Annotated in this window: 48 protein-coding genes, 3 pseudogenes and 1 CRISPR repeat array (2 of these 52 running past the window's edge); of the genes and pseudogenes, 27 read left to right on the top strand and 24 right to left on the bottom strand. The window is 73.0% G+C overall.

The window, feature by feature from the left end:
• Positions 1-133 carry the 3' end of a cystathionine gamma-synthase gene (locus VM636_RS11115; RefSeq protein ID WP_030422788.1) on the top strand. The gene continues 1,022 nt to the left of window position 1, outside the view, so only the last 133 of its 1,155 coding nucleotides appear in the window; the start codon falls outside the window, past its left edge; the stop codon is at positions 131-133.
• An 11-nt stretch (positions 134-144) separates the two neighbouring features.
• Here VM636_RS11115 and VM636_RS11110 read toward each other — a convergent pair whose 3' ends face one another.
• From VM636_RS11110 to VM636_RS11100, 3 genes are all read right to left on the bottom strand, one after another.
• Positions 145-402 (bottom strand): hypothetical protein, encoded by a 258-nt coding sequence (locus VM636_RS11110; RefSeq protein ID WP_030422787.1) that lies wholly within the window; start codon positions 400-402, stop codon positions 145-147.
• Positions 403-595: 193 nt separating this feature from the next.
• The gene (locus VM636_RS11105; protein WP_030422786.1) at positions 596-1,102 is read right to left on the bottom strand and encodes a sigma factor-like helix-turn-helix DNA-binding protein; all 507 of its coding nucleotides are present in this window, start codon (positions 1,100-1,102) and stop codon (positions 596-598) included.
• Between the two features lie 411 nt (positions 1,103-1,513).
• Complete coding sequence (locus VM636_RS11100) at positions 1,514-2,026, bottom strand: MarR family transcriptional regulator (RefSeq protein WP_107091414.1); 513 nt, start codon at positions 2,024-2,026, stop codon at positions 1,514-1,516.
• 162 nt (positions 2,027-2,188) lie between these two features.
• Here VM636_RS11100 and ilvA point away from each other — a divergent pair, with 162 nt between their 5' ends.
• From ilvA to VM636_RS11085, 3 genes are all read left to right on the top strand, one after another.
• A complete protein-coding gene (ilvA, locus tag VM636_RS11095) occupies positions 2,189-3,418 on the top strand; it encodes a threonine ammonia-lyase (RefSeq protein WP_030422784.1) in 1,230 nt (409 codons plus the stop codon).
• Between the two features lie 351 nt (positions 3,419-3,769).
• Complete coding sequence (locus VM636_RS11090) at positions 3,770-4,816, top strand: ATP-binding cassette domain-containing protein (RefSeq protein ID WP_053914451.1); 1,047 nt, start codon at positions 3,770-3,772, stop codon at positions 4,814-4,816.
• Positions 4,813-5,658, top strand: a complete 846-nt coding sequence (locus VM636_RS11085) for an ABC transporter permease (protein ID WP_030422782.1) — start codon at positions 4,813-4,815, stop codon at positions 5,656-5,658. The genes VM636_RS11090 and VM636_RS11085 overlap by 4 nt, the downstream gene beginning before the upstream one ends.
• A 70-nt stretch (positions 5,659-5,728) precedes the next feature.
• Here the strand turns inward: VM636_RS11085 and greA are convergent, their stop codons facing one another.
• Both greA and VM636_RS11075 read right to left on the bottom strand, forming a co-directional pair.
• Positions 5,729-6,226: a transcription elongation factor GreA gene (greA, locus tag VM636_RS11080; RefSeq protein WP_030422781.1), complete on the bottom strand. Its 498-nt coding sequence runs from the start codon at positions 6,224-6,226 to the stop codon at positions 5,729-5,731.
• A gap of 168 nt (positions 6,227-6,394) precedes the next feature.
• The gene (locus tag VM636_RS11075; RefSeq protein WP_030422780.1) at positions 6,395-6,793 is read right to left on the bottom strand and encodes a DUF4307 domain-containing protein; all 399 of its coding nucleotides are present in this window, start codon (positions 6,791-6,793) and stop codon (positions 6,395-6,397) included.
• A gap of 201 nt (positions 6,794-6,994) precedes the next feature.
• On the opposite strand from VM636_RS11075, the gene mca reads away from it, so the two are divergent.
• Together mca and VM636_RS11065 are read left to right on the top strand one after the other, a co-directional pair.
• Positions 6,995-7,876, top strand: a complete 882-nt coding sequence (gene mca, locus VM636_RS11070) for a mycothiol conjugate amidase Mca (protein ID WP_030422779.1) — start codon at positions 6,995-6,997, stop codon at positions 7,874-7,876.
• Entirely contained in the window at positions 7,869-8,105 is a 237-nt protein-coding gene (locus VM636_RS11065) for a hypothetical protein (RefSeq protein ID WP_199809453.1), read from the top strand. Before mca ends, VM636_RS11065 begins: the two co-directional genes overlap by 8 nt.
• A gap of 690 nt (positions 8,106-8,795) precedes the next feature.
• Here the strand turns inward: VM636_RS11065 and VM636_RS11060 are convergent.
• Both VM636_RS11060 and VM636_RS11055 read right to left on the bottom strand, forming a co-directional pair.
• Entirely contained in the window at positions 8,796-12,044 is a 3,249-nt protein-coding gene (locus tag VM636_RS11060) for a tetratricopeptide repeat protein (protein ID WP_053914452.1), read from the bottom strand.
• A 161-nt stretch (positions 12,045-12,205) separates the two neighbouring features.
• Entirely contained in the window at positions 12,206-12,601 is a 396-nt protein-coding gene (locus VM636_RS11055; protein WP_053914453.1) for a response regulator transcription factor, read from the bottom strand.
• Between the two features lie 280 nt (positions 12,602-12,881).
• Between VM636_RS11055 and VM636_RS11050 the strand changes: the two genes are divergently transcribed.
• The gene (locus tag VM636_RS11050) at positions 12,882-13,988 is read left to right on the top strand and encodes an ABC transporter transmembrane domain-containing protein (RefSeq protein ID WP_053914454.1); all 1,107 of its coding nucleotides are present in this window, start codon (positions 12,882-12,884) and stop codon (positions 13,986-13,988) included.
• A gap of 4 nt (positions 13,989-13,992) precedes the next feature.
• The gene (locus tag VM636_RS11045) at positions 13,993-14,295 is read left to right on the top strand and encodes an ATP-binding cassette domain-containing protein (RefSeq protein WP_053914455.1); all 303 of its coding nucleotides are present in this window, start codon (positions 13,993-13,995) and stop codon (positions 14,293-14,295) included.
• A gap of 205 nt (positions 14,296-14,500) precedes the next feature.
• Positions 14,501-16,664: a CRISPR direct-repeat array (repeat unit 29 nt; unit sequence CGGCACACCTCCGCTCGCGCGGAGAGCAC).
• 265 nt (positions 16,665-16,929) lie between these two features.
• Here the strand turns inward: VM636_RS11045 and cas2e are convergent.
• The 8 genes from cas2e to cas3 form a co-directional block, all read right to left on the bottom strand.
• Positions 16,930-17,241, bottom strand: coding sequence for a type I-E CRISPR-associated endoribonuclease Cas2e (gene cas2e, locus VM636_RS11040; protein ID WP_107091415.1), 312 nt, complete (start codon positions 17,239-17,241; stop codon positions 16,930-16,932).
• 45 nt (positions 17,242-17,286) lie between these two features.
• Positions 17,287-18,351, bottom strand: coding sequence for a type I-E CRISPR-associated endonuclease Cas1e (gene cas1e, locus VM636_RS11035; protein WP_053914457.1), 1,065 nt, complete (start codon positions 18,349-18,351; stop codon positions 17,287-17,289).
• A gap of 82 nt (positions 18,352-18,433) precedes the next feature.
• A complete protein-coding gene (locus VM636_RS11030; RefSeq protein ID WP_053914458.1) occupies positions 18,434-19,189 on the bottom strand; it encodes a type I-E CRISPR-associated protein Cas6/Cse3/CasE in 756 nt (251 codons plus the stop codon).
• Positions 19,186-20,016, bottom strand: coding sequence for a type I-E CRISPR-associated protein Cas5/CasD (cas5e, locus tag VM636_RS11025; protein WP_053914459.1), 831 nt, complete (start codon positions 20,014-20,016; stop codon positions 19,186-19,188). The genes VM636_RS11030 and cas5e overlap by 4 nt, the downstream gene beginning before the upstream one ends.
• Positions 20,013-21,170: a type I-E CRISPR-associated protein Cas7/Cse4/CasC gene (gene cas7e / locus VM636_RS11020; RefSeq protein ID WP_053914460.1), complete on the bottom strand. Its 1,158-nt coding sequence runs from the start codon at positions 21,168-21,170 to the stop codon at positions 20,013-20,015. Before cas7e ends, cas5e begins: the two co-directional genes overlap by 4 nt.
• An 86-nt stretch (positions 21,171-21,256) precedes the next feature.
• Entirely contained in the window at positions 21,257-21,976 is a 720-nt protein-coding gene (gene casB / locus VM636_RS11015; RefSeq protein ID WP_078962786.1) for a type I-E CRISPR-associated protein Cse2/CasB, read from the bottom strand.
• Positions 21,977-22,015: 39 nt separating this feature from the next.
• On the bottom strand, positions 22,016-23,653 hold the full coding sequence (gene casA, locus VM636_RS11010; RefSeq protein ID WP_234340480.1) for a type I-E CRISPR-associated protein Cse1/CasA: 1,638 nt from the start codon (positions 23,651-23,653) through the stop codon (positions 22,016-22,018).
• A gap of 287 nt (positions 23,654-23,940) precedes the next feature.
• Positions 23,941-26,859, bottom strand: a complete 2,919-nt coding sequence (cas3, locus tag VM636_RS11005) for a CRISPR-associated helicase Cas3' (protein ID WP_234340481.1) — start codon at positions 26,857-26,859, stop codon at positions 23,941-23,943.
• A gap of 827 nt (positions 26,860-27,686) precedes the next feature.
• Here cas3 and VM636_RS11000 point away from each other — a divergent pair.
• Positions 27,687-29,723: a thioredoxin domain-containing protein gene (locus tag VM636_RS11000; RefSeq protein ID WP_053914464.1), complete on the top strand. Its 2,037-nt coding sequence runs from the start codon at positions 27,687-27,689 to the stop codon at positions 29,721-29,723.
• 211 nt (positions 29,724-29,934) lie between these two features.
• Here the strand turns inward: VM636_RS11000 and VM636_RS10995 are convergent, their stop codons facing one another.
• From VM636_RS10995 to VM636_RS10985, 3 genes are all read right to left on the bottom strand, one after another.
• On the bottom strand, positions 29,935-30,663 hold the full coding sequence (locus VM636_RS10995) for a Mut7-C RNAse domain-containing protein (protein ID WP_030422775.1): 729 nt from the start codon (positions 30,661-30,663) through the stop codon (positions 29,935-29,937).
• A 34-nt stretch (positions 30,664-30,697) separates the two neighbouring features.
• Positions 30,698-31,342: a TetR family transcriptional regulator gene (locus VM636_RS10990; protein ID WP_078856231.1), complete on the bottom strand. Its 645-nt coding sequence runs from the start codon at positions 31,340-31,342 to the stop codon at positions 30,698-30,700.
• 188 nt (positions 31,343-31,530) lie between these two features.
• A complete protein-coding gene (locus VM636_RS10985; RefSeq protein WP_030422773.1) occupies positions 31,531-32,244 on the bottom strand; it encodes a hemolysin III family protein in 714 nt (237 codons plus the stop codon).
• Between the two features lie 492 nt (positions 32,245-32,736).
• On the opposite strand from VM636_RS10985, the gene VM636_RS10980 reads away from it, so the two are divergent.
• Both VM636_RS10980 and VM636_RS10975 read left to right on the top strand, forming a co-directional pair.
• Entirely contained in the window at positions 32,737-34,569 is a 1,833-nt protein-coding gene (locus VM636_RS10980) for a phosphoenolpyruvate carboxykinase (GTP) (protein ID WP_030422772.1), read from the top strand.
• A 291-nt stretch (positions 34,570-34,860) separates the two neighbouring features.
• Positions 34,861-35,037, top strand: a complete 177-nt coding sequence (locus tag VM636_RS10975; RefSeq protein WP_030422771.1) for a hypothetical protein — start codon at positions 34,861-34,863, stop codon at positions 35,035-35,037.
• A gap of 279 nt (positions 35,038-35,316) precedes the next feature.
• Here VM636_RS10975 and VM636_RS10970 read toward each other — a convergent pair whose 3' ends face one another.
• From VM636_RS10970 to VM636_RS10955, 4 genes are all read right to left on the bottom strand, one after another.
• On the bottom strand, positions 35,317-35,736 hold the full coding sequence (locus VM636_RS10970) for a hypothetical protein (RefSeq protein ID WP_030422770.1): 420 nt from the start codon (positions 35,734-35,736) through the stop codon (positions 35,317-35,319).
• A 223-nt stretch (positions 35,737-35,959) separates the two neighbouring features.
• Positions 35,960-37,171, bottom strand: coding sequence for a pyridoxal phosphate-dependent aminotransferase (locus tag VM636_RS10965; RefSeq protein ID WP_053914465.1), 1,212 nt, complete (start codon positions 37,169-37,171; stop codon positions 35,960-35,962).
• A gap of 110 nt (positions 37,172-37,281) precedes the next feature.
• Positions 37,282-38,892: a D-aminoacylase gene (locus VM636_RS10960; protein ID WP_030422768.1), complete on the bottom strand. Its 1,611-nt coding sequence runs from the start codon at positions 38,890-38,892 to the stop codon at positions 37,282-37,284.
• 278 nt (positions 38,893-39,170) lie between these two features.
• A complete protein-coding gene (locus tag VM636_RS10955) occupies positions 39,171-40,454 on the bottom strand; it encodes an alanine racemase (protein WP_053914466.1) in 1,284 nt (427 codons plus the stop codon).
• A gap of 136 nt (positions 40,455-40,590) precedes the next feature.
• Here VM636_RS10955 and VM636_RS10950 point away from each other — a divergent pair, with 136 nt between their 5' ends.
• The 5 genes from VM636_RS10950 (at position 40,591) to VM636_RS10930 (ending at position 45,623) form a co-directional block, all read left to right on the top strand.
• The gene (locus tag VM636_RS10950) at positions 40,591-41,643 is read left to right on the top strand and encodes a sugar kinase (protein ID WP_030423200.1); all 1,053 of its coding nucleotides are present in this window, start codon (positions 40,591-40,593) and stop codon (positions 41,641-41,643) included.
• Positions 41,640-42,413, top strand: a complete 774-nt coding sequence (locus tag VM636_RS10945; protein WP_030423199.1) for an IclR family transcriptional regulator — start codon at positions 41,640-41,642, stop codon at positions 42,411-42,413. The genes VM636_RS10950 and VM636_RS10945 overlap by 4 nt, the downstream gene beginning before the upstream one ends.
• A complete protein-coding gene (locus VM636_RS10940; protein WP_030423198.1) occupies positions 42,410-42,820 on the top strand; it encodes a RidA family protein in 411 nt (136 codons plus the stop codon). The genes VM636_RS10945 and VM636_RS10940 overlap by 4 nt, the downstream gene beginning before the upstream one ends.
• Positions 42,821-43,252: 432 nt before the next feature.
• On the top strand, positions 43,253-44,734 hold the full coding sequence (locus VM636_RS10935) for a gluconate:H+ symporter (RefSeq protein WP_030423197.1): 1,482 nt from the start codon (positions 43,253-43,255) through the stop codon (positions 44,732-44,734).
• Positions 44,735-44,891: 157 nt separating this feature from the next.
• Positions 44,892-45,623: a hypothetical protein gene (locus VM636_RS10930; protein ID WP_053914467.1), complete on the top strand. Its 732-nt coding sequence runs from the start codon at positions 44,892-44,894 to the stop codon at positions 45,621-45,623.
• Positions 45,624-45,815: 192 nt separating this feature from the next.
• On the opposite strand, the pseudogene VM636_RS10925 reads toward VM636_RS10930, so the two are convergent.
• Both VM636_RS10925 and VM636_RS10920 read right to left on the bottom strand, forming a co-directional pair.
• Positions 45,816-46,080: pseudogene (locus tag VM636_RS10925) on the bottom strand (SigE family RNA polymerase sigma factor); the annotation flags it as partial.
• 173 nt (positions 46,081-46,253) lie between these two features.
• The gene (locus VM636_RS10920; protein ID WP_030423194.1) at positions 46,254-47,963 is read right to left on the bottom strand and encodes a glycoside hydrolase family 18 protein; all 1,710 of its coding nucleotides are present in this window, start codon (positions 47,961-47,963) and stop codon (positions 46,254-46,256) included.
• A 555-nt stretch (positions 47,964-48,518) separates the two neighbouring features.
• On the opposite strand from VM636_RS10920, the gene VM636_RS10915 reads away from it, so the two are divergent.
• From VM636_RS10915 to VM636_RS10865, 11 genes and pseudogenes are all read left to right on the top strand, one after another.
• Entirely contained in the window at positions 48,519-49,373 is an 855-nt protein-coding gene (locus VM636_RS10915) for a hypothetical protein (RefSeq protein WP_234340484.1), read from the top strand.
• 64 nt (positions 49,374-49,437) lie between these two features.
• A complete protein-coding gene (cpaB, locus tag VM636_RS10910) occupies positions 49,438-50,145 on the top strand; it encodes a Flp pilus assembly protein CpaB (RefSeq protein WP_053914470.1) in 708 nt (235 codons plus the stop codon).
• Between the two features lie 8 nt (positions 50,146-50,153).
• Complete coding sequence (locus VM636_RS10905) at positions 50,154-51,644, top strand: cellulose synthase operon protein YhjQ/BcsQ (RefSeq protein ID WP_338484309.1); 1,491 nt, start codon at positions 50,154-50,156, stop codon at positions 51,642-51,644.
• 440 nt (positions 51,645-52,084) lie between these two features.
• Positions 52,085-52,414 carry a pilus assembly protein gene (locus VM636_RS10900; RefSeq protein ID WP_234312857.1) on the top strand — a complete coding sequence of 110 codons (330 nt, stop codon included), beginning with the start codon at positions 52,085-52,087 and terminating at the stop codon, positions 52,412-52,414.
• 172 nt (positions 52,415-52,586) lie between these two features.
• Entirely contained in the window at positions 52,587-52,919 is a 333-nt protein-coding gene (locus VM636_RS10895) for a TadE/TadG family type IV pilus assembly protein (protein ID WP_037860089.1), read from the top strand.
• Between the two features lie 14 nt (positions 52,920-52,933).
• A complete protein-coding gene (locus VM636_RS10890) occupies positions 52,934-53,575 on the top strand; it encodes a hypothetical protein (RefSeq protein WP_234340482.1) in 642 nt (213 codons plus the stop codon).
• Positions 53,572-54,909 (top strand): CpaF family protein, encoded by a 1,338-nt coding sequence (locus VM636_RS10885; protein ID WP_053914471.1) that lies wholly within the window; start codon positions 53,572-53,574, stop codon positions 54,907-54,909. Before VM636_RS10890 ends, VM636_RS10885 begins: the two co-directional genes overlap by 4 nt.
• Before the next feature lie 8 nt (positions 54,910-54,917).
• Complete coding sequence (locus tag VM636_RS10880; protein WP_030423337.1) at positions 54,918-55,862, top strand: type II secretion system F family protein; 945 nt, start codon at positions 54,918-54,920, stop codon at positions 55,860-55,862.
• 34 nt (positions 55,863-55,896) lie between these two features.
• Positions 55,897-56,784, top strand: a complete 888-nt coding sequence (locus VM636_RS10875; RefSeq protein WP_030423338.1) for a DUF5936 domain-containing protein — start codon at positions 55,897-55,899, stop codon at positions 56,782-56,784.
• A gap of 337 nt (positions 56,785-57,121) precedes the next feature.
• Positions 57,122-57,361 (top strand): annotated as a pseudogene (locus VM636_RS10870) (two-component sensor histidine kinase); the annotation flags it as partial.
• Positions 57,362-57,467: 106 nt separating this feature from the next.
• Positions 57,468-57,671: pseudogene (locus VM636_RS10865) on the top strand (response regulator transcription factor) (it continues 589 nt past the right edge of the window).

Genomic DNA, 57,671 nt, shown 5'->3' with positions numbered 1-57,671 from the left:
GCACCCCGGCCGCATGACGCACGCCTCGGTGGCCGGTTCCGCCCTGGAGGTCCCCGGCGACCTGGTGCGCCTCTCCGTCGGCATCGAGAACGCCGACGACCTGCTGGAGGACCTCCAGCGGGCGCTCGGCTGACCGGCCCCGGCCTACCAGCCCGTCCAGCCCGGCACGGGTGGGGTCGTCTCCGACGGCGGCTCCGCCCAGGGCCGGACGGTCAGCGCCCACACCGCCGACGCCGCCACCACGGCGCACAACAGGCCCCACCCCAGGCGGCGGGCGACGGTACGGCGGCGCCGCGCGCGGACGCCCCGGCGCAGCGCGTCCGCGTACAGGCCCGGCGGCACGCGCGGCGGTGACGCCTCCATGATCTGACGGGCGGCGGCTTCCTGCCGTGCCGGGCTCACGGCCGCCACCCGCGGGCGCGTCGCGCGCACGGTGGCCGACACGCCCGCCGTGCCGGGCACGCGTCGGATGCGGCGCCGCGCCGGACGGGCGTGTCCCGCTCCCTGCGGCGCAGCCCCGGCGTGTCCACGGTCCGGCGGGCGACACCCCGTGCGGGCGTGCCGGGTGCCGCGGCGCGTCCCGCCCGCGTGTCCCTCACGGCGCCGCCGCCTTCGGCTCGGCCACCGGCCGGGAGCGGTCCCGGGGCGGATGCAGCAGGGTCGCCACGGCCCGGTCGCACAGCGCCCCGACGCGTTCCCTCGGCAGCCCCAGCAGCGCCGCCGTCTGCTCCTCGGCGACCCCCTCGAACAGCCGCAGCACCAGGACCAGGCGCTGCTGTGCGGGCAGACCGGCCAGGACCCCGGCGGCCGGTCCGCGCAAGCGGCGCCGGCCACCCCCGTGGCGGGGCCAGGTCTCGCGGGCGAACCGGGTCGCCAGACGGGAGCGGGCCCGGACGTACGGGTCCTCGCCGCGCACGCGGCCCCAGTGCGCGTAGGTGTGGGCGAGGGCCGACGACAGCAGGCGGTACGCGCGCGGGTTGTCGTCCGGCGGTTCCGCGGTGAGCAGCGTGGCCGTGTGCAGCAGCCGTCCGGACGCGCCCGCGACGAACGCCTCGAACTCCCGGTCCCGCAGCGCCCGGAGGGACGCCCGCCGCTCCCGCACCCGCGCCTCCCCTGCCTGGCGGGCGACGCCGCGCCCCCGGACCTCGGATTCGGCGGGGCGGGCACGTGGCACGCCGCCACCGGCGGGCCCGCCGTACGCGTACGCGCGCGGGAAGCCGTTCCCGTGCGCCGGCCGGGCCCGGTCTCACTATCGGACCCGGGGTGGCCCACCCGGTCAAGACTCCGGCACGGTCCGCCTTCCGGCGACGGGCGCCCCGGTCCGGCTCACGGAGGCGTCGCGGGGCTCTCGCGGCGCGCTGCCGACGCGAGCCGGCCCGGCCCCCCGACCCGGCCGGGGCCCGCCTGGCGCGGCCGGGACCCACGTCGCGTCTGCCCGGAGTCCGGCGCGTGTCCGCCAGGGTCCGGGCAGGGTCCGGGCAGGTCGCCGAGGGCCGGCCCGGGGTCCCGCGGGTCAGGACGCCTGGGACGACTCCCGCGCCGTGCCGGGGCCGGCCTGCGGTGCCGTACGCGCGGAGAGGGCGCGGTTGAAACGGGTGAGCAGCGTGCAGAACACCTCGCGCTCCTGCGGCGACCAGTCGTGGGTCAGCTCGGCCATGAGCCGGCGGCGGGAGGAACGCACCTCGTCCAGCCGCGTCACGCCCCGCGGGGAGAGCTGGAGCACCACCGCCCGCCCGTCCTCGGGGTGCGAGGTCCGCTTGACGAGGCCGGTGTCCACCAGCGGAGCCACCTGCCGGGTGACCGTCGAGGAGTCGATGCCCATGCTCGCGGCGAGCGCCTTGACGCCCATCGGCCCCTCTTTGTCGAGACGGTTGAGGAGCAGGTAGGCGGCGCGGTCCATCGAGTTGCGGACCTGCCCGACCCCGCCGAGCCGGGTCTGTTCGGCACGTCGGGCGAACAGCGCCACCTCGTGCTGGAGCGAGTCGAGAAGACCGGTGTCACCGGCGGTCGTCATGTCCATCGACATTCCAGGTGTAGTGGGCATGGCCGGGGCTCACTTCGTGGAGGGCTGCTGGGTTGGGGGACAGGGTACGCGGCCGGGCCGCACGGCGTACCGGCGCTGCGGGAAGCCGGTCTCGGAGCGTGGTCACGGCGGTCACCGAGGCCCCGGGGCTGCGATGCTGGAGCCATGAGCTACAGCACGGCCGCCTCACTCCGGTCCGTCACCCTCGACGACGTGCGGGGAGCCCAGAAGATGCTCGCGGGCGTGGCACGCGTCACGGCGATGGAGGGCAGCAGGCACCTGACCCAGCTCGTCGGCGCCCCGGTGCACCTCAAATGCGAGAACCTCCAGCGGACCGGCTCCTTCAAGCTGCGCGGTGCCTACGTGCGCATCGCCGGCCTGCTCCCCGAGGAACGCGCCGCCGGGGTCGTCGCCGCCAGCGCCGGCAACCACGCGCAGGGCGTGGCCCTCGCCTCCTCGCTGCTCGGCGTCGAGGCGACCGTCTTCATGCCGAAGGGCGCCCCGCTGCCCAAGGTCAGCGCGACCCGGGAGTACGGGGCGCAGGTGCGCCTGCACGGACAGGTGGTCGACGAGACGCTGGCCGCCGCGCAGGAGTACGCGCAGCGCACGGGCGCGGTGTTCATCCACCCCTTCGACCACCCCGACGTGATCGCCGGACAGGGCACGGTGGGCCTGGAGATCCTGGAACAGTGCCCCGAGGTCAGGACCGTGGTGGTCGGTGTCGGCGGGGGCGGGCTCGTCGCGGGGATCGCGGTCGCGGTCAAGGCGGTCCGGCCCGACGTACGGGTGGTGGGCGTGCAGGCCGAGGGGGCCGCGGCCTACCCGCCGTCGCTGGCCGAGGGACGCCCGCTGACCGTCGGACACCCGGTCACGATGGCCGACGGGATCAAGGTCGGCAGGCCCGGCGAGGTGCCGTTCGCGATCGTCGCCGACCTGGTGGACGAGGTGCGCACCGTCTCCGAGGACGCGTTGTCGACCGCCCTGCTCCTCTGCCTGGAACGGGCCAAGCTGGTCGTGGAACCGGCGGGGGCGAGCCCGGTGGCCGCGCTCCTGAGCGACCCCGGTGCCTTCGAGGGGCCGGTGGTGGCGGTGCTGTCCGGCGGCAACGTCGACCCGCTGCTGATGCAGGGAGTGCTGCGGCACGGGATGGCCGCCCAGGGCCGCTACCTGGCCGTACGGCTGCGGCTGACCGACCGGCCGGGCGCCCTCGCCACGCTGCTCGGCGTGCTGTCGGTGGTGGACGCCAACGTCCTGGACGTGAGCCACGTCCGGACCGACCCCCGGCTCGGGCTCACGGAGGCGGAGGTCGAACTGCACCTGGAGACGAAGGGCCCCGAGCACTGCGCCGAGGTGGAACGGGCGCTGCGGGACGCGGGATACCCGGTCATCGCCTGAGCCCGCGTCCCCACGGCGCGCGGCCCCGCCGCGGGGACGGCGCCCGCCCGGCCCGCCCGTACCGCCCGGCCCGCCCGGCCCGCCCGTACCGCTCGTGACCCGGCTCCCACCAGCACGGACCGGCTCCCGTCATCCGTGGGCATCCGTCCCGCGCGGTGCCGCCCGGCGTCAACCCGCATCACTCCACGTCACTCGAGCAGGTAAGTCCATTGTGAGACGCGATACATCGCGTTATTGTTTCTCGTGTGCCGCCCGGCCGGTGGTGCCCGCCCCGCCGTCCGGCCGTGGCAAGCGGACGAACCCGCGCAAACTTAGGCTTTCCGAAGCATCCCCGACGACGTGGAGACTCATATGCCAGGCGCCATCTATGCCGAAGGGCTGGTGAAGACCTTCGGCGACGTACGAGCACTGGACGGCGTGGACCTCGACGTACCGGAGGGCACGGTCCTCGGCCTGCTCGGGCCGAACGGCGCGGGGAAGACGACCACCGTCCGGTGCCTCACGACGCTGCTGCGGCCCGACAGCGGCAAGGCCGTCGTGGCCGGCCTCGACGTGGTCCGCCGGCCCAACGAGGTCCGGCGCTCCATCGGCCTGTCCGGCCAGTTCGCCGCGGTCGACGAATACCTCACCGGCCGGGAGAACCTGCACATGGTCGGCCGCCTCTACCAGATGAGGGGCAAGGCGGCGAAGGCCCGCGCGGCGGAGCTGCTCGACCAGTTCCACCTCACGGACGCCGCCGACCGCCCCACCAAGACCTACTCCGGGGGGATGCGCCGCCGGCTCGACCTGGCGGCGGCCCTCGTCGTCCACCCGCCGGTCATGTTCATGGACGAGCCGACCACCGGCCTCGACCCGCGCAACCGGCAGCAGTTGTGGGAGGTCATCAAGCAACTCGTGTCCGGCGGCACCACCCTGCTGCTCACCACGCAGTACCTGGAGGAGGCCGACCACCTCGCCCACGACATCGCGGTCGTCGACCGCGGCCAGGTCATCGCCCGCGGCACCTCCGACCAGCTCAAGGCCCGCACCGGCGGCGAGCGGGTCGAGGTCGTGGTGCACGACCGGGAGCGCATGGCGACGGCCGCGGAGGTACTCGCCGGGTTCGGCAAGGGCACGACCACCGTCCAGGAACACACCCGCCGGCTCACCATCCCCGTCACCGGCGGCGCCAAGCTGCTCGCCGAGGTCATCCGGGAACTGGACGCCCGCGGCATCGAGATCGACGACATCGGACTGCGCCGCCCCACCCTCGACGACGTCTTCCTCTCCCTCACCGGCCACCGCGCCGAATCCGAGGAGAACGGAAACGGGGAGGCGGCCGGAAACGGGGACCGCGGCGGCGACCGGAGCCCGGGGGCCGGCGCCGGCCGCCCGGACGCGAAGGAGGTAAGCGAGTGAGTGCCGTCACCGACACCGCGCCGGCCGCGACACCGGCCGCCCGCCTCGGCCAGTCCGTCCGGGACTCCCTGGTGGTGGCCCAGCGGAATCTGATCCGCATGACCAGGATCCCGGAGATGGTCATCTTCGGCCTGATCCAGCCGATCATGTTCGTGGTGCTGTTCAGCTATGTCTTCGGCGGTTCCCTCCAGGTCGGCGGCACCACCGACCCGTCCGTCTACCGCGAGTTCCTGATGGCCGGCATCTTCGCCCAGACCGTCACCTTCGCCACCGCCGGGGCCGGGGCGGGCATCGCCGACGACATGCACAAGGGGCTGATCGACCGCTTCCGCTCCCTGCCCATGGCCCGCGGCGCGGTCCTCACCGGGCGCACCCTGGCCGACCTGGTGCAGACCGCGCTCACCCTGTTCGTCCTGGCCATGGTCGCGCTGCTGGTCGGCTGGCGCACCCACACCAGCCTCGGGGAGGTCCTCGGCGCCTTCGGCCTGCTGCTGCTCTTCGGGTACGCCTTCACCTGGGTCGGCGCGCTCATCGGCCTCTCGGTGCGGACGCCCGAGGCGGCCACCTCCGGCGGGCTGATCTGGCTCTTCCCGGTGACCTTCGTCTCCACGGCGTTCGTGGACTCCGGGAAGATGACGCCCTGGCTGGGCCACGTCGCCGACTGGAACCCGTTCAGCGCGACCGTCCAGGCGTGCCGGCAGCTCTTCGGCAACCCGGGCGGTTCGCCCTCCGACGCCTGGCCCATGCAGCACCCGGTGTGGGCCTCGCTGATCTACTCCGTCGTCATCATCCTCATCTTCCGGACACTGGCCGTGCGCAAGTACCGTTCGGCCGCCGCATGACGAGACCCCCGGCGTCGGTGCGACGCCGGGGGCTCGGCAACATCGGGGGCCGGACGCGCGTCCGGCCGGGTCAGCCGTCGTAAGGCACGGCCTTGAGGATCCGCACGGAGGCCATCTTCCCGTTGGGAAGCTCGTACTCGACGTCCTCGCCCACCTTGTGGCCGATGACGCCCGAGCCCAACGGGGACTGGGGCGAGTAGGTCTCGATGTCCGCGCTCGCGTACTCGCGGGAGGCGAGCAGGAACGACAGGGTGTCGTCATCGTCGCCGTCGAACGCGATGGTCACGACCATGCCGGGGGACACCGTCCCGTCGTCGGCCGGAGGCGCACCCACCTTGGCGGTCTCGAGCAGCTGGGTCAGCTGGCGCACACGGAGCTCCTGCTTGCCCTGCTCCTCCTTCGCCGCGTGGTACCCGCCGTTCTCGCGCAGGTCCCCCTCCTCACGCGCCGCGGCGATCTTGGCAGAGATCTCGGTGCGCGCAGGACCAGTAAGGTAGGCAAGCTCCTCCTTGAGCTTGTTGTACGCCTCCTGGGTCAGCCAGGTGGCGTTCTCGCTGGTCTGGGTCACAGGTGCTCCTCGTCGGTGCTGGGGATATAAATCAACGCCCTACCCAGGAGGATGTTCCTCCATGGAAGGGCGAAACCACGAGCCTAACAATTCAGCGGCGAAAGGGGGAGGACATACACTGTCGGATTCCCGTTTCCGCAGGTCAGGCCCGTCAGGATGGGGCCAAGGTCACTCCGCGTGGCAGCCGAGCAGCTCGGCGGAGGTGCCCCGCGACTTGGTGCGGAGCGTCACGATCTCGTCGATGCGGGTCGCGTCCCCGCCGAAGCGGAAGTCGGCCCGGCCGACCTCCTCGCCGTCCCGCGCCTGGGAGCGCAGCGTGCAGTACCCGGTGACCCCGGCGTCCTTGCGGACCTCCAGGTGCACCTTGGCCGCCTCGTCGGTCAGCTCGAACCGGATCACCTCGGCGCTGATCTCGTTCTGGCCGACGTAGTGGTAGCCGAACCAGCCGATCACCACCACGAGGACGGTTCCCAGGACGCCACCGACGATCTTGAGCGTGCGGTCGGCCCGTTCGTCCGAGGAACGGCCGTAGCGGCCCTCGGGCGGGCGTGTGCTCGCCATGCTCATGATCGTCCTCCCGGCAGAACGGAACGGATGTCCCGAAAGGGGGCCCCGGAGCGGGACTCCGGAATTATTCGCCCCCCGATTCGGTCACTATAGGAGTCTCCACCCGCCACCCGACCGCCGCCCCTGACGACGCCCCCGCGGGGCGGCACCCATTGGATCGCGCCGACGCACACCGGGCGCCGACTGACCGAGGAATGAGTCTTGACTGACCAGCTGCGACTGATGGCCGTGCACGCCCACCCCGACGACGAGTCGAGCAAGGGCGCGGCCACCATGGCGAAGTACGTGTCCGAAGGGGTGGACGTGCTGGTCGTGACCTGCACGGGCGGCGAGCGCGGCTCCATTCTCAACCCCAAGCTGCAGGGCGACCCGTACATCGAGGAGCACATCCACGAGGTCCGCAAGAAGGAGATGGACGAGGCCCGGGAGATCCTGGGGGTCCAGCAGGAGTGGCTCGGCTTCGTCGACTCCGGCCTGCCCGAGGGCGACCCGCTGCCGCCGCTGCCGGAGGGCTGCTTCGCCTTGGAGGACGTCGACAAGGCGGCCGGCGAACTGGTGCGCAAGATCCGCTCCTTCCGTCCCCAGGTGATCACCACCTATGACGAGAACGGCGGGTACCCGCACCCCGACCACATCATGACCCACAAGATCACGATGGTGGCCTTCGAGGGCGCGGCCGACACCGAGAAGTACCCGGAGGCCGAGTACGGCCCGGCGCACCAGCCGCTGAAGGTGTACTACAACCAGGGCTTCAACCGGCAGCGCACCGAGGCGCTGCACGAGGCGATGCTGGCCCGCGGCCTGGACTCGCCGTACGGGGACTGGCTCAAGCGGTGGGCCACCTTCGAGCGCAAGGAGCGCACGCTCACCACGCACGTGCCCTGCGCCGACTTCTTCGAGATCCGGGACAAGGCGCTGATCGCGCACGCCACCCAGATCGACCCGGACGGAGGCTGGTTCCGGGTGCCGATGGACCTCCAGAAGGAGGTCTGGCCGACCGAGGAGTACGAGCTGGCGAAGTCCCTCGTGGACACATCCCTCCCCGAGGACGACCTCTTCGCGGGCATCCGCGACAATGCCTGATATGAGCGCAAGCCTGGCAACGTCGCATCTCGTCACCCTCGCGGAACTCGACGAGAACAAGGTCACCCCCGGTGTCCTCGGGTTCATCGTCTTCGCCGTCATGGCGCTGGCCGTGTGGGGCCTGATGAAGTCGATGAACCGGCACATGAACCGGGTCGACTTCAAGGAGGCCCCGAACGCGTCCGGCACCGGCTCCGACGGGGCCGGCGAGGCCGAACCCCGGAACTGAACCGGCCGCCCAGTCCGGCCCCGTCCGTGCTCGCCCCGGTCGGCCGGCCTCGGGTGAGTGAGACCGGCCACACCGGCCGCCCCTGCCCGCCCCCTCCGGGCCGCGCGGGCGGGGCGACGCCGGTACGCCGGGCGTGCCCGGCCCCCGGGCCGACGGGGCTTTCGGGCCACCGCCCGGCCCGCACCGGCCACCGCGGCTCCCGGGCCGCCGTCGAGCACGCCGACCGCGGCCACCGGTCCGGCGACGACGCCACCCGCACGGCCGGGCCCTCTCACACGGAGGCCCGGCCCTGCCGGCGCCTGTCACGGCCACGCCGCCGCCCGGGCCCGGCGGCGACGGCGTCCGTCACGCGGTGCCGACGCGGCCGGGCCCCGGCTTCCTGCCAGGCGGGCCCGCACCCCTCGGTCCTGGGCCCACACCCGTCGGCCCACGTACGTCGGCCCTGGGCCCATACCTCGCGGCCTCGGGGCCCACATCCCTGGGCCCACATACCTCGGCCCTGGGCCCACATACCGCGTCCATCGGTCTTCGGCCGTCTGCCACGGCCGCCTGACCGTGCCGACGAGGGGCGTCGCCTCGGCCCCTGCCGGGCCCGGCAGCGCACCGGTCGCCCCCGGTCCCCACCACGCCGCCCGGCGCCGGCCCGGCCGGGGCCGCGGCTCCGCTCGGGCCCGGCGGTGACGGCGTCCGTCACGGCTCGCCGGCACCGGTCGCCGCCGGCTCCCCGCCGCTGCCGTCCGATCGCGGTTCCGGCACCGGTACGCCCATCACCTCGCGGGCGCGGCGGTCCGGGACCATGCCGAGGCCCCACGCCTGCCAGCCCGCCTCCAGGTGCACCCCGCGCTCCAGCAGCAGCCGGTACGCCCCCACGTAGTCGTCCAGCTTCCCGTCCCGCGCCGGATGCCCGGCCCGCGCCAACTGGGCCAGCTCCTCCAGCGCCACCGCGGAGCCGACCTCCACCCCGCCGGGCGCCGCGTACGGCAGCACCGTGCAGCGCAGGAAGCGGGCCCAGTCCTCGCCCCGCCGGTCGCCGTAGGACGCGAACAGCGCCGCCGCCTCGTCGCACAGGGCCAGGGCCTGCGGCGTACGGGCGTTGCCCGCGTCGACCACCGCCAGCTCCAGGCAGGTCCACGCCTCGCCGTGACCCACGCCGATGCGCCGGAAGTCGGCGCGCGCGTCCACCAGGAGCTGCCGGGCGAAACCGGAGTTGCGCAGCGAACCGGTCTGGGCGGCCCGCTGGTCCCGCGTCACCCGCGCCGAATGGTGCCGGGCGCAGGCCAGCCCGTACACGTCCCGCATCCGGGAGAACATGGTGCGCGCGCGTTCCAGTTCGCGCACCGAGCGGTCCAGGTCGCCCGTCTCCTCCAGGGCCTGGCCGAGGTAGTACAGGCTCCACGCCTCGCCGCGCGCGTCCTCGTTCTCCCGGTGCCGGGCCGCCGCCCCGCGCAGCGCCTCCACCGCCGGGCCCGCGTCGCCGTCCAGCAGCCGCGCCCGCGCGAGCTGGGTGAGCGCCCACGCCTCGCCGCGGGCGTCCTGGGTACGGGCGTACAGGCCGAGGGCGGCGTTCAGCTCGGCCTCCGCGCGCGGGACGTCGCCCATCCGCAGCCGGAGCTGGCCGAGCTGGTAGTGGGCCCACGCCTGGCCGTGCACGGACTCGCCGGCACGGTGCAGGACCAGGGACTCGGTGAGCAGGCCGAGGGCTTCGGCGAGGCGGGCCCGGTCGCGTTCCACGGCGGCCAGGGCGTGCAGGGTCCAGGCCCGGTCGGTGGCGAGGCCGGGGGCGGCCTGCAGGTCGAGGGCCTCGCGCAGCCGCGCCGCCGCCTCGGTCAGATTGCCCTGGTGGTGCAGGGTGATGCCGAGCGAGCACAGGGCGCGCGCCGCGCCGGCGTCGTGGTGGGCCTCCCGGTACAGGTCGACGACCGAGGTGAGCGTCGTACGGGCCGTGTCCAGCTCGCCGAGCTGCCGGGCAGCGATGCCGGTGCGCCACTGCACCGAGCGCACGAGGAGCCCCTCGTCGACGGCCTGGGCCAGCTCGTTGATCTCGCCGAGCCGGTAGAGGTCGCCGCGCAGCAGGCAGTAGTCGCACAGGGCGCCCAGCAGGTTGAGCACCGTGGCGGGGTCGACGCCCTCGGCGTGCCGCAGCGCGGCGGTGATGAAGCTCGACTCGTCGTCCAGCCAGCGCAGCGCCTCGTCCAGGGAGGTGAAGCCGTGCGGGCCGAAGCGGTCCGAGCGGGTCGACATGTTGCCGTCCACCAGCCGCAGGACGGAGTCGGCCAGCTCGGCGTAGTTGGCGATCAGCCGTTCCTGCGCCGCGGTCCGCCCGGCCGGTTCCTCCTCGTCGGCGAGGCGGTCGCGGGCGAAGGCACGGACCACGTCGTGGAGCCGGTAGCGGCTGCCGCGCACGTGGTCGATGAGCCCGGCGCGGGACAGCGCGGTCAGGTGCCGGGCCGCCTCCGTCTCGTCCGTGGCCAGCAGCGCGGCGGCGGCAGCGGTGCCCAGGGAGGTGCGGCCGGCCAGCGCGAGGCGCCGCAGCAGCCGACGGGCCGGTTCGGGCTGGTCGGTGTAGCGCAGCCACAGGGCGCGCTCGACCGGCGCCACCGGTCCGTAGGCGCCGAGGTCGGTGGCGAGGGCGCGCGGCGAGCGCGGGCCCAGGGACGAACCGGCGACGCGCAGGGCGAGCGGCAGGCCCCCGCAGAGCCGGCGGATGTGGTCGGCGGCCTCGGCGTCGTAGGGGGCCGAGGCGTCCTCGGCGGCGGTGGCGAGCAGTTCCTCGGCGCCGGCCGCGTCCAGGGGCTCCACCGGCAGGTGGTGCACCCGGGCCGGCAGGTCGGCGGGGAGTTCCAGCGGGGAGCGGGCGGTGACCAGGACCAGGCTGTCGGACCGCTCGGGCAGCAGCGCCCGTACCTGCTCGGCGTCCGAGGCGTCGTCCAGGACGAGGGTGACCGGCACCCCGGTCAGATGCTGCTGATACAACTCGCTCAACCGTCTGACCTGCTGGTCCGCCGAGGAACGCTCTCGGAAGAGCAGTTGCTCGCGGGGCGCGCCGAGCCGGTTCAGCAGGTGCAGCAACGCGTCGCGGGTGCTCAGCGGCGGCGCGTCCGGGCTGCCGCCGCGCAGGTCGACCACGCAGGCCCCGCGGAAGTAGTCGCGCAACTCGTGGGCGGCGCGCACGGCGAGCGTGGTCCGGCCGCTGCCCGGCTCGCCGTGCAGGACGACGACGGTCGGCCGCGTCTCGGTGCCGGCGCGCGCCGCCTGCACCCACCGGCGCACCTGGTCCCGCTCCGTACGCCGCCCGGCGAAGGCGTCCGAGGGCTCGGGGAGCTGCGCGAACGACTTCTCCAGCACGCTGCGCCCCCGCGCCGCGGCGCTCTTGTCGGCACCGCGCAGCCTCGGGCCCGTACGGGGGGACCCGGCCGAGGCGGCGAGGACGCGCTGCTGGTCGAGGAAGGGCCGGATGCCCCGCACCTCCAGCGCGGTCAGCCACTGCAGCCGCAACTGCTCGGGCCCGCCCGGCTGTCCGGCCGCGCCGGCGCGGTGGTGGGCGGCGGGCAGGTGCGCGCCCGCCACCCTCACCACGGTCGTCGCGGCGCCGGCCGCCCCGACGGCCACGCCCGCGCCGACCGCCGTACCGGAACCGGTGCCCAGGGCCAGGTCGGCCGCGACCGCGGCGACCGCCGCCACGGCCGCCACCAGCAACGGGGTGCCGGCGCCGTCCCGGGCGTAGCGCCGGCGGAAGGTGAGGTGACCGGCGGCGGACTCGTCCAGGGCACGCGTGTACGCCTCGTACTCCTCGGCGGCGGCGGACGCGATGGAGTCCAGCGCCCCGCGTGCCCGGGACAGCAGCACCCTGCCGTCCACGCGCCCGCCCGAGCGCCGTACCTCCTCCTCCACGGCCCGCACCAGCAGCCGTTCGGCCTCCGCCCGATGACTGTCCCGCATGTGTCGCGTCCCCCTCCGGCGGCGTCGGCGCCCCGGGATCGTCCGGGGACGCGTCCGGGTCCCTCCCGGCCCGTCACCGGGTCCCTGCCCACTCACCGGGCCGTCAAGTCACCTGTGGGGCAGGCGGCTTGACGGCCCGGTGGGAAACGGCGGGAGCGCCGTCAGAGAATGTCCTCGGCCATCTCGACCATCCCGAGCCGGCCGGCGAGCACCGCCGTCTCGACCCTGTTGGCCGTGCCGAGCTTGGCGTAGATGGCGCTGACGTAGTCCTTGACCGTCGCCGGACTGAGCAGCAGCGAGCGGCCGATCTCGGCGTTGGACAGACCCGACGCGAGCATCGTGCACACCTCCGTCTCGCGCGGGGTGAGCGCGCTGGCGCGTTCCTGCACCTCGCGCGGGAGGGTCGTGCGGTCCAGCGCTCCCATCAGGGAGAGCATGGCGGTCGAGGTCAGGACGTGGTTACCGGAGGTGACCGCGCGGATCGCGTTCTGAAGCACCAGAGGCTCGGCGTCGGGGCTGAGCACGCCCGCGGCGCCGCCCCGAGGCGCCTCGTGCACCTACACCGACACCGCCGAGAGCGCCGCCGACGCGACCGCCGAGGCGCCGGCGATCAGCCCCACCACCACGATCACGATCGTCTCCGTCGAAAGCGTGCTGGCCTCCATCGGCGCCTCGGCCAGCTTCAGCGCCGGCTACACCTTCTCGTCCGGCTTCTGACCGACGCCCGGCCGGCCGCCCGCTCCCCCGAGCCGGGGGCCGCCGGACGCGTTTTCCCCGCCCACCCCGGAAGGGACCCGTCATGACGACCGGCCCCCAGCCCACACCTCCCGCCCCGCAGTGCGTCCACGTCTTCGCGACCTGCGCAGCGACAGCGCCACCCTGATCGTTCTCGCGCCGGTCCTCAGCCTTGCCGCGACCGCCGCCACCCTCGCCATCCCGCTCCTGGTCGGAGAACTGATCGAAGTCCTCGCCCGGCACGGCTCCGTCACCGGGGTCCTGCTCTGGATGGTGCCGCTCGCCCTCGGCGGCGCGGTCGCCTCCTCGCTCTCCGGCTACCTGCTGGCACGCACCGGTGAACGGTTCATCCTCCGGCTGCGTTCCCGCGTCATGGAACACTCCCCGCGCGTGCCGCTGCGCACCGTGCGCGCCGCCGGACCCGGCAACCTCGTCGCCCGCATCACCTCCGACGCCATGCTGCTGCGCTCCGTCGTCGACGTCGGCGTCGTCCAGGTGCCGGTCGCCGTCGTCACCGCGCTCGGCACCATCGTCCTGATGGGCCTGCTCGACCCTGTGCTCGTCTCCCTCGCCTTCGCGGCGTTCGCCCTGGCCGGCTGCGCGATCTGGTTCGTCCTGCGCCGGGTCCGCAAGAGCTACGAGTCCATCCAGATCGCCGCCGGCGGCCTCGCCCAGCGCTTCACCACGTCCCTGGCCTCCCTGCTGACCGTCCAGGCTTACCGCGCCGAACGCCGCACCGCCGACTCCCTCACCCGGGAAGCGGGCGTCAGCACCTCGAAGAGGCTGCGCGCCTCCCGCCTCCAGTCCGTGGCCCTGCCTCTGATGTCCCTCGGGCAGGAGGTGGCCCTCGCCGCCCTCGTGATGGCCGGCAGCGCCCGTATCACCAGCGGCTCGCTGAGCCTGCCGGACTTCATCGCCTTCATCCTTTACCCGCTCCAGATGGTCAGCCCCGTCACGATCGTCGTGATGGGCTTCGGCCGGCTCCAGACCGGCCTCGCCGGCAAGGGCCGCTTCGAGGAACTGCTCGCCGCCCCGACCGAACCCGCCGAGGACGAGGCGCGGGACGCCGGCCCCCGGGAGACGGGCGCCGCGGACACCGCGGACAAGCGCGGACACCGCGCCCGCGGTCGTTTCGACGGGGTCTCCTTCGCCTACGACGGGCAGCCGGTCCTCCGAACGTCAGCTTCCGCGCCCCGCGCCGGGGACTGACCGCGTGGTCGGCTTCTCGGGGGCGGGCAAGTCCACCCCCTTCCACCTCGTCGAACGCTTCGTGGAGTGCGACCGGGGCACCCTCAGCGTCCTCAGCCGGGACGTCACCCGCTGGCTGCTGCCGGAACTGCGCTCCCGGCTCGGCTACGTCGACCAGTCCTTCACCCTCCTGGAGGGCACCAGCCGGGAGAACCTGCTGCTCGACGTGCCGAGCAGGGACAGCGCCCACTACCGGGAACTGGGCGAGACCCAGCAGTGGGACCCGACCGAACAGACCGGCACCGCCCCGGCCGCCCTGCCCGTCTGACCCGCACTCCACGACCCAGCCCCCGGCCCCCTGCCCGTGTGTGCCCGGCCGCCCACGCCCCCGCCCCGCGCCGGACGGCAACCCCTCCGCCGCGGGGCGGCCCGTCACCCGGACCGACGGAACGACGTGGCCAGGCCCACCTCGACGACACCCCGGCACCACCCGAGCACCGGGCGCTGCCACGGGGGCCCGCGAGCAGCCGGAGCAACACGCCTCCGCTCGCGCGGAGAGCACTGCCTCAGCCTCCCGGGCCTGCTGCGCAAAGGCGGCACACCTCCGCTCGCGCGGAGAGCACGCTCCTCAGAAAACCGTGACGGGGGTGTCACACGGCACACCTCCGCTCGCGCGGAGAGCACACCCTCAGCGAGGCCCGCGCCGAGGCGGGCGTCGGCACACCTCCGCTCGCGCGGAGAGCACTGGAACCCGGCCCAAAACCAGCGGCGACGGAACGGCACACCTCCGCTCGCGCGGAGAGCACTCGTACTCGGCCTCGAACCCCGAGGGCGACAACGGCACACCTCCGCTCGCGCGGAGAGCACCGGGCGTGGGTGTCCAACGAGACGCGGATCATCGGCACACCTCCGCTCGCGCGGAGAGCACGGCTGCTCGGGTGTGAGTACGCATATGCGGGCCGGCACACCTCCGCTCGCGCGGAGAGCACACCAGCCACCGGGCGAGCGTTTCCAGTTCCTCCGGCACACCTCCGCTCGCGCGGAGAGCACTGGACGGCGTGGGTCCAGTCGGGCCGGTGCGTCGGCACACCTCCGCTCGCGCGGAGAGCACGTCGGGCCACCGGCGCTGCTGTCGCATGAGGGCGGCACACCTCCGCTCGCGCGGAGAGCACGTGCCGTCGAGGCAGCTACACCGGATCCGGAACGGCACACCTCCGCTCGCGCGGAGAGCACGCCGCCGTCCGCCCCGGGAACGCCGGGCCCGCCGGCACACCTCCGCTCGCGCGGAGAGCACGACCCCCAGCAGCAGCACCAGGACGAACACGACGGCACACCTCCGCTCGCGCGGAGAGCACGATCGAGTGGGCCAGGGCCCTCATGACCTCGTCGGCACACCTCCGCTCGCGCGGATAGCACCCGGTCCAGCGCATGTGGCCGTCGCCGATCGGCGGCACACCTCCGCTCGCGCGGAGAGCACGCGTCCTCGGCCCACTCGACGCGGATGATGTCCGGCACACCTCCGCTCGCGCGGAGAGCACGGTCTGGCGGTCGGCCATCAGGGCTCCTCGGTCGGCACACCTCCGCTCGCGCGGAGAGCACGGCCAGCGGTCGGCGGATCCCATGGCGGTGTCCGGCACACCTCCGCTCGCGCGGAGAGCACTGGTCCCGGTTGCCGTCCGGCGACGGACCGGCCGGCACACCTCCGCTCGCGCGGAGAGCACTGATCGAAGCCCACCAAGACGAGTTTGAGCAGCGGCACACCTCCGCTCGCGCGGAGAGCACACCGGTGTGCCCTCCGTCCAGCGAGCGGCGTACGGCACACCTCCGCTCGCGCGGAGAGCACAAACGCGAAGTGCGGGGCGGCGCCGCGCGCGACGGCACACCTCCGCTCGCGCGGAGAGCACTCGTGTGTGAAGCACCAGATGTTTCCGGGCCACGGCACACCTCCGCTCGCGCGGAGAGCACAACGCCGACGACCACAGCGTGGGCAGCCGGGACGGCACACCTCCGCTCGCGCGGAGAGCACTCCACCGGCCCGGACAGAACCGGCCGCCGGTACGGCACACCTCCGCTCGCGCGGAGAGCACGACCCGCCATTGACGCTGATCCGCTCCAGCGCCGGCACACCTCCGCTCGCGCGGAGAGCACTCCCCCGGGTGCGGAACCTGTTCCAGGGGCTCCGGCACACCTCCGCTCGCGCGGAGAGCACAACGGGCGGACCGCGATGACCTGCTGTTCGCCCGGCACACCTCCGCTCGCGCGGAGAGCACGGCCCGCTCCTGGCTGTGGAAGGCAGCAGCGACGGCACACCTCCGCTCGCGCGGAGAGCACCGGGAGGCCACGTCGAAGCCACGGTCGCGGAGCGGCACACCTCCGCTCGCGCGGAGAGCACGGTGCCGTCTGCCGCTCGTAGTGCTGCTGCGGCGGCACACCTCCGCTCGCGCGGAGAGCACCCCCCGATCTCCTCGAACCGGTCCCGCGACCGCGGCACACCTCCGCTCGCGCGGAGAGCACTGCCCGTGGATGGGGTGATCTGACGTGGCCGACGGCACACCTCCGCTCGCGCGGAGAGCACGCTGACGTCCTACGCCGCGGTGCCCGGCCCGGCGGCACACCTCCGCTCGCGCGGAGAGCACGAAACCATGACGGACAAGCCGAAGCGGTGGGACGGCACACCTCCGCTCGCGCGGAGAGCACACTTCCTGACCTGCAGCGACAGTAGGGCTTTGCCGCTTCTTTGCCAGGAACTGGTGCCCGGCAGCAGTGTGGGTAGTGCGCATGGGACGCACAGTAGACGGCGCCATCTTTCAGCGGGTGGGAGTGGCCGGTCAGCTTGGTGTGCCGCAACGGTCGTCGAGTCCGGCCATCCCGTCGCGGTGGCCCGGAAGGGCGTGGCACAACACCGGTAGCGACAGGAATCCCGCTCGACACCAGGCGGTTGGCGTCCGCCGACACGCCGGGCTCAGAGGGACTCCGCCGCGTCGCCGTCGTCAGGGCGGAAGGCGACGAGCGTGAGGCCGTCGAAATCGTGGGGAACCCGGCGGCGTTCGCCTGCGGCGTGAAGGGTGAAGCCCTGTTCGGTCGGGGCGGGGTGAAGGAGGACGGCGGCGCCGGTGCCGATGGATGCGGTGACAACGGACCAGAGCTCCTCGCGAACACGGGCGGAGAGGGTCCCGACGTAGAGGCCGGGAGTCGGTTCGATCATCCAGCGCGTGAGTGCACCGCGGACGTGATCGGGAACGGCAGTGGTGGCGAGGACGGTCATGATCGGCAAGGTCTCTCCCTGACGAGGATGGGGCCGGGGTTCGTTGCTGGGAGGTCAGGAGGGATCGAGATCCGATTCACCGGGAGGCACCACAAGGCCGGGGAGTTCCGGTAAGAGCGTGTCGTCCGCCGCCACCGCTTCGGCGGCGTCACGTGCGTAGTTGACACCGGCGGCAACGGAACCCGCCTGTGGATCCCAGAGGTTGACCATGCGCACGCTGTGGCCGTCGGGAAGCGGCTGGGCCTCGTCGGGGGCGAGGAGGCTCTGGATGTCGGCGACGATGCGGGGCAGGAGTCTGTACAGGCGCAGTTGTTCACGGAAGCTCCGACGCGCGGCGGCCTCGGGATCGTGACGGTCGTGCAGGGAGAAGGCGAGTGGGACGGTCAGTTCGGCCTTGTACAGGTCGGCGATGTCGTAGACGAAGGCGAGTTGCGTGCCTTGGTGGACGTAGCCGAGTGCCGGGGAGCAGCCGAGGGCGGTGAGGGCGGCGTGGACGATGCCGTAGAGGCAGGTATTGGCGGAGGAGAGCGCCAGGTTGACGGGGTCCTGGGAGTCCCACGCGTCCGGGTTGTAGTTGCGGCGGAAGCGGCCGATGCGGTGTTGCTGGGCGAGAAGTTTGTACAGGGCCTTCATCCGCTGCCCCTCCAGTCCACGGAGTTGCCGGAGCGTGATGGCTGAAGGGACCGGCGTCTTGAAGCGCATGGTGTACATGCGATGGGCGACGTCGAGGCGGCGGACGGGGTCACTCCAGTGGTGAACCTGCCGTTCGAGCCAGCGGGTGGTGAGGGCGGGCGGGACCGTGGAGGAATAGCAGCGCACGCCACCGGACCCGACGCATACGACGGTGGTGCCGTGGCGGGCGAACGTGGCCAGGGCCGGCTGTGTGACGGAGGTGCCGGGTCCGAGCAAGACGCAGGAGAGTGCGGAGGTGGGGATGTAGACGCGTGTGGTCTCGTTGTCGACGGTGGTGGTCTCGGCGCAGACACCGGTGTCGTCCTGAACGATGCGAACGACGTCGGCGTAGAGGAATGAGAGGGAGTCACCCACCCGCGGCAGCATGGCGAGCGTGGGTGCGGCGATGCGGCGGCGGGCGGACTTCCTGTCCTGCGGGGCGGGCATGATGCTGTCACTCCTGTGAGTGTCGGCAACCGGCCGCGTAGGAAGCGGGGTTGCCGCGGTGTGTCGATACGCGGGGGCCGGTTCAGCCGTCGTGGGGTGCTGGGGCGAGACTGAGCAGTCCGCAGCCGTAGGATTTCCCCCGGCCGATTCCGGCCAGCAGCGCGGCGCGCAGGCGGGCGGGGTCACGGACGACGGCCACGCCTTCGTAGAGGGTGGCCGCGTAGGGAACCCGTTTGTCCACGCCCTGCTTGCCTGAGGTCCCGTTCGGCTTCCCGCCCGGCCGAGGGGTTGTCGCGTGGTAGGCGGTCAGTGGCTCGCCAGTGCCGGCCGCTAGGGTGCGCAGGGCCAGGCCGGCGGACGGCGCGCGGTCGGCCCACCACCGGACGGCGTCCTCGCCGCGCAGGGGGATGGCCTGTTTCCAGGAGCCGACAGTGCTGTTGCGACCGCATCGGCGGACGGCGTTGCCGAGGAACCGGTAGCGGACGAGCAGTCCCGGACGCAGTGCGGTGAGCATGGGGGTCATGTCGCGGGTCTGTGCCTCGGCGTAGCCGTTCGGCAGCCGGCCGGTGTCCATGGCTACCTGGGTCTGGACGAGCAGGACCGGCGGCCCCACGTGGTCGGTGTCGAGGCGAAAGAGGACTCCGGCGGTCGCGCGAGGACTGTCGCCGAGGCCGTCCGGAAGCAGCGACATCACACGCCGGTGGAGGACGGCGGTGTTGCCGAGATCCCTGTGGACCTGGCGGTGGGTGGGGTTGAGGACCAGCCGGGTGAGCCACGCCTGTGGTACCGGCTGCTCAGCGCATTCCGTTCGGGGCGCGGGAAGGGAAGCGGATGTCATGGGGTCCCTTCGGTGCTCGGGCCGTTGAGATAGGTGTCGAGGGCGGTGAGGTAGTCGGTGCCGTATCCGCCGCAGGGTCCTGTGAAGGGACGGACGGTGGCGTAGACGGGGCGCTGCCGGTAGCGGCGGTCGCGCGCGGTGAGGCTTACGGGGTCGTCGTTGAGAGTGGTGACTGCCGCCTGCGAGACCGCGGTCTCGGCCCCTCCGGGCGGAAAGGGAGAGTCGGAGGTGTAGTGCACGTTCGGGGTCGCGCTCGATGCGGGGCGGGCCAGCGGCACGCGGGTGAAGAGCTCCGTCAGTGGATCGTCGACGTCGGTTCGCAGCACGAGGACGGCACCGGGCGGGCAGGAGCGTCTGCCCATGTGGGGCGGCCAGTGAGGGCGGCGCAGGGCCGAGCCACAGCCGGCGAGCAGTTCCTCGTGGCCTGGGCCCTCGGCTGTGACGGCGACGGTGAAGACGGCGTCGGCCAGGTAATGGCGATTGGTCACGACGGTGGCCGCCTCCACCCTGCGACGCGTGCCCGAGGCGGTGGGGATGGTGCGGTGGCGCGGGTATCCGCCGCCGACGGTGTGGTAATCGCGCAGCCGGGTGCCCGGCCGGTCCACGCGAAGAGTGAAGCGGATCCGGGCGAGATCGGCGAAGGGGATCCCGGCGGCGCCAGGGCCCGCCCCCTCGCGGGCCTGGTCACGGGTGATGCCCAAGGCGGAGGCGATGAGACCGATGAGCCCGGAACGGGTGGGGTGTGCGGTGGTGTCACGGTCGGTGAAGTCGCTGTGCTCGCCCCAGGACTGCATCGGCCCGCCGAGCTGGAACAGGAGGCCGGTCATGCGGCGATATCCTGGGTCTTCCACGCCGCGTCGACTGCGCCGGCCACGAGGCCCGGGAAGGAGTCCGAACGGTCTCCGAGCCCGTCGAGGGCGCTGGGGTCGATGCCGGCGTAGGCGCGGTGCAGGAGGGCGTCGCCGCCCAGGAGCACGCAGACCTTCTGCGCGTACGCCGAGAGCGCGGCGCGTGAAGGGCCGGCCCAGCCGCCGTCACCGGGGGCGATGGGCTTCTCGAACGCGGCGGCGTAGGAGACGGGCCGGTCGGCGCGCACACTCACGTGGACCAGGTCGGGAATGGTGTGGGGAGCGGTCGAGGTCTTCTTCGCGTTCGGCATGGAGTTGATGAACGAGGAGACGAACGCCGTCGCCAGTTCGCGTGTGGTGTCCGGGTCGGCGACGTTGGAGGCGAGGTCGCGCAGGTCGATGGTGGCGTAGCGGTAGAAGACGCCGCTGCTGAATTCGGCGGTGTTCATGTGCGCGCTACCGGCGTCCTGGGCCCACAGGTCGACATCGTCGACTGCGGTGAAGAAGTCCCCCTGGACCGAGGTGCTGTGGGTGGTGAAGGCGTGAGCAACCTGCACGGCGCCATCGACCCCCGCGCCGGGGATCTCGGCGAGCATACGGCCGAACAGGGCGATCGACCCGTTGCGGGAGCGCAGCACCTCGTGCACCGCCTCCTTGGGCAGGACCGGCTTGCCGGCGGCCTTCGTGCCGAGAGCCTTCTCCAGTGCGGCGCGGTGCTGCTCGGCGATGTCGGCGAGCCGTCCGGCGGCACCCATCGGGAGGAAGAGGAGGGAAGCGGTGGCCTGGTCGGCCTTGTCCCGTTCCTTGTCGAGCGCGAGCTTGCTGTCGGTGGAGATCACCACCTGTGCCCCGGCGAACTGCGCGAGGTCCGCGGGCCAGCCACGTTCCTCGTTCAAGAGCGTGGACACCTGCATCGGCAGCCTGCGCGTACGCAGCGCCTTCTCGCCGATCAGCTCCTCGACTGCCTTGCGGGTCGGGCGCTTCCACGCCTGGCTGGAGACACGTGTCCGCGTCGTCCCTCCGTAGGTGACGGTCTTCGGCGACCCCAGGTCGTCCCGGTTGACGTTGCTGTAGGGCAGGGTCTGAAGGATGTGGACGTCCAGGAAGCGGGCACTGGTGACCGGGGTGTTCATGAGTGGAGTTCCTTCGTGGGTTTCGTGCGATATGGAGGGGCCGATGTGCCGGCAGGGCGGTCGTGTCGGCCGAGCGGGATGATGGTTCAGCCGTCCGCGGCGGCCTTCGCCCTCTCGCGCTCGGCGCCCAGAGTGCGGTAGTAGCTCTCCAGCCAGCGGGTGACCACGCCGTCGCGGTACGTGGGCCAGGCGCGCAGGTCTCTGAGCAGGCAGGCGTAGTCGACGTGTACGCCCGTGCCGCTCACGAGACGGACGACGGACGGCAGCATGCGGTGCAGGCCCTCGATGTCCTGGCGTGCCATCAGGTGAAGCTTGGCTTCCGCGCCCTTTTCCTTGATGGCGTCGTCGTGACGGGTGACGGCCATGGCGAGGCTCTCGCCCAGGTTGGTGCCGCCCGGACGGAAGCCGTCTACGCCGGGCCGTTTGTCTCCCGCCGGGGCGGAGTGGTCCTTCTCCTCGTCCGCGGGCGACGTGTCGGCTACCACTCTCTGGGCGCGCGGCCGGGCCGCGATCAGGGCGGCGACCGCGTAGAACGGGCGTTTGTCGCCCGCGTCGTACGGGACAAGCGGCATGTCGGGACCGCCGTCCTCGGTCGGCCGCGGCTTGAGCAGGACCGCATGCGTGCGCGCGGGAACGTCGTTCACGGGTTTGCCCAGGGCACGTCGGAGAGCCTGTTGTTCTCCGGCATCACGGCAAGCCGCGATCACACGAGCCACAAAGAGGTCGTGGGACCGAAGGGATGCGGCGCGCTTCGGCGCCCCTGCCGAGGGTTCGTCGGTGATACGGGCGTCATCAGGGGAGGTCATGGGAGCACTGCGTCCTCAGGAGTCGACGGGACGGATCGGTCAGGCCGAAGGGGGGCCGGTGAGCGGCTTGAGCAGGCTGCGCACGAGCCCTCGGGCCTCTTCGCGGGCTCTGGCGCCTCGCGGGGTGGCGGCGACCGTACGCGTCACCTCGTCGTACGCGTCGAGAGCCAGTCGGCCGAACTCCTGCTGCGGGTGCGGGAAGGAGCCGGTGTGCAGCGCGCCCCAGAAGTGCCGCTCGGCTGCGGGCCAGTAGCGGGCGAGTGCCTCGCCGGGCCAGGGCCCCTCCCCCTTCCCCTCCGGGGTCGCGCGTCCACTTGCCTGGTCGGTCGTGAAGGGGCTGGTGTAGGCCCGCCAGGCCACGCGCAGGGCGTATCGCAGCCGGGAGGCGGCCCTCTCGGCTGCGACGCGGGCGTCCTTGACCTCGTTGGCCAGGACAGTGACGTCGTTCACCGGGCCGGGGACCCGGTTCGCCGCATCGACAGCCTCCGTGGGAGCGGGAGAGAGGAGCTTGTGGAGGACGGGAGGGGTGGTGGCGGAGAAGTAACTGCGGTCGCGGGTCTGCCCGTCCTGGTCGAAGCCGTAGGCGGTGATGTGCAGTGCCTTGCGGATCGCGGCCGGCAGGCCGCCTGTGAGCCCGTCGATCACCGGCGGCCTGCGGCCGGGCGGCTCGGTACGGTGCAGGAGGATGAGCGCGTCGAGGTCGCGCCAGAGGGCGCGTTCCGTGCTCGCGTCCCGGGGGCGGACGGTGCCGTCCTTGGCCTCGTCCCAGATCAGGTACGGCTCCTTCCCGCTGTCCGGGCGCTTCTCGCGCAGTGCCCAGGTGATCACGGCATCCGTGACGGCCGTGCCCTGCTCGTCCGGGGTCAGCAGGATCGCGTGCTGGTGTCGCTCCGTCAGCATGGACAGGGGCCCGGTCGCCGGTCGCGGAGGGGCGAGCGGGTCGAGGAGTTCCCTTCGCTCCCACGGGCAACCGTCCGAGCCCGCCCCCTCCTCGGCCTGGGGCCAGTGCGCAGGCTTCGGAATGCCCAGCAACAACGACTCGTACAGCGTTCGTCCCTGTGGATGGAACGAGATCGTCCGCCGAAGTGGCCCGCCCATGGCATTGCCGTACCGCTTACCCTCGACCGTACGGGGAGTGCACTGGCCGGACGGCCCGTAGTACAACTGCGCGATCAGGTGGAGCAGCGCTTCCTCCGGCGGCAGTGGGACCGGGGCGGCGTCCGTGAAGTGGCCGAGGAAGACAGGGTTGTTTCCGGAAGGCCGGGCCATGACCAGCTTGTTCACGCCTGAGCGCGACGGCGACTCTTCCGCCAGGCGCGGATCTTGCAGAAACGGGCGTTGAGGATCGAAGAGAAACAGGCGTGAGCGGTGTGAGCCGAGGTAGCGGTCAACCGCCTCGGCCGGGAATCCGACTGGCCGGGACAGCAGGTCGTGGCGCTTCTTGTTCCACGTCTTCGGGTCGTCACAGGTGTCGAGCCCGGCGATCCGGGCCGCCAGCGCGTACAACATCCGCATCAGCCCGGCGGCTGCCGGAGGCAGGGGCACGGCCAGCGCGGAGAACTCGTGTGCCCGTACGAGAAGTTCACGCAGGCCCACCGCGATGACACGGTCATCGGTGCGAACCGGGACCCAGGGGCGGGCGCAGACGTCGAAACGGGGGTCGGGTGGATCGGACAATGAGTTCTGGCTTTCTCGGGAAGAGGCGGCGGAGAGGCGACGCGCTCGGTGTGGCATACGGTGATGGGGCTCCGCGAAGGCGGAGGTGGACCGGCGCTCGGTGGCGTTCAGCCCAAGGGGCCGGCGTCTTCCCCGCGCGAGCGGGGGTGGCCCGATACCGGGGAAGCACGTAGGTCGGTCGCAGTGCGCCCCGAGCATCGGGCGGGTGGTCAGGAGCCGGATCTCCTGACCACCCATCAAGACAGTAGCGGAAGGCGCTGGGTGGCGTTCACGAAACGGTCCAACTCTCACTCCTTCTCCGCGCGAAGACCCAGTGCGTGGTCCACCCTGAGGTTGAGGTCACCGAAGCCGGAGCCGTGGGTGCCCTGGTCCGTCACGTGGTGGGGGAGGAGTACGAGGCGGGCCAGGCGTGGTTCCTTCCGCCAGGCCTTCGGGGGACGGTGTTCGGCTGTGCACGCAGCACGCCATGTGCCGTGGCGGTAGGGCACGGCGAGGCTGAGGATGGTGCGGACCTCGGCACGGGTGAACCGGCCGTCTCGTCCGCTGCCGCGTGGGGGCAGCGGAATCGCGCAGGCTTCGTCCAGCCAGCGACGATTGTCCGCGTCCTCGTAGACCGGCAGGAGTTCGACAGACTCCGCACCGAGGCGGGTGGAGATGAGGTCGGCGTCCGCCTCGCTGATGGTCAGGCCGTGCAGGTCGGCCAGAGAGGGCGGGGGGATCATGACCAGGTTCGCGAGCCCCTGGCGGGCCATGTCGTCGCCCATCCGGTCGATGTCACGCCTCAGGAGTTCTTCAGGGCTGCGCGAGCGGAACTCCTCGTCGTAGACACCGTCCACGAGGGTTTGGACATCTCCGGGAATCGCGACCGTCGCCCCCAGCCGTGCGGTCAGTAGTTCCTCGGTGCGCTGCAAGAGAGCATCCGAGTAGACATCCCCCCAGCTCCTCGGCGCTTCCGTTGTCCCGTCGGCCGGGGATGCCAACACGACGAGGCGGGGGCCGACAGCCCAGCCGGGTCGCGGAGTCGCGGCGTGCCGCCACACGCGGCCGGCGCGCTGTAGCAGTTGGGCCATGGGGGCCAAGTCGGAGAGGACGAGGTCGAAGTCGAGGTCGAGCGACTGTTCGATGACCTGTGTGGCGACGAGGATCGCGCCGCGGGGGAGCGGTGGTCGACGGGTGCCCTTCTTGTCTCCGCGGCCAAACCAGGTTTCCGCCTCGGCGGTCAGCTCCGCACGGCGGAAGGCCGGGAAGCGGGAGTGCAGCAAGCGCAGCAGCGTGCCCTTGCCCGGCGCTCCACCCGTGCCGCTCGCCCGATCGTCCCAGCCGGTGTACCCGGGGCCGTGGATGTCTGTGAGGTGTTCACGCAGGGCTGCGTATGTGTCCTGGGCCTCGCCGACCGTCGTGCAGATGACGGCGGCGCATCCCCCTGATCGCGCGACCTGCTCCAACTCTTCGTACAGAACGCCCAGTCGGCCGTCGGGAACGGATGAATCGTAGGTGTGTGTGATCCGCCGGACCGCGATGTCGAGTTCACGGGACCGCACCGTGCCGACCGGCGCCGAGGGTGTGAGGAACGCGCCGGTCCGTCCGTCCGCATACAGCCACCCCGGGTAGCCCGGTGTCGGCACCTCGGCCGAGTGGCTGTGGCCGGCGCCTGTCAGATACGCGCGGACGAGGCCGCGCGCCGTCCCACCGGTCAGCGTGGCGGACAACAGGACGACCGGTACGCCCATCGCGCCGAGCCAGTTCAGCAGGCGTAGCAGCAACGCGTGAGTGAAGGCGTCGTAGGAGTGCGCCTCGTCGACCACGACCGTCTTGCCGGCCAGACCCACGTGCCGCAGCGCGTTGTACCGCAAGGGCAGTACACCCATAAGGGCCTGGTCGATGGTGCCGACCGAGATCGGTGCGAGCAGGCCACGCCAACGCTGCCGCAGCCATCGGCTCGCCTCCACCGATACGCCGTCGCCTCCGGTGCCGCCTCCGCGGTCGGCGTCATGCGTCAGGACACGCGACTCCGGGGTGTCCGCTTCTTGCGCCCCGCCGTCCTCGTCCGCCGGCTGATACCGCTCGTTGAGGTCCGCGTCCCGGTGGGTGAGCGTGATCTGCGCGCTGTCCGTCAGATTCCGCAGCGCGTAACCTCGGACGCGCTCGTACATCTGGTTCGCCGTCGCCTGGGTCGGCAGGGCGAAGAACACACCGCTACCGCCGACGGCATTTCCCATCAGCGTCGCGGCATGCAGTGCGACCTCGGTCTTCCCCTCCCCGGTGGGCGCCGTCACCAGCAGGATCCCCGGCCCCACGACCTTGTCCCGCAGACCTTGTTCGACACTGCGCTGCAACGGGTGTGGATGGGTGATCTCCGGGAACTGCCCAGCGAAGTCACGTGAGTGGAAGACGGCGCGGCCCAGCCCGGCGTCCGCGACGATGCCGGGCGCGAGCGCGCTCATCTCAGCGGCATGAGCCCGCACGGCTTCGGGCCTACCCGGCTCCGGACGTCTGAACCACTCGGTCAGCCGCCCCTCCACCACATGCTCCTGACTGGCCAGCCAGTCGGCGACGATCACGAGCCCCGCGATCACCACCGCACTCGCCACGGGAACCGCTTCGACCTGTGGGACAACCGGCTCCCCCAGTAGATCCCTCAGTAACGCGAGGTGTTCGCACCGTTCCTGCGCCCAGGCGCCAATGCCCAGCTCCACCACGCCGCCGTCGGTCACCTCCAACTCGTCCTCCTCGATACCGAGGGGATAGCGTCCGTGGTGCCCGCCGAGGATCTGCCCCACCTGACAACGAAGCTGGTACTCGGCCATACCGTCCTCGGGATAGCCGAGCCCGCCGAGCAGTCCCGGAACCGCCCTGGCCGTGGCGTACTCGTGGCCGACCCGACCGATCCGACTGTCCCTGCTCCGGTCGTGTCTGTAGCGCGGCTCTTCCAGGAAGCCGCAGTGGCCCGGATGCTCATCACGGGCCGCGTCCTGGAATACCGGCATGATCTTTCCGATGTCGTGCAGCCCCGCCCAGAGCATCACCACCTGCCGGGCATCCCTCACCCCTAAACCCAGCGCCACCGCGATCCGCTCGCGCTGCCCCGCCTGCAGCACCTCGTCCCACAACACCCCGGCCACCACGGCCGTATCCACGAGATGCCCCATCAACGGATAGGGCCGGTCGAGACCCTTGGCCTTGCCCCACAAACGATCATCAACCACCACGGCCTCCCGCGCCGCCGCAGACGTTCACCCCCCTTACTCCAGCACGAGCCTCTGACAGCGAGGTCCGGCGGAAGGCGAGAACCCATCGGCCGCATACGGTTCTCCCTGGCCGCCTGACAACCCACAGCGACCACCGTGAGCATCCCTGCGCAGGGCCGGCGAGGGTATCGACGCCCCGGGCCTCCTACGTGACACTCACGTCCCCACGAGCGGACCGGCCTTGCAGGGCGCCACCACAACCCGGAAACCTCGCGGTCATGCAGCCCGGACAAGACCAGCGGCAGGACGGCGAAGCCGTGGGTCAACAAGAAGGACCGCCCCTCTTCACGCGGACGCCATTCCCGGAGGTGACATGGCGCGCTTCGTACTCATGGACGGCGGAGTGACCGCCGACTTGCGAGGGGACCCCCTGCGGTCCCCGGCCTCAGCACCGACGCGTTCCTGTCCGGCTCGCGCGGAGGACGCGCGCTACGGAGGCCGGTCCGAAGATGCTCAGAGCACCCGGTATCGAGCACGCCACCGAGACATCGCCGCTGCCTGATCGACGGGGAGGCCCCCGTTCTCCACTTCGGGAACCACGAACTTCTCCAAGGTCACGGCGGAGAGCAAACGTCCTCTTGGCCAAGGACGACACTGAACGTCACGGGCGATTGCCTCGCCGCGCCGGGCGACACTCACCCCGGCCGGCCGGGCTCACCCGAGCTCCGCCAGGAGGCTCCAGACCGTCACCGTGGCCGGACGAAGTCAGGAACGGTACCGGCCAGCGCCGCTGCTGCGGGCGTAGGAAGCCCACTGCCCAGGCCGGATCGTGCAACGATGGCGGCATGAATCGACTGGCCAACTCCCAGTCGCCCTATCTCCTCCAGCACGCCTCCAATCCAGTGGACTGGTGGCCATGGGGAGAGGAGGCGATGCAAGAGGCGCGGCGGCGTGACGTGCCCGTGCTGCTGTCCGTCGGCTACTCGGCGTGTCACTGGTGCCACGTGATGGCGCGGGAGTCGTTCGAGGACGAGGTCACCGCGCGGGTGCTGAACTCGCACTTCGTCGCCGTCAAGGTGGACCGTGAGGAGCGGCCCGACGTCGACGCCGTGTACATGGAGGCGGTGCAGGCCGCGACCGGGCAGGGCGGCTGGCCCATGACCGTCTTCCTCACCCCGGACGCCGAGCCCTTCTACTTCGGTACGTACTTCCCGCCCGAGCCCCGGCACGGCATGCCCTCCTTCCGGCAGGTGCTGGAGGGGGTCCGGCAGGCGTGGGCGGAGCGGCGCGACGAGGTCACCGACGTCGCCGCCAGGATCGTGCGCGACCTGGCGGGCCGGGAGATCGACTACGGCGGCACGGGGGCGCCCGGACCGGCCGAGCTGGGGCAGGCGCTGCTCGGGCTGACCCGGGAGTACGACGCGGCGCGCGGCGGATTCGGCGGGGCGCCGAAGTTCCCGCCGTCCATGGTGGTGGAGTTCCTGCTGCGCCACCACGCCCGCACCGGTGCCGAGGGCGCCCTGCAGATGGCGCGGGACACCTGTGAGCGGATGGCGCGCGGCGGGCTGTACGACCAGCTCGGCGGCGGTTTCGCCCGGTACTCCGTGGACCGCGACTGGGTCGTGCCGCACTTTGAGAAGATGCTGTACGACAACGCGCTGCTGTGCCGGGTCTACGCGCACCTGTGGCGTTCCACCGGCTCCGCGCACGCCCGCCGGGTCGCGCTGGACACCGCCGACTTCATGGTCCGCGAACTGCGCACCGCCGAGGGCGGGTTCGCCTCCGCCCTGGACGCCGACAGTGACGACGGCACCGGCCGGCACGTCGAGGGCGCCTACTACGTGTGGACGCCGGAGCAATTGCGCGCGGTGCTCGGCGACGAGGACGCCCGGCTGGCCGCCGCCCACTTCGGCGTGACCGCGGAGGGCACCTTCGAGAACGGCGCGTCCGTGCTGCAACTCCCGCAGCGGGAAGGTGTGTTCGACGCCGAGCGGATCGCCTCGGTACGGGAGCGGATGCTCGCCGCGCGGGCCGAGCGGCCCCGCCCCGGCCGGGACGACAAGGTCGTCGCCGCCTGGAACGGCCTCGCCGTCGCCGCCCTCGCCGAGACGGGCGCCTACTTCGAGCGCCCCGACCTCGTCGACGCCGCCGTGGCCGCCGCCGACCTGCTCGTCCGGGTGCACCTCGACGAGCACGGCCGTCTCGTCCGTACCAGCAGGGACGGCCGGACGGGCGCCAACGCCGGGGTCCTGGAGGACTACGCCGACGTCGCGGAGGGCTTCCTCGCGCTCGCCTCCGTCACCGGGGAGGGCGTCTGGCTGGACTTCGCGGGGCTCCTCCTCGACCACGTCCTCACCCGTTTCACCGACGGGACGGGGGCCCTCCACGACACGGCCGCCGACGCCGAGCGGCTGATCCGCCGCCCCCAGGACCCGACGGACAACGCCACCCCCTCCGGCTGGACCGCCGCCGCGGGCGCCCTGCTCTCCTACGCCGCCCACACCGGCTCCGAGCCCCACCGCACCGCCGCCGAACGGGCCCTCGGCGTGGTGACCGCGCTCGGCCCGCGCGTCCCCCGCTTCATCGGCTGGGGCCTCGCCGTCGCCGAGGCGCTGCTCGACGGTCCGCGCGAGGTGGCCGTCGTGGGGCCCGGCCCGGCCGACGCCGCCGCCCGCGGGCTGCACCGCACGGCCCTGCTGGGCACCGCGCCCGGCGCGGTGGTCGCCGCCGGGGTCGAGGGCGCTGGGGAGTTCCCGCTGCTCGCCGGGCGACCGCTGGTCGGCGGCCGGGCGGCGGCGTACGTCTGCCGGGGCTTCACCTGCGACGCGCCGACGACCGACCCGGAGCGGCTCCGGGACACGCTCACGGCGCCGGAGGCGTAGGCAACCGGGGCCCCGGCCCTGGGGGGCCCATGCGCGGCGGCTGAGGGGCATCCGCGCACCGGGCCGCGCACCGGCCTCGAACCGGGCCCGAGGCGTGGCCACGGAACCGGCCCGGGGCGTGGCCACGGAACCGGCCGGAGTGGTGGGCACGAGCCGCGCCGAACGCCGTCACCCGGGGATCCGGCCGGTGCCGTCGTGGCGGGGCCGGGCCTCAGTCCCGGCCCGCGCGCTCCGTCGCGCGGGACACGATGGCCTCCAACTGGTCGTGGTGCGCGCCTTTCCAGTAGGCGCGTCCGCAGGCGGCGCACCGCGCGAACACGTCGTAGGTGCGTTCGGTGCCGCCTTCGAGCTGGTCGGCGACCTCCGCCTTGGTGGCCTCGCGCAGCACGCCGTTGCAGGCGGTGCACCGGGTCCAGGGGCGCAGCACGGGACGGAAGCGCTCCAGGACCTCGTCGAGCTGGTCGTCGGGGCGGTGGCCGTAGACGTACGCGCCGGCCCACAGCTCGCGGCGGCGCAGCAGGCCCCGGTCGCGGCTGAGCAGGACCCGGCGCTCCGCGGCGGACCGCGCGGCGAGCGCCGGATCGCCGGGGTCGGCGGACTCGTAGGCCGTGTCGACGCCGAGCAGGCGCAGGCGGCGGGCGAGGGTGCCCAGGTGCACGTCGAGCAGGAAGCGCAGCGGGGCGCCCGGCACGTGCTGGGGGTGCCCGACGGGCCGCACGCCGACCGACTCGCCGCCGGAGGGCACGTGTCCGGGCTCCACCGGGCGGCCGTCCACGAGGAGCGCGCCGACCTCGGTCAGCGGGACGCCCAGGGACTCGACGAGGTGGCCGAGGGTGGAGACGCCGTCGGTCGCGGTGCGGACCGTGCCGGTGGCGCGGGCGCGGGGGACGAACACGTGCAGCGCGGGGGCGAACTCGACGTCGATCTCCGGACCGTTCATGCGGTCAGGATGCCACGGGGCGCGCGGCGCGTCCTCAGGCTTCTCCGGCGGGCGGCAGGCCGTCGCGGACGACGTCCAGGGCCCGGTCGACCAGGGCGGCGGGGTCGTCGCGGTGGCCGTGCTCGGCCCAGTAGCGGGAGACCTCCAGCAGACCGCCGAGCAGGGACGCGGTGAGGAAGCGGATCTCTAGGCCGTCCGGCGGCAGCCCGGTGCGTTCGGCGACGGCGCCGGCGAGCAGGCGGCCGGTGGCCGACATGCTCTCCACCATGCGGGACCGTACGGCGGGCACCTCGGACATGAGGCGGGTGCGCAGCCGGGTCACCTCGGGCTCCTCGCGCAGACCGGTGCCGATCGCCTCGCGCAGGACGGCGCGCAGCGAGTCGAGCCAGGGCTCGTCGGCGGGCCGGGCCCGGAAGAGGTCCGGCAGGACCGCGTCGTACTCGTCCGTGAGGACGATGTCCTCCTTGGTGGGGAAGTAGCGGAAGACGGTGGAGGGCGAGACCTCGGCGCGGTCGGCTATCTGCTCGACGGTGGTGGCGGTGTAGCCCTGTTCGCCGACCAGTCCGTAGGTGGCGGCGCGGATCGCCTCGCGGGTCCGGGTCTTCTTGCGTTCCCGCAGGCCGGGCCGGGGGCGCGCGGCGGGGGAGTGGGGGGAGCGGGCGGCCGTCATACGGGTCATTGTCGGGCATCCGAGGGGGCGTGGCCACGGCCGCGACGGCGCCCCCCTTGCACGCCCCGGCCGCCCCGCCGCGCCCCGTGCGCCGTCCTTCCCGGCAGCGGGCCCGCCTGCCGGCGCGGCGGGCGGGCGCGTGGGAAAGGGCCACGGCGGGCGGCCGTGGCCCGGGGCGGGCGAGGAGCGGTGCGGGGTCAGCCGTGCTGGTAGGCGACCAGGGAGATGCCCACGTAGTGGGTGATGAAGGCGGCCAGGGTGAAGGAGTGGAACACCTCGTGGAAGCCGAACCAGCGCGGTGACGGGTTGGGCCGCTTGATGCCGTAGACGACGCCGCCCGCGCTGTAGAGGAGACCGCCGACGACGACCAGGACGAGGACGGCGATGCCGCCGGCGCGCAGGAACTCGGGGAGGAAGAAGACCGCGGCCCAGCCCATCGCGATGTAGCAGGGCGTGTAGAGCCAGCGCGGGGCGCCGACCCAGAAGACGCGGAAGACGATGCCCGCCGCCGCGGCGGCCCAGATGCCCCACAGCAGCCACTGCCCTTTGGCGCCGGGCAGCAGCAGGATCGTCAGCGGCGTGTAGGTGCCCGCGATGATCAGGAAGATGTTGGCGTGGTCGAGCCGGCGCAGTACGCCGCCCATGCGCGGGCCCCAGTCGCCCCGGTGGTAGAGCGCGCTGACCCCGAACAGCAGACAGGCAGTCAGGACGTAGACGCCGCAGGCGATCCGCCCGCGGGTCGAGTCGGCCAGGGCGGTGAGCACCAGACCGGCGACGAGGACGGCCGGGAACATGCCCAGGTGCAGCCAGCCGCGCAGCTTGGGTTTGACCTGGTGGGGCAGGGAGAGCGCGACAGGGCCGTGGCCGGCGTCCGGCGTGCCCCCTCGCGCCTCGAAGGCGGACGCAGTCATGGGCGCATCGTACCTACGGAACCGTAAGTTACATGTCAGTACGGTGGTATGACGAACGCGGAGTGGTCATCGTCTCACGCCGGTTCGGCGCCCCTCTCCCCGGCCGCCACCCGGCCGCCCGTCCACCCGGCCGCGTGGCTCGGCTCGACCCGCCGCGTGCCTCCGCCGGCCTTCGCCCCGTGACTCCCGCCGCCCTCGTCCGGCGGGTCCGCTCCGGCCCCGTTCCGTGGCACCGCGCGCGACACGCCGCCGCGGGTAAAAGGAGTTTCAGGCGGAATCCACGCGTACGCAAAGATTTCCGGCCGTCGTCCGAGGTACGTGGCGATCCTCACCCCGCTCAGGTGTGAAGCCCTCTGGACATATGGGCGCGAGACGCGGATGATCAAATGAGTGCGGTCGGCACCGGATGAGCGACGCAGCCCCTCATACGCCGCATCCGGGTCGCAGCCCCCACGGGGCCTCCAACAAAAAACCCCTCGACTAGGAGCAATCGTGGCGCGCGACATCGCGGCTCCCCCCGCCCTCCCCACCCGGCACCAGGCCCTGATCTCGTGGGTCAACGAGATCGCCGAACTGACCCAGCCCGACCGCGTGGTCTGGTGCGACGGCTCGGAGGCCGAGTACGAGCGCCTGTGCGAGGAGCTGGTGGAGAAGGGCACCTTCCGCAAACTGGACCCCGTCAAGCGCCCGAACTCGTACTACGCGGCCTCCGACCCGACCGACGTCGCCCGCGTCGAGGACCGGACCTTCATCTGCTCCGCGAAGGAGGAGGACGCCGGCCCGACCAACCACTGGAAGGACCCCGCCGAGATGCGGGAGGTCTTCCAGGGCACCGAGGGTCGGGGCGGCCTGTTCCGCGGCGCGATGCGCGGCCGGACCATGTACGTCGTCCCGTTCTGCATGGGCCCGCTCGGCTCGCCGCTCTCCGCGCTCGGCGTGGAGATCACCGACTCCGCCTACGTCGCCGTCTCCATGCGCACCATGACCCGCATGGGACAGCCCGTCCTCGACGAACTCGGCGACGACGGCTTCTTCGTCAAGGCCGTCCACACGCTCGGCGCCCCGCTGGAGCCCGGCCAGGCGGACGTGCCGTGGCCCTGCAACCAGACCAAGTACATCTCGCACTTCCCCGAGGACCGCGAGATCTGGTCCTACGGCTCCGGCTACGGCGGCAACGCCCTGCTCGGCAAGAAGTGCTACGCCCTGCGCATCGCCTCCGTCATGGCCCGCGACGAGGGCTGGCTCGCCGAGCACATGCTCATCCTCAAGCTGACCCCGCCGCAGGGCGAGGCCAAGTACGTCGCCGCCGCCTTCCCGTCGGCCTGCGGCAAGACCAACCTCGCCATGCTGGAGCCCACGATCTCCGGCTGGACGGTGGAGACCATCGGCGACGACATCGCCTGGATGCGCTTCGGCGAGGACGGCCGCCTCTACGCGATCAACCCCGAGGCGGGCTTCTTCGGCGTCGCCCCCGGCACCGGCGAGGACACCAACGCCAACGCCATGAAGACCCTGTGGGGCAACTCCGTCTTCACCAACGTCGCCCTCACCGACGACGGCGACGTGTGGTGGGAGGGGATGACCGAGGAGGTCCCGGCCCACCTCACCGACTGGAAGGGCAACTCCTGGACGCCCGAGTCCGGTACGCCCGCCGCCCACCCCAACGCCCGTTTCACCACGCCCGCCGCGCAGTGCCCGATCATCGCGCCGGAGTGGGAGGACCCCAAGGGCGTGCCGATCTCCGCGATCCTCTTCGGCGGGCGCCGCGCCACCGCCGTGCCGCTGGTGACCGAGTCCTTCGACTGGAACCACGGCGTCTTCCTCGGCGCCAACGTGGCCTCCGAGAAGACCGCCGCCGCCGAGGGCAAGGTCGGCGAACTGCGCCGCGACCCCTTCGCCATGCTGCCCTTCTGCGGCTACAACATGGGCGACTACATGGGCCACTGGATCGACGTGGCCAAGGGCAAGGACCAGGCCAAGCTGCCCAAGATCTACTACGTCAACTGGTTCCGCAAGGACGACTCCGGCCGGTTCGTCTGGCCCGGCTTCGGCGAGAACGGCCGCGTCCTGAAGTGGATCGTGGAGCGCCTGGAGGGCCGGGCGGAGGGCGTCGAGACCCCGATCGGCATCCTGCCGTCCAAGGACTCCCTCGACACCGACGGCCTCGACCTGGCCGACGCCGACCTGGAGTTCCTGCTCAGCGTCGACAAGGAGGTCTGGCGCGAGGAGGCCGCCCTGGTTCCCGAGCACCTCAACACCTTCGGCGACCACACGCCCGCCGAGCTGTGGGACCAGTACCGCGAGCTGGTACGCCGCCTGGGCTGAGTCCCGCCCCTCCCGCTCCGCGGCCGGTCCGACTAGCCCTGACCCGCGAAGTCGTCACGAAGGCCGGCCGCGAGGGGGTCTCCCCTCCGCTCCAGTAGCTCGAACCACCCGGAGCACGGGGGAGCCACCCCGTTCGGGCCGGGTCCCCCGTCCAAAGACGTGCGGGGGACCCGGCCCTTCCGCGTTCCCGGGGCCGGTCGCGGGCCGGCCCCGCCCGGGGGTCCGGCCGTGGGGGAATGCGTGCTTCCGCGGGTGGGTACCCGGGGGCCAGCCAAGGAGAAGAGGTGCGCCATGGCAGACGGCGGTGACTTCTACTCGCGTGACCGGCCCGAGAACCCGTCCCTGGAGGAGGACCGTCCCCGCGGCGGTGGACCGGAGGACCCGCACCAGCGGGGCAACTGGCCCGTGTGGGCCATCGTGATCGGCATCCTCGTGCTGTTCGTGATCTTCACGGTGATGTTCGGCTAGCGTCTTCCGTTTGGATCAGGCCGGATCGGGCTGGATCGGGCCGGATCAGACCGGATCAGGGAGCGGGGTCCGGTGCCGGGCGCCGCGAGCCCGGCGTGATCCAAAACGAGAGGCCCCAGGGTCGCCGGGGACACCCGGGTCGTGGACGCGCCGGCCGGGCCGCCCCCCGTGGGGACGGCCCGGCCGCGGGTGTGTGGCGCCCGGTCCGCGCGTCGCTGCGGGTGCGCGCGGACCGGGGCCGTCCGGAGGGGCCCGGCGGGGCGGGCTCGGCGGTACCGCTCAGTGGGACGCCAGTTCGCGCGGTCCGAGCGCGGCGGCGTGGGCGTCCATCCGCTCGGCGGCCAGGATGGCGACCGCCGTGTCGGCCCGGGAGGCCGCCACCACCAGGGCGCGGCCCGCCAGGGCGTGCGCCCGCCGGTGCAGGGCGGTCCGGCACGGTTCGGGCCGGTCGCCGGTGGCCGGCATCCGGACCGGAGCCTGCCCCGACCGCAGCCGGGCCACCTGCGCGGCGAGCTGCTCCGCCGCGGTGTCCAGCTCGTCCGAGGGGTCCAGCGCGCGCAGGTCGTCCATGGTGGCGAGCAGGGCCGAGAGATGGCCCGCGAGCTGGATGTCCAGCTCTTCCTCGCGGGAGCGGTGGGGGTAGGAAGGGGCGCCGGCCACCGTGCTGTGGACCGACTTGGCGCGGATCGGTTCGTACATGGGACGGCCTCCTGACTGCTTACAGGACACCATCCTAGCTTGGATTGATTCTAAAGTTGAGTCGTTCACAAAGAAGGATCGTGTTCACACGGGTCGTGACCGGGCGTGGGTCCGGACGGCCGGCGGGCGGGGAACGGGACGGCCGGGACCGGGGCGATGGCGGGCGGGTGACGGGGCCGGCCGGAGGGCGGGCCGGACCGCCGGGCGGCCGGGGCCGGGGCGGTCAGGGCTGGCCGTAACCGTCCAGGAAGCGGCCGATGCGGTCCACCGCCTCGCGCAGGTCACCGGCGGTGGGCAGGGTGACGACCCGGAAGTGGTCGGGCTCCGGCCAGTTGAAGCCGGTGCCCTGGACCACCATGATCTTCTCCTGTCGGAGCAGGTCCAGGACCATCTGCCGGTCGTCCTTGATCTTGAAGACCTTGGGGTCGAGGCGGGGGAAGAGGTACAGCGCCCCCTTCGGCTTCACGCAGGTCACGCCCGGGATGCCGGTCAGTGCCTCGTGCGCGGCGTCGCGCTGCTCGCGCAGCCGTCCGCCCGGCAGCACCAGGTCGTTGATCGTCTGCCGTCCGCTGAGGGCGGCGACCACGCCGTGCTGGCCGGGCATGTTGGCGCACAGCCGCATGTTCGCCAGGACCGTCAGGCCCTCGATGTAGGACTCGGCGTGGGCGCGCGGGCCCGAGATCGACATCCAGCCGACCCGGTAGCCGGCCACCCGGTACGCCTTTGACATGCCGTTGAAGGTGAGGGTGAGCAGGTCCGGGGCGATCGCGGCGGTCGGGGTGTGCACCGCCTCGTCGTAGAGGATCTTGTCGTAGATCTCGTCGGAGCAGACCAGCAGGTTGTGGCGGCGGGCGACGTCGGTCAGCCCGCGCAGCACCGTCTCGTCGTAGACCGCGCCGGTCGGGTTGTTCGGGTTGATGATCACGATCGCCTTGGTGCGGTCGGTGACCTTGCGCTCCACGTCGGCGAGGTCCGGCATCCAGTCGGACTGCTCGTCGCAGCGGTAGTGCACCGCCGTGCCGCCGGCCAGCGAGACGGCGGCCGTCCACAGCGGGTAGTCCGGCGCCGGCACGAGGACCTCGTCGCCGTCGTCGAGCAGGCCCTGCATCGCCATCACGATCAGCTCGGAGACGCCGTTGCCGATGAAGACGTGCTCGACGTCCGTCTCGATGCCGAGGGTCTGGTTGTGCATGACGACCGCGCGCCGGGCCGCGAGGAGGCCCTTGGCGTCGCCGTAGCCGTGCGCCGTCGACACGTTGCGGAGGATGTCCTCCAGGATCTCGGGCGGGCAGTCGAAGCCGAACGCGGCCGGGTTGCCGGTGTTGAGCTTCAGGATGCGGTGACCGGCCGCTTCCAGCCGCATCGCCTCCTCGAGCACCGGGCCCCGGATCTCGTAACAGACGTTGGCGAGCTTGGTCGACTGGATCACCTGCATGTCGTGAGCTTACGGCCCGGTCCGGGGCCCGGCAGCGTGTCGTCCGCCACGTGGGACCGGTGAACCGGGTGCTCGTGTCCCGGCCCGCGCCCCCGGCGGGGCGCCCCCCGTCACAGCGGCGTGCGCCGCACCGACCGGCCCGCCAGGACGTCCGTGCGCCGGCCGTCCTCGATGGTGAACCGCCCGTCGACCAGCACGTACGGGATGCCCGTGGGCAGAGTGCGCGGCTCCTCGTAGGTGGCGCCCGCGGCGACCGTCGCCGGGTCGAAGAGGACCAGGTCGGCCCGGTGGCCCTCGCGGATCCTGCCCCGGTCGGGCAGCCGCAGCCGGGCCGCCGGACGCGCCGTGAGGTGGGACACGCACTCCTCCAGTGAGAGCACGCCCAGCTCGCGCACGTAGTGGCCGAGGTAGTGCGGGAAGGTGCCGTGGGCGCGCGGGTGCGGCTTGGCGCCCTGGAGGATGCCGTCCGAACCACCGGTGTGGACACGGTGGCGCATGATCGCCCGGACGTTCTCCTCGTGGCCCACGTGCTGGAGGATCGTCGGGGCGAGCCGGTCCTCCAGCAGCAGCCGCCGGGCCACGGTCCAGCAGCTCTCGCCGCGCAGCCGCGCCGACTCCAGCACGGTCCGGCCGACGTACTCCGCCAGCGCCGGGTCGCCCACGCCGGAGATCTCGATCGTCTCCCACTCCACGGGCACGCCGTGGCAGCCGTCCGAGCCGGTCTCCTCCAGGTGCCGCCGGACGCGCTCGGCGCTCTCGTCGTCCGCCAGCCGCCGCAGCACCTCCTCCGGCCCGCCCTCCCCGGCCCAGCTCGGCAGCAGCGCCACCAGCGTGGTGCAGCCGGGGGTGTAGGGGTAGGTGTCCAGGGTGATGTCGGCGCCGGCGTCCAGCGCCTCGTCGAGCAGGGCCAGCAGTTCGGGCGCCCGGCCCCGGTTGACGCCGAAGTTCATGGTGGCGTGCGCCAGGTGCAGCGGGCACCCGGCGGCGCGGGCCAGCTCGACCATCTCGGCGTACGCCTCCAGGGCGCCGGCGCCGTAGGAGCGGTGGTGCGGGCAGTAGTAGCCGCCGTACGCGGCGACCACCCGGCACAGCTCGGTCAGCTCGGCCCCGTCGGCGTACATGCCCGGCGTGTAGGTCAGTCCGGAGGAGAGGCCGACGGCGCCCTGCTCCAGGCCCTCGGCGACCAGGCGGCGCATCCGCTCCAGCTCCGCCGGGGTGGCCGGGCGGTCCTCCCAGCCGACGGCCAGGGCGCGCACCGTGCCCTGCGGGACCAGGTACGCCGCGTTGACGGCGATGCCCCGGTCGAGCCGGTCCAGGTACTCGCCGACCGAGCGCCAGTCGAGGTCCACGTCGTCGCCGGGGCCGTTCCAGCCGGCGATGGCGCGGCGGACCTCGCCGAGGGTGCGGTCGTCGACGGGGGCGTAGGAGAGGCCGTCCTGCCCGATCACCTCCAGGGTGACGCCCTGCGCCGCCTTGGCGCTGTGGTCGGGGTCCCGCAGCAGGGCGAGGTCGCTGTGGGCGTGCATGTCGATGAAGCCGGGGGCGAGGACCAGCCCCTCGGCGTCCAGTTCGCGGCGGGCCCGGGGGCGCTGGCACCCCGCCGCCGCGGCCTCCTTGACGATCGACACGATGCGGCCGCGGTCGACGACCACGTCGGCGCGGTAGGAGGGGTCGCCGGTGCCGTCCACGACATCGGCGTCCCGGATCACGAGTTCTTCCATGGGGACCTCCTGTACTGGGGGACACGGATCGCGGGGGCGTCCGGATCGGGGTCGGGCGGGGCGGGGCGGGGTGACGGGGACGGCCGGGAGGCGGGGCGGGGCGGAGCCGGGCGGCCGGAGCGGGGCGGACGGGGGTGGGGCGGAACGGAGCCGGGCGGCCGGAGCGGGGCGGGAACGGGGCGGACGGGGGCGGGTGCCGGTGGCCGGGGCCGGGCGGTGGGGGCGGCGGGCGCGTGGCGGGGGCCGGGAGCCCGTGGGGCCGCGTCGCCGCCCCCCGCTCAGAAGAACGTGCGGACGTAGTCCACGACCGTGCCGTCGGCCTCGGCGACCGGGACGAGCTGCCACTTGTCGAAGGACGTGCACGGGTGGGACAGCCCGAGGCCGAGCCAGTCGCCGACCTCCAGTTCCGTCCCCGGCTCGGTGCGCAGCCAGGCGTGCTGGTCGGAGAGGCCGGTCACCGTGATGCCGTCGGCCGGGCGTTCGGCGCCGCCCCGGCGCACCACCCGGGCGGACGGCAGGTGCAGGTCGTAGGCGGCGTCGCGCTTGCCCGCGTTGGCGAACGCCTGGTCCGGCGCCGGCCGCGAGACCACCTGGGTCCACAGGCGGAACGCCGGCTCCAGCGCACCCTCCCCGGGGACCCGGTTGAAGGGGGTGACCTCGTGGTAGTGGCCCTCGTCGTGGGAGACGTAGGCGCCCGAGCGCAGCAGCTTGAGCACCGGCAGGGAGAGCGCCGGGACCTCGGCGAAGACGTCGGCCACCGCGTCGAACCAGGCGCTGCCGCCCGCGCTCAGCACGATCTCGTCCAGCCCCGTCCCGGCGAACCGGCCGTCCGCGTCGAAGGCGGCGGCCAGCGCCACCAGCCGCCGCAGCCACGCCCGCACCCGTTCCGGGCCGGCGTCCGGCACCTCGCCCTCGTACCCGGCGACACCGGCCAGCCGCAGGGCCGGCGCGGCGGCCACCGCGTCGGCGACCGCGGCGCACTCCGCCTCGGTGCGCGCCCCGGTGCGGGCGCCCTCCCCGGCGCCCAGTTCGACCACGACGTCCACCGGGCGGGCGGTCCCGGCCAGCGCGGCGTCCATCAGCTCCACCCCCCGCACCGAGTCGACGTAGCAGACGAAGCGGAACTCCGGGTCGGCCGCCAGTTCGGCGGCGAGCCGGCCGAGGGAGGCCGCGTCGACCAGTTCGTTGGCCAGGAAGATCCGCCGGACGCCGAAGGCGCGGGCGACCCACACCTGGTGGGGGACGGCGAGGGTGATGCCCCAGGCGCCGTGGTCGAGCTGGCGGTGGAAGAGCTGCGGGGCCATGGAGGTCTTGCCGTGCGGCGCGAAGGCGAGGCCGTGCCGGGCGGCGTAGGTCTCCATCAGCCGCAGGTTGTGCTCCAGCCGCTCGGCGGAGAGCGCCAGCACCGGGGTGGTGAAGCCGTCGGTGAACAGGTTCCGGCGCTGGGCGGCGAGTTCGCCGACGGTCAGCCCCCAGGCGTCCGGCGGAAGGCCCTTGAAGCGGTGGTCGACGCGCTCCCCGGCCAGACGGGCCAGGGCTTCGGAGCCGGTGTCGAGGGCCATGGAGCCTCCCTGATCTGGGAAGTTGCATTCTCTGCAACAGTTATTGCGTATATCGCTCAGTGCTGTCTAACATCTCGCCCAACACGCGGTCAACGGAGCAGCCGGGGCCCGCCACCCACGAGGAGCCACGACCATCGTGACCGCCGACGGCCCCCGCAGCACCGCCCCCGACGTCGTGGACGTCGTCGCGCTCGGCGAGTCCATGGTCACCTTCCTGCCCTCCCGCCCCGGGCGCCTCGCCGACGTCCCCTCCTTCGACCGGGGCATCGGCGGCGCCGAGTCCAACGTGGCCTGCACCCTGGCCGCGGCCGGACACTCCGTCCGCTGGGTCGGCCGGGTCGGCGCGGACGGCTTCGGCGACCACCTCGTCGAGGCCATCGGCGCCTACGGCGTCGACACCTCCGCCGTCCGCCGCGACCCCGACCGCCCCACCGGCGTCTACTTCCGCACCGCCCAGGACCGCGCCACCGACGCCCACGAAGTCGCCTACTACCGCGCCGGATCGGCCGCCTCCGCCATGTCGCCGGCCACCCTCGACCTCGACGCCGTCCGCGCCGGACGCGTCCTGCACCTGTCCGGCATCACCGCCGCGCTCTCCGCCGGCTGCCTGGAACTGATGCGCGAGCTGACCACCCGCCGCCCCGGCCGCCCCCTGGTCTCCTTCGACGTCAACCACCGCCCCGCCCTGTGGCGCGGCGCCGACGGGCCCCGGGCCCTGCTCGACCTGGCGCGCGGCGCCGACCTGGTCTTCGTCGGCGAGGACGAGGCGTGGGACCTGGACGGCCCCGAGGCCGTCCGCGCCGCCCTGCCCGAACCCGAGGTCCTCGTCGTCAAACAGGGCGGCACCGGCGCCACCGCCTTCCACGGGCCGCACGCCGTCACCGTCCCCGCCCTGGCCGTCGACGTCGTCGCCGCCGTCGGCGCGGGCGACGCCTTCGCCGCCGGGTTCCTCTCCGCCACCCTGCGCGGACTGCCCCTGCGCGCCCGCCTGCGCCACGGCCACCTCATGGCCGCCGCCGCCCTCACCGCCCCCGGCGACCTCGCCACGCCCCCCGCCCGCGACCACGCCGACCGCCTCGCCGCCCTCGACGACACCGCGTGGGGGAGACTGCGACTCGGCCCCGGCTGGACCACCCAGGACGACCCCGCGCACGCGGACCGGGCCGAGGAGGAGGTACGCACCCCATGAGCCAGACCGTCGACCGCGCGCTCAGCATCCTGCCGCTGCTCGCCGAGGGCCCCGCCGACCTCGGCAAGGTCGCCGAACGGCTCGGCGTGCACAAGTCCACCGCCCTGCGCCTGCTGCGCACCCTCCACGACCACGGCTTCGTCTACCGCCAGGCCGACCAGCGCTACCGCCTCGGCTCCCGGCTCATCGCCCTCGCCCAGGAGGCGATGGAGAACCTCGACGTCCGCGAGATCGCCCACCCCCACCTCGTCCGCCTCAACGAGCAGTGCGGCCACACCGTCCACCTCGCCGTCCACGAGGAGGGCGAGGTCCTCTACATCGACAAGGTCGAGAGCCGCTACCCGGTCCGCATGTACTCCCGGATCGGCAAACCCGTCGCCATCACCGTCGCCGCCGTCGCCAAACTGCTCCTCGCCGACCTCCCCGAGGCCGAGCGCCGCGCCGTCGCGGACAAGCTCGACTACCCCCTCTACACGGCCCGTTCGACCCCCCACGCCGACGCCTTCCTCAAGGAGCTGGCCAAGGTGCGCGAACAGGGCTGGGCCACCGACCTCGGCGGCCACGAGGAGTCCATCAACTGTGTCGCCGCGCCCGTCCGGGGCGCCGACGGCCGGGTCGTCGCCGCCATGTCGGTCTCCGCGCCGAACGTCGTCGTCACCGCCGAGGAACTCCTCACCCTGCTCCCGCTGGTGCGCCGCACCGCCGACGCGATCAGCGGCGAGTACTCCGGCAGGACCCCCACGCACCCTTCCGACAAGGACCCCGCATGAGCGACAAGACCGCCCTGACCCCCGCCACCCACACCGTCCCGCCGGCGAAGTTCTCCCACGGCGTCCGCAAGGGCGACATCCTCCAGGTCGCCGGCCAGGTCGGCTTCCTGCCGCACGAGGAGGGCAAGGCCCCCACCCCGGCCGGCCCCGGCCTGCGCGAGCAGACCCTCCAGACCCTGGCCAACGTCAAGGCGATCCTGGAGGAGGGCGGCGCCGGCTGGGACGACGTGATGATGATCCGCGTCTACCTCACCGACGTCGGCCACTTCGCCGAGATGAACGAGATCTACAACGCCTACTTCGAGGAGCAGGCCCTCACCCAGCCGCCCGCCGCCCGCACCACCGTCTACGTCGGACTGCCCGCGGGCCTCCTGATCGAGATCGACGCCCTCGCCGTCCTCGGCTGACGGCTCCGGCCTCCCCGGCGGCCCGCCCCTTCCGGTCCCCGGCCCGCCGTACGCCGCGGCACCTCGCGGTACGCGACGCACGACGACTCCCCGTGAGCCGTGCGCGTGCCCCGTGCACCGTGAGCGTGCGCGTGCCTTGTGAGCCGTGAGCCGTGAGCCGTGAGCCGTGAGCCGTGAGCGTGCACGCGCCTCGTGCTCCGTGATCCCTGCCCCGTGAGCCGTCGCGGTACGACGACCGCACCGCGACGCTCCGTGGGCCGCGACCCGTCCCCGCACGGCGCCACGGTCCTCCCGTGGGCCGCGGCCTCTCCGCCACCCGCCCGGCACCCCTCGTACGCCGCCCCCCGGCGCCGCGCCCCGGACCCCCCGGGGTGCCGCGCCGCGGTCCCCCCTGCCCGAAAGCCGTACGCCCCCTCCGCAGAGGACCCCCACATGCCCCACCCCACCCTCCCGCTCGCCGCGGCCCCCGACGCCCCGGCGCACACCGGCGGACTGCTCCTGCTCATCGACGGCACGGCGGGCCTGCTGACCGTCGCCGCGATCGGCATCGCCCTGCTCCTCTTCCTCATCATGAAGGTGCGGCTCCAGCCGTTCGTCGCGCTGCTGGCGGTCTCCATAGCCGTCGGCCTGCTCGCCGGGCTCTCCGTCACCGAACTCTTCGGCACCGTCCAGCGCTCCGACGCCGTCTCCACCATCGAGTCCGGCATGGGCGGCATCCTCGGCCACGTCGCCATCATCATCGGCCTGGGCACCATGCTCGGCGCCATCCTCGAAGTCAGCGGCGGCGCCGAGGTGCTGGCCTCCCGCCTGCTCGGCCTCTTCGGCGAGGAGCGGGCCCCGCTCGCCATGGGCCTGACCGGCCTGATCTTCGGCATCCCGGTCTTCTTCGACGTCGGCATCTTCGTCCTCGCCCCCCTCGTCTACGCCGCCGCCAAACGCTCCGGCAAGTCCGTGCTGCTCTACTGCCTGCCGCTGCTGGCCGGACTGTCGATGACCCACGCCTTCCTGCCGCCGCACCCCGGCCCGGTGGCCGCCGCCGGACTCCTGCGCGTGGACCTCGGCTGGGTCATCCTCATGGGCGTCGTCTGCGGCGTCCCCGCCGTCCTCGCCGCCTGGGCGTTCTCCGCCTGGGTCGGCCGCCGCATCTTCGTCGCCGTCCCCCAGGACATGGTCGAGGCGGCCGAGGAGGCCCGCCGGGCCGTCGTCGAGGAGCAGCGCCGGGCCGGCGTCGCCCCGCGCGAGACGCCGGTGCCGCTGGGCACCGTCCTCGGCATCATCGGCACGCCGCTGCTGCTGATCCTCGCCGCGACCTTCTCCTCCATCGCCCTTGAGCCCTCCACCCTCCGCTCGGTCGTCGAGTTCTTCGGCAACCCCTTCGTCGCCCTGACCCTCGCCCTCTTCCTCGCCTCCTACCTGCTCGGCATCCGGCGCGGCTGGTCCAGGAAATCGCTGGAGACCGTCGCGACGTCCTCACTCAAGCCGGTCGGCAACATCCTGCTCGTCGTCGGCGCCGGCGGCGTCTTCGGCGCCGTCCTCAAGGCCAGCGGCGTCGCCCAGGCACTCTCCGACACCTTCAACGACGTCGGCCTGCCGGTGATCGTCCTCTCCTACCTGATCTCCGTGGTGCTGCGGGTCGCCCAGGGCTCGGCGACGGTGGCCATCGTGACGACGGCGGGCATCGTGGCCCCGCTGCTCGCCGGGGGCGACCACTCCCAGGCGTTCGTCGCGCTCGTCATCATGGCCATCTCGGCCGGTTCCATCTTCGCCTCGCACGTCAACGACGGCGGCTTCTGGATGGTCGCCAAGTACTTCGGCATCAGCGAACGGGACACCCTCAAGACCTGGACCGTGCTGGAGAGCGTGCTCTCCCTCGGCGGCTTCCTGGTCGCCGCGCTGCTCAGCCTGTTCGTGTAGTCCCCGCCCGCACCGGGCGACCGCACGGGGCGGCGCCGCGCGCCAAGGGGGCCCGCGGCGCCGCCCCGGCGTCATCCGGACAACTCGGAGTGGCACCAAAGGGGGTGAAGGGAGCGCTGACTGTTCCCGGCACAGGAACGTCGTCCATACTTCCCGCGTGGAACAGCGCATAGGACCCAGCATCCAGCCCCTAACGGGCGCCGCGGCCGACCCGGCGTTCGTCCCCGGCATCACGGGCCCCGCAACGCCGCAGGACGCGAAGCCCACGGAGGAAGCGGAGCCGCGCGAGGCGGTGCCGAAGCCGGGGGAGGCCGCCGACACCGCCCCCGGGCCGGCCGCCCCGGCGGACGCGACCGCGGAACCGGCGGACGCCTCGGCGGACGCGACCGCGGGGGACGACGCGGAGGACGGCACACCGGAGGCGGAACCGGCCGACGGGCCCGTCTTCGAGGCCGCCGACCGCCGCGCCCGGATCACCGCCGACCACCGCGGCGTCCGGCTCGCCCTCGACGACCAGGAGTGCGAGTTCCGCTGGGACGAGATCGGGGCGGTCGAGACGGAGACGCCGCGCTTCGGCAAGCGGTTCACCGTCACGGTGCACACGCCGGACCGCCGCTGGTACCCCATCGAGATCGACGCCGACTCCCGCGGCCGGTTCGCCCAGTGGGAGTCCGACCTCGACGCGGTACTGGACGCGTACTTCGACGACGGCGAGGACGCCGACGAGGCGGAGCCGGCCGACGAGGCGGAGCCGGACACGCCCGAGGCATCCGACGGGCGCAAGGACGCAGACGCGCCGGAGGATGCCGACACGCCCGAGGCCTCCGACCGGCGCAAGGACGCAGACACGCCCAAGGACGCCGACGAGACCGCCCCCGCCAAGAAGTAGCCCCGCACCGAGGCACGCGGCCGGTGGCTCCCGCCCACCGGCCGCACCGCGTAGCCCTGCCGCAGGGCGGCGCTACCGCACCCGCGTCCACTGCGGGCTGAGCGCCATCTCCTCAAGCTGCTCCATGGTCAGCGCCGGGGTCTCCCGGGTGGCGTCCTCGTGCTGGGCGCCGGTGTTGAAAGCGCTGATCACGACGGACCGTTCCTCCCAGTACCGCAGCACGATGACGGCCCGGTCCTTGGCGGGCAGCCGGGCGAGCGCGTCCAGCAGTGTCAGCCGCAGCGGCGCGTCCCCGTCGGGGGCACCGGGCAGATCGGGGAACACGTCCGTCGCCCGCTCCCCGCTGCTGCGCCGCCGCTGGTGGGCGAGGAACACCCGGGTGAGCACGGTCTTGCGCGTACGCGGCCGGGTTCTCCACCCGCGAGACGCGCCCCCAGCGGACGTACAGCCGGCGGCCTCGTGCACGACGGCGACGTACTCGGGCGGGCTGTCGCCCTCCAGCACCAGTTGCGTGGGTCACGCCACCGCGGGTGGGGGCGGTGGCGTACGGCGCCGGATGAAGGGGGAAGCCCCCGCTCGTCGGCGTGAGCGGGGGCTTCGGTGCTGCGGTGTCCCGGTCGGGACGGACGGTTACGGCAGCGCGTGGACGTGCGCGCCGACCGCGTTGGACCAGGCGTTGCCCGCGGTGGCGTCCCAGTTGGTGGACCAGGTCATCGCGCCCCGCAGGTCCGGGTACGTCTTCGACGGCTTGAAGGAGCCGCAGTTGGTGCCCTTGGTCAGGCAGTCCAGGGCGTTGTTGACCACGGACGGGGCGACGTAGCCGCCGCCCGCCGCGCGGGTGGAGGCGGGCAGGCCGAGGCCGACCTGCGAGGCGTCCAGGCCGCCCTCGAGCTGGATGCAGGCCAGCGCGGTGAGGAAGTCGACCGTGCCCTGCGAGTAGACCTTGCCGTCACAGCCCAGCATCGAACCGCTGTTGTAGTACTGCATGTTGACGACGGTGAGGATGTCCTTCACGTTCAGCGCGGTCTGGAAGTAGCCGCCGGACGTGGACTGCATGTCGATGGTCTGCGGCGCCATGGTGAGGACCATGGACGGGCCGGCCTTCGCCGACAGCGCGCGCAGGGCCTGCGTCATGTAGGTGGGGTTGAGGCCGTTCTCCAGGTCGATGTCGACGCCGTCGAAGCCGTACTCCTGCATGAGGGCGTGGACCGAGTTGGCGAAGTTGGTCGCGGAGGCGGCGGTGTTGACCGAGACGGTGCCCTTCTCTCCGCCGACCGAGATGATGACCTTCTTGCCGGCGGCCTGCTTGGCGCGGATGTCCGCCTTGAACTGGTCGACGGTGTAGCCGCGCAGGCCCGCCGTGTCCAGGTTGAAGGTGACGGCGCCCGGCGTCGGGGTGGCGTCGGCGAAGGAGACGGCGATGATGTCGTACGCCGCCGGGACGTCGGAGAGCCGCTGGACGGTCGCCCCGTTGTCGAAGTTCTGCCAGTAGCCGGTCAGGGCGTGCTTGGGCAGGGTGCCGTTGTTGCCGCCCCCGTTGTCCTTCGGCGCGGTGCGGCCGGAGACCGCCGCCGACTTGGGCGACTCGCCGGCCGCGTTGGTCGCGGCGACCTGGAAGGAGTACGAGGTGTCGGCCGCGAGGCCGCTCACGGTGGTGGAGGTGCCGGTCACGGAGGTGACCTTGGCGCCGTCGCGGTAGACGGTGTAGCCGGTGGCGCCGGAGACCGCGTTCCAGGCCAGCGTCACCGAGGAGGACGTCGTACCGGAGACGTTCAGTCCGGCGGGGGCGCCCGGGACCGAGGGGCCGTTGCCGCCGCCGTCGCCGCCGTCGGGGCCCTGGACCGCGACGTCGTCGACGTAGTACGCGGACTGGCCGTACCAGCCGTGCGTGTAGACGGTCACGGAGGTGGTGGAGGGGCCGGTCCGGAAGCTGGTCCGGAGCTGCTTCCAGGAGGACGAGTCGGGGGTCCAGGTGGACACGTCGGTGGTGCCGGTGCCCGTCACGCCGAGGTAGGCGTAGCCGCCCTGCACCCAGGCGCTCAGGTCGTAGGTGGAGTCGGGCCGCACCTTGACCGTCTGGGAGCACTGGGCGTTGTCCTGCGCGGCCGGGGTGGCCTTCAGCGCGGCCGAGCCGGTGCGGGCGGGGGAGGAGACGGTCGTCCCGCTGTTCGCGGAACAGGTCCAGTCGCTCAGGCCGGACTCGAAGCCGGCGTTGCGGGCGTTGTTCACGTCCGCGGCGGACGCCGGGCCGACGGCGGTCACGCCGAGGGCCAGGGCGGCGGTCACCGCTCCGGACCAGATGCGGATGCGACGTCCGTGCCGTCTGGGTGCGGGCTCCACAGGGACCTCCGGGAAGAGTGGGGAGAAGCGGGGAGAGGGGGCGGGTACAGGGCTGAGGGAGAAGGGGAGAGGGAACAGGGAACAGGGAACAGGGGAACGGGAAAGGGGTGGGGGAGAGGGGGAAGGGCAGGGTGGCGTGAGGGGAGAGACGACGTGGGGGGAGGCGGGGCTGTGGTGCGGGCGGGCGGTGGCCACCGCTCGAGTACAAGGTGGTCCAGACCAATTGAGGTGTCAAGAGGTAGGTCCAGACCAACTCGACCCTCCCCTCGTGCACTTGGTGGGCGCGGGGAGCGGACCGGCCCCAGGGGCGGAGGGGTTGAGAGGGCGATCACCCGGGAAATGCTCACCCTGCCCCGGTTTGCCGGACCGTGCCGGTCACAAGTTGTCCGGCAGGTGCGGAAACGCTGTTCTCGGGCACCCGGGCCGTGGTTACAGTGCTCACGTAGTCACGCAGTGAAGTCATCCGGGTGCGCCGGAGTTGCCCCGGCGCACCGACGGGCATGGGGAGACGGGGAGCCGCGCGTGCCAACTGCCATTGCCGTGACCAGCGCCGACATGGCGCTGCCGCCGCAGGACGAACGGACGCTGCCCGCGATCGTCCTCCAGGACGTGCACCGGCGCCCCCTCGAACAGGCGCTCGCCGAGGTGCAGGCCCTGCTCGACCAGCACGGACACCTCATCGTCGTCAGCTCCCTGGCCGCCCCCGCCGCCGAGCGCCGGCTGCGCACCATCCGCGCCCTCCTGGAGAGCGACCGCATCGCCCTCTTCCGGCCCGCCCTGCCCCCGCTCGCCCTCGCCGTCCTCGCCCGCCAGTTACGGCAACTCGCCTCCTGCGACCTCGGCCCCGGCGTCCTCGCCTCCGCCGGCCGGCTGCTCACCCACTACCTCCACGCCGGCGCGGTCCTCGGCTCCGTCGCCCGGCTCGACCACGTCCCCGTCGGCCTCAAGGCCCACGCCAAGTCCTGGATGCCGGGCAGCCAGTTCGGCGTCGTCGCCCACCCCGAACCACAGCTCGTCCGGATCGGCCCCGAAGCCGCCCTCTCCGGGCCCGAGTTCGGCACCTGGCTGCTGGTCGCCCGCGGCCGGCTCCCGGGCGACTGGGTCACCGGCACCCTCGCCCCCTCCTGGAGGATCCTCGGCCTGCGCGAGACCCCGCTGCCCGCCGAGTCGCCCGCCTGGTGGGGCACCGGCCGGATCACCGAGTTCTGCGCCTACCTCCCCGACCTCTCGGTCCTCTACCAACTGGTCACCTCGGTACGCCGGACCACCTGCCACTGGTGCGGCATCGACGTCATCGGCGACCGCTGCGTGTTCTGTTCCGCGACCGCGCCGGTCCACGAGGACGACCCCCGCGGCCGGCACCGCGCCCCGCGGCAGATCACCCCGGGACACCGCATGCTCACCGGCTGAGCGCGCCCGCCCCGCATCCGCCCCCCGACCGGCCCGACCGAACCCCAACGAGGTTGCACGGCTCATGAACTCCCGTCAGCGCCGCGGCGTCATCCTGCTGATCCTGTCGGTCCTCTGCGCCCTCGCCGCCTTCGCCGGGGTCCTCTCCGTCATAGGCGACGTCAAGTCCAAGGTCGGTCCCGAGGTCACCGCCTACCGCGTCAAGGCCGACGTGCCGCCCTACACCGCCCTCGGCGCCGACCAGTTCGAGCGGATCGGCATGCCCGAGCGCTGGCTCTCCGACAACGCCGTCACCGACCTCTCCGGCATCCGCGGCAAGATCGCCGTCACCACCCTCAAGAAGGGCTCCCTGCTCCAGAGCGACATGGTCGTCGACCAGCCCGCCCTGCGCCCGGGGGAACAGGAGGTCGCCATCATGATCGACGCGGCGACCGGCGTCGCCGGCAAGATCACGCCCGGCTCCACCGTGAACGTGTACGCCACCTTCGAGGGCGACCGGAAGAACACTCCGGCCCAGTCCAAGATCATCGTGACCGACGCCCGCGTCATCGACGTCGGCGAACTGACCTCGCTGGAACCCGACGCCGGCAACCGCGCCCGCCGCGCCACCGAGGCCGTGCCCATCACCTTCGCCCTGTCCACCCTCGACGCCCAGCGCCTCACCTACGCCGAGTCGTTCGCCCAGCGGGTCCGGCTCGCGCTCGTGGCACCCGGCGGCGACCCCACGGTCCCGGACGAGGACCGCACGTACGAGCTCGCGAAGGACAAGTGAGAGCCCCCATGCCCACGCGGATCCTCCCGGCGGCCGGCGACGCGGACGCCCTCCGGTCCCTCACCGCCCTGCTCGGCCGGCTCCCGGACGCCGAACCCGCCGCCCCGGTGACCGACTCCACCCAGCTCGTCGACACCCTCGCCCGCATGGCCGCCGCGTCCGTCGACGACCTGCCCGAGGTGGTGGTCGTCCACGAGCGGATCGGGCCCGTCCCCGCCCTGGAACTGATCCGCGAGATCGCCCTGCGCTTCCCCGCCGTCGGCGTCATCCTCGTCACCACCGACGCCGGACCCGGCCTCTTCCAGGCCGCCATGGACCACGGCGCCCGCGGCCTGCTCGCCCTCCCCCTCGGACACGAGGAACTCGCGGCCCGGGTCCGCGCGGTGGCCCAGTGGTCGGCGGGCATGCGCCGCCACCTGGGCAGCGCCGTCGAGGTGTTCGACGGGCCCGGCGGCACCCTCGTCACCGTCAGCGGCGCCAAGGGTGGCGTCGGCACCACCCTCACCGCCATCCACCTCGCCCTCGCCGCGCAGGCGTCCGGACGGCCCACCGCCCTCGTCGACATGGACCTCCAGACCGGCGACGTCGCCTCCTACCTCGACGTGCAGTTCCGCCGGTCGGTCGCCGACCTGGCCGCCATCGCCGACATCTCCCCGCGCGTCCTCGCCGACGCGGTCTTCCGCCACGACACCGGCCTCGCGCTGCTCCTCGCCCCCGGCGAGGGCGAACGCGGCGAGGACGTCACCGACCACGGCGCCCGCCAGGTCATCGCCGCCCTGCGCTCGCGCTACGAGGTCGTCGTCGTCGACTGCGGCGCCCAGCTCGGCGGCGCCGGCGCCGCCGCCGTCGAGAGCGCCGACCACGCGCTCCTGGTCACCACCCCCGACGTGGTCGCCGTCCGCGGCGCCAAACGGGCGGTGCGCATGTGGGACCGCCTCCAGATCCGCAAGGCCGAGGAGACCACCGTCGTCGTCAACCGCCACACCCGGGGCACGGAGATCCAGCCCCCGCTGATCCGGCGCATCACCGGCACACAGGTCGCCGGCACCACCGTCCCCGCCCACTTCAAGGAACTCCAGGCCGCGGTGGACGCCGGCCGCGTCCACGACCTCGACGGCAAGAGCACCGTACGGCAGGCCCTGTGGACGCTCGCCGCCGAACTCGGCCTGGTCCAGGCCCAGGAGAACGCCCCCAAGCCCGGCCGCTTCCGCGGAGACCGGGGGGCGCGGGGCACGCGGGGCCTGAGCGGCGTGCGGGGCATGCGGGGGCGGGGTGACAGTGGTGGCGGCAGTGGCGGCAGTGGCGGCAGTGGCGGCAGTGGCGGGGGAGGGCGGGGGGACAGTGGTGCCCTGGGTGGGCGCGGTGACGGGGGTGGACTCGGTGGCGGTGGGCGTGGTGAGCCAGGTGGGACGGGTGAGCTGAGTGGGCCCGGCGGCCGGGGTGGCCGGCGCGAGCTGGGCGGGGCCGGATTCCGCCGGCGCGAGGACGGTGGCGGATGAACCGCCGGGCCGCCTCGCGAGGGCGAGGCTGGGACGACGGCTGGCACGGGGGCCGCGGTGGGCAGCGGAACGGAGGCGGGCGGCGAGGGGCTGGGCCGAGGTCCGGAGAGGAGCCCGGACGGGGACCGGGGCAGAGCCCGGTTGACGAGCGGGGCCGGGCACGGGACCGGTACGAGGGCCGGGGTACGGGGCTGGTCGGGGACCTGGTGCGGGCCGTGGGCGGGGGCCGGGACGCGAGCCGGGGCGAGCAGTGCATGGGCCGGTGTCTGGACGGGAGCCTGTACGTGAGCCGGGGTGAGCGGCTTGGCCGGGGACTGAGCCGGGGATTGAGCCGGAGTCCGGGCGGGGACTGGCGCCGAGGTTGGGGCCGGGGCCGGGGGAGCAGGCCCCGAGTGGACAGGGGCGGAGACCGGGGTCAGGTCACCGTCGAGTTCCTCGGCATGCTCCCGGCGATCCTCGCCACGCTGGTGGTCCTGTGGCAACTCGTCCTCGTGGGGTACACGTTCACCCTCGCGGGGAATGCTGCGGACGAGGCGGTACGAGCGGCCACTGCGGCCGGCCGCGGAGCACGGCAGGGCGCCTGCCAGGACGCCGGCCGGGACAAACTGCCGGGCGCGTGGGAAGGGGGCGCCGACGTGCGGTGCGCGACCGGCGGCGGCTACGTCACCGCCGACGTACGGCTCAGGGTCCCCATCCTCTTCCCGGGCACGATCGGCTTCCCCTTCGACGTCACGGGGCACGCCGGCGCCGTCGAGGAGGAGGACGACTGAGATGCCGTACGCCCAGCGGCCACGCACCCGCCCGCACCGAGACCGTGACAGTGACCGTGACCGAGACCGGGAGCGGGAGCGGGACCGAGAACGGGAACGGAACCGGGACCGAGAAAGGGAACGGGGCCGGGAACGGGACCGGGACCGGGAACGGGGCCGGGACCGGGGCCAGGTGGCCATCGAGTACCTCGGCTTCCTGCCGATCCTGCTCCTGGTCGCCCTCGCCGGCGTCCAGCTCGGACTGATCGCCTACACCGCCCAGCAGGCCGGCACCGCCGCCCGCGCCGGTGCTCGCGGCGCCTCGCTCGAGTTGAGCGCACAGGACGCCTGCGCACGGGCCGTCAGCTCCTGGCTGGCCGACGGAACGAACTGCCCGCCCTCGTACGACGGGGACGCGGTGACCGTCACGGCGAGCATCGTCATACCGTCCGTCGTCCCCGGCTGGGACTTCGGCACCGCGACGAGGACGGCCACGATGCCGCTCGACCACCCGACGGGCGGGTGACGGACGTGGGTGGTGTGAGCACAGGGAGCGCCGGCAGCGAGCTGGGGGTGGTGAAGCTGCGGGATGTGAAGCCGCGCGGTGTGAACGAGGAACGCCACTTCAGTCGTGTGAACCGCCTGAAAGGTGTGAACTTCCTACGCTGCGTGAACAGTGTGAATCGCATGAACCAGGCGGTCGGTGTGAACCGGGCGGTCGGTGTGAACCCGGTGTGCGACGTGAATCCCGTGTACGCAGCGGACGGTGTGAACTCCGTGAACTCCCCGAACCATGTGAACCGTATGAGCCATGTGTACCGCGCGGACCGCCGAAGCGAGGCGTACGCCGCGCGCTATGTGCATTGCGCGAGTTGCGTTCACGCTGTGAACCGTCCGCGCGGTGTGAACCAGGTGCCCGAAGTGAACCCACCGTACGGCGTGAACCGCCTGCACGCTGCGCATCGCGTGAACGAAGCGAACGGCGTGAACGGCGCGAACGGCGTGAACGGGGTGAGCCGCGCAGGTCGTGTGAACCATACGGACCATGTGAACAGCGCAAGCCGCAGAAACAGGGCGAGCGGTGTGAACCGCGTCAACCCCACCGCCCCCACCAGCCCCACCGCCCCCACCAGCACCCCCACCACCTCCGCGCACGAGGAGCAAGGAGCACCGGACGCATGAGCCTGCGCGCACGCATCCACTCCCCGGAGGAGAACGGCAGCCGGGGCCAGGACGGACACCTCGTCGCCTCCTACCGGGCCAAGCTCCTGGAAGAGATCGACCTCGCGGAGATGAGCTCGCTGACCACGGCCGAGCGCCGGTCCCGGCTCGAACGCGTCCTCGGCCACCTCATCAGCCGCGAGGGCCCGGTCCTCTCCACCGCCGAACGCGCCCAGCTCATCCGCCGCGTCGTCGACGAGGCACTCGGACTCGGCATCCTCGAACCGCTCCTCGAAGACCCCTCGATCACCGAGATCATGGTCAACGGCCCCGACGCCATCTTCGTCGAGCGCGACGGCCGGGTCGAACAACTCCCGCTGCGCTTCGCCTCGCACGACCAGCTCATGCAGACCATCGAGCGCATCGTCTCCACCGTCAACCGCCGCGTCGACGAGTCCCACCCCATGGTCGACGCCCGACTGCCCAGCGGCGAACGCGTCAACGTCATCATCCCGCCGCTGTCGCTGGGCGGCGCCACCCTCACCATCCGCCGCTTCCCCCGCTCCTTCACCCTCCAGGAGCTGATCGGCCTCGGCTCGCTCGACGAGAACATGCTGTACCTGCTCGCCGGACTGGTCCGGGCCCGCTTCAACATCATCGTCTCCGGGGCCACCGGCACCGGGAAGACCACCCTGCTCAACGCCCTGTCCGGTCTCATCCCCGAGACCGACCGCATCATCACCATCGAGGACTCGGCCGAACTCCAGCTCCAGCAGTCCCACGTCATCCGCCTGGAAGCGCGCCCGCCCAACGTCGAGGGCAAGGGCCGGGTCACCATCCGCGACCTCGTCCGCAACTCCCTGCGCATGCGCCCCGACCGCATCGTCGTCGGCGAGGTCCGCGGCGGCGAGTCCCTCGACATGCTCCAGGCCATGTCCACCGGACACGACGGCTCCCTCGCCACCGTCCACGCCAACAGCGCCGAGGACGCCCTCACCCGGCTCCAGACCCTGGCCTCCATGTCCGACGTGGAGATCCCCTTCGTCGCGCTGCACGACCAGATCAACAGCGCCGTCGACGTCCTCGTCCAGCTCACCCGCTTCGCCGACGGCGCCCGCCGCATCACCGAGATCGCGCTGCTGGCCAGCCACGGCGGGGAGCCCTACCGCCTCGCCACGGTCGCCCGGTTCGACGCCCGGCCGATGGGAGTCGACGGCCGCGTCCACGGCACGTTCGCCTACCACCCCCTGCCGCGCCGCGCCGCCGAGCGGCTCTACATGGCGAGCCAGCCCATCCCCCAGGCGTTCGGTGTGGCGCACCACGCGGACCAGCTCACCACCCGAGAAGCCAGGTAGGACACCCGATGGAACTGGAAACGCTCGTCACGCTCACCACCGGCATCACGCTGCTGACCTGCGTCCTGGCCGTCGTCGGCGTGCACTCCTACGCCGCCGGACGGGCCCAGCGGCAGGCACTCGTCGAACGCCTCTCCGCCTCCGGGCATCCGCCGCCGCCGGGCCGGCGGCGCCACTTCCCCGGCCTCGACCGCCGGCTGCGGCGCACGCGGCCCGGCCGCGGGCTGGAACGCCGGCTCGCCGCGACGGGACTCGACATCACGCCGGGCGAGTTCACCGTCGCCCTGCTGGCCACCGTGGCCGGCCTCTGGCTGGTGGGGCAGGCGGCCCTGGCCCCCTTCTTCGGCCCCCTCGCCGGGCTGCTCGGCCTCTGGGCGGCACTGCAGTTCCTGGACTGGCAGCGCCGCCGCCGCATCGAACGCTTCATCGCCCAACTCCCCGAACTCGCCCGCATCCTCGCCAACGCCACCCAGGCCGGCCTCGCCCTGCGCACCGCCATCGGCATGGCCGCCGAGGAACTGGAGGCCCCCGCCGGCGAGGAACTCGGCAAGGTCGCCGACCAACTCGCCCTCGGCGCCTCCATGGAGGACGCCCTCGGCGAGCTCGCCGAACGCCTCCCCTCCCGCGAACTCGTCGTCCTCGTCACCACCCTCGTCCTGTCCAACCGGGCCGGCGGCCAGGTGGTCGGCGCGCTGCGCAACCTCACCGACACGCTGGAGGAGCGCAAGGAGACCCGCCGCGAGGTCCGCACCCAGCTCTCGCAGGTGAACATGACCTCCTACGCCGTCCCCCTCCTGGGCGTCGGCTCGTTGTTCCTGATGAACGGCGTCAAGGACGGCGCCCTGGAACGCATGACCGGCTCACCGGCCGGCCAGGCGGCCGTGATCGTCGCCTTCGGCCTCTACGCCGTCGGCTTCGTCCTCATCCGCCGCCTGTCCCGCATCGACGTCTAGGCACGACAGCCAGAGAAGGAGGGAGGAGACGCGCATGGGACTTCTGCTCGCCCTGCTGATGGGCCTCGGCGTGTGGGGCGCCTTCGCCGGCATCCGCATGTACCGGGCCGACGCCAAGCTCCCCGACGACCTCGCCCTCGCCCTGGAGGTCGGCTCCACCCGCACCGGCGCCGTCGGCTCGCTGATCGACCGCATGGGCATGCGCTACGCCCCCGCGGTGCTGCGCCTCATGGGCCCCCGCCAGGTCGCCAAGTACCGCCGCCGCATCGACCTCGCGGGCAACCCCGGCGGCCTCACCATCGACCGTTACGCCGCGCGCCGCGCGGTCTACGGCTTCCTCGGCGGGCTCGGCTTCCTCGTCTTCCTGCTGCGCGGGCAGTTCCTCGTCGCGCTCCTGCTGCTGGCCTTCGGCGCCTTCTGGACCGAGGTCGGCATCCGGTCGGCGATCCGCGTCCGGCGGGACGTCATCGAACGCACGCTGCCCGACTTCCTCGACGTCCTCGCCGTCGTGGTCGGTGCCGGGCTCGGCTTCCGCCAGGCCCTGGACCGCGTCGCCACGCACTACGAGGGCCCCTGGGCCGACGAACTGCGCATCACCCTGCGGCAGATGGACCTCGGCATGAGCCGCCGCCAGGCCTTCGCGGAACTGCGTCGCCGTAACGACTCCGAGCAGGTCGCCATGTTCGTGACCGCCCTCCAGCAGGGCGAGGAACTGGGCGCCCCCATCGTCGACACCCTGGTCGCCCTGGCCCGCGACATGCGCCGCACCGACGCCCAGAACGCCCGACGCAAGGCCGCCCGCGCGGTGCCCAAGGCCACGATGATGATCACCACCTTCATGGTTCCGGCCACGATGATCCTGCTCGGCGCCGGCCTGATCCTGGGCTCCGGCACGGACTTCGGCACGCTCACGGGGGAGTAGGGGGCAGCGTGATGGCGACGGTGGTTCCGGGGGCGGGGCGCGCCGCACGCCGGGAGACGAGGCGCGGCGACGCGCGGAGGCGGTCCGGGCGCGCGATGACGGGGGCCGGGGGTGTCCCTGTGACGGGCCGTGCCCTGGTGACCGGATGGGGGGCGCTACCCGTTCCTGTGCCCGGGCCGGGGGCGTACGGGGTGTCGGAGGAGTGCGGGAAACCGGGTGGGTCGGGCGTGTCGGCCAGGTGGCGGAAGAAGGGCGTGTCGGCACGGCGGCCCCGTCTCGGCAAGCCGGGCGTGTCGCGGGGGCGTGCCGTGTCGGCAGAAGGCGGTGAGCCGTCCGGGCCGGGATGCACGGCGACCACCTGCGCGTCAGCGTGCACGACGACGGCCGCGGCCTGCCGCCCGGTACGACGCTCACGCGCCTGCGCCAGGCCGGCCACTTCGGCCTGGTCGGCATGGTCGAACGCGCCGCGTCCCTCGGCGCCCGCATCCGCATCGGCCGCGGCGGCCAGGTCACCGGCACGGAGGTGCGGGTGGACCTGCCCCTGGCCGGTGGAGCCCCCGCTACCACGATCGTCTGACGAGAGGAGGCCCGCCGATGCGGGACGACACCACGCGCCACACCCGGGCCGCGTCCCACCCCACCCCCGCCCCCATGCCTTTTCGCCGGCCGCGGGGGCGGAGGCGCTGCGGGTCGTCGTGGCCGACGACAACCTCGTCGTGCGCGCCGGCCTGACCGCCCTGCTCTCCGGGCGGACGGACATCACGGTCGTCGCCGAGGCCGCCGACGGCCGTGAGGCGTGCGAGGCGACCTACCACCACCGTCCCGACGTGGCCCTGCTGGACGTCCGCATGCCCGTCGTCGACGGCATCGCGGCGCTCCCGTACCTG

Source organism: Streptomyces sp. SCSIO 75703 (genome assembly GCF_036607905.1).
GTDB lineage: Bacteria > Actinomycetota > Actinomycetes > Streptomycetales > Streptomycetaceae > Streptomyces.
Note: the sequence above shows the minus strand (reverse complement) of the source record. Positions and strands in the feature narration are given on the sequence as shown.

Bases quoted from the DNA above. Each gene is read 5' to 3' on its own strand.
- VM636_RS10970 (WP_030422770.1), bottom strand. From the start codon at position 35,736: ATGTACGAACCGATCCGCGCCAAGTCGGTCCACAGCACGGTGGCCGGC.
- VM636_RS11075 (WP_030422780.1), bottom strand. From the start codon at position 6,793: ATGAGCATGGCGAGCACACGCCCGCCCGAGGGCCGCTACGGCCGTTCC.
- cas7e (WP_053914460.1), bottom strand. From the start codon at position 21,170: ATGAACACCCCGGTCACCAGTGCCCGCTTCCTGGACGTCCACATCCTT.
- VM636_RS10940 (WP_030423198.1), top strand. From the start codon at position 42,410: ATGAGCGACAAGACCGCCCTGACCCCCGCCACCCACACCGTCCCGCCG.
- VM636_RS10990 (WP_078856231.1), bottom strand. From the start codon at position 31,342: ATGACCCGTATGACGGCCGCCCGCTCCCCCCACTCCCCCGCCGCGCGC.
- VM636_RS11060 (WP_053914452.1), bottom strand. From the start codon at position 12,044: ATGCGGGACAGTCATCGGGCGGAGGCCGAACGGCTGCTGGTGCGGGCC.
- VM636_RS11065 (WP_199809453.1), top strand. From the start codon at position 7,869: ATGCCTGATATGAGCGCAAGCCTGGCAACGTCGCATCTCGTCACCCTC.
- VM636_RS10965 (WP_053914465.1), bottom strand. From the start codon at position 37,171: ATGCAGGTGATCCAGTCGACCAAGCTCGCCAACGTCTGTTACGAGATC.
- VM636_RS10985 (WP_030422773.1), bottom strand. From the start codon at position 32,244: ATGACTGCGTCCGCCTTCGAGGCGCGAGGGGGCACGCCGGACGCCGGC.
- VM636_RS10880 (WP_030423337.1), top strand. From the start codon at position 54,918: ATGGAACTGGAAACGCTCGTCACGCTCACCACCGGCATCACGCTGCTG.
- VM636_RS11030 (WP_053914458.1), bottom strand. From the start codon at position 19,189: ATGACATCCGCTTCCCTTCCCGCGCCCCGAACGGAATGCGCTGAGCAG.
- VM636_RS10955 (WP_053914466.1), bottom strand. From the start codon at position 40,454: ATGGCCCTCGACACCGGCTCCGAAGCCCTGGCCCGTCTGGCCGGGGAG.
- VM636_RS10915 (WP_234340484.1), top strand. From the start codon at position 48,519: ATGGCGCTGCCGCCGCAGGACGAACGGACGCTGCCCGCGATCGTCCTC.
- VM636_RS11100 (WP_107091414.1), bottom strand. From the start codon at position 2,026: ATGTCGATGGACATGACGACCGCCGGTGACACCGGTCTTCTCGACTCG.
- VM636_RS10875 (WP_030423338.1), top strand. From the start codon at position 55,897: ATGGGACTTCTGCTCGCCCTGCTGATGGGCCTCGGCGTGTGGGGCGCC.
- VM636_RS10905 (WP_338484309.1), top strand. From the start codon at position 50,154: ATGCCCACGCGGATCCTCCCGGCGGCCGGCGACGCGGACGCCCTCCGG.
- VM636_RS10935 (WP_030423197.1), top strand. From the start codon at position 43,253: ATGCCCCACCCCACCCTCCCGCTCGCCGCGGCCCCCGACGCCCCGGCG.
- VM636_RS10975 (WP_030422771.1), top strand. From the start codon at position 34,861: ATGGCAGACGGCGGTGACTTCTACTCGCGTGACCGGCCCGAGAACCCG.
- VM636_RS10945 (WP_030423199.1), top strand. From the start codon at position 41,640: ATGAGCCAGACCGTCGACCGCGCGCTCAGCATCCTGCCGCTGCTCGCC.
- ilvA (WP_030422784.1), top strand. From the start codon at position 2,189: ATGAGCTACAGCACGGCCGCCTCACTCCGGTCCGTCACCCTCGACGAC.
- VM636_RS10995 (WP_030422775.1), bottom strand. From the start codon at position 30,663: ATGAACGGTCCGGAGATCGACGTCGAGTTCGCCCCCGCGCTGCACGTG.
- VM636_RS11000 (WP_053914464.1), top strand. From the start codon at position 27,687: ATGAATCGACTGGCCAACTCCCAGTCGCCCTATCTCCTCCAGCACGCC.
- VM636_RS10900 (WP_234312857.1), top strand. From the start codon at position 52,085: ATGCTCCCGGCGATCCTCGCCACGCTGGTGGTCCTGTGGCAACTCGTC.
- VM636_RS11090 (WP_053914451.1), top strand. From the start codon at position 3,770: ATGCCAGGCGCCATCTATGCCGAAGGGCTGGTGAAGACCTTCGGCGAC.
- cas1e (WP_053914457.1), bottom strand. From the start codon at position 18,351: ATGCCCGCCCCGCAGGACAGGAAGTCCGCCCGCCGCCGCATCGCCGCA.
- VM636_RS10960 (WP_030422768.1), bottom strand. From the start codon at position 38,892: ATGGAAGAACTCGTGATCCGGGACGCCGATGTCGTGGACGGCACCGGC.
- cas5e (WP_053914459.1), bottom strand. From the start codon at position 20,016: ATGACCGGCCTCCTGTTCCAGCTCGGCGGGCCGATGCAGTCCTGGGGC.
- casB (WP_078962786.1), bottom strand. From the start codon at position 21,976: ATGACCTCCCCTGATGACGCCCGTATCACCGACGAACCCTCGGCAGGG.
- cpaB (WP_053914470.1), top strand. From the start codon at position 49,438: ATGAACTCCCGTCAGCGCCGCGGCGTCATCCTGCTGATCCTGTCGGTC.
- VM636_RS10885 (WP_053914471.1), top strand. From the start codon at position 53,572: ATGAGCCTGCGCGCACGCATCCACTCCCCGGAGGAGAACGGCAGCCGG.